The following is a 56,144-nucleotide window of genomic DNA, read 5'->3' on the forward strand; positions in this document are numbered from 1 at the left end:
TGATCGGTGTCGCGCTGGAGTTGTTCAGTCACCGCTCGCCCGACGATGTGTCCATCGACGAGATCGCGGCGGCGGCCGGCATCTCGCGCCCGCTCGTCTACCACTACTTCCCGGGGAAGCGCAGCCTGTACGAGGCGGCGCTGAAGAGGGCCGCCGACGAGCTTTCGGGCCGCTTCCTGGAGGCGCACGAAGGGCCCCTGGGGGCTCGCCTGATGCGGGTGATGCGCCGGTTCTTCGACTTCGTCGAGGAGCACGGTCCGGGCTTCGCCGCGCTGATGCGGGGCGGCCCGGTGGGCGGTTCCTCCACGGCCGACGCCCTGGTGGACGGGGTGCGGCAGGCGGCGTACGAGCAGATCATCGCGCATCTCGGCGTCCCGCACCCGCCTGCCAGGCTGGAGCTCGTCGTGCGGTCCTGGGTGTCGCTGGCGGAGTCGACGGCGCTGCTCTGGCTCGACGGGAAGCGCATTCCGCGTGGAGAGCTGGAGTTGCAGCTGGTGCACGACTTCGCGGCGCTGGCGTCGGTGAGCGCCGCGTACGACCAGGAGATGGCCGGCCTCATGCTGCGGGTCTTCGCGCAGGAGCCGGCGGACGGCCCGTTCGGCGAACTGCTCTCCAGGCTCTCGGTCCTGGCCCCCGCCGCCCCGGCCGTCCCGCCGCAGCGGCTTCCTCAGTTCTTGCGGTAGGACGCGTCCAGGTCCCGCACCTCGGCCGAGGCGTGGACGGTGAGGCCGTCGACCGGCTTCAGGTGCCCGGACAGCAGCTCCAGGACGGCCTCCGTCAGCTGCGCCTTGATCTCGGGGGTCCGGCCGGGCAGCATCGCGATGGAGACGTTCACGAGGGAGTCTCCGGCCGGGGCGTCACCGACGACGGAGTCCTCGGCCCTGCGGAAGCGGGTCTTGCAGGCGGGGACCTTGGTGGAGACGGTCCCGGCGACGAGCGGGTGCAGGGCGAGGGCGAAGCCGCGGCGGTCGAAGCTGTCGTCGAGCTCGGCGGAGTAATCGACGGTGATCTGCGGCATCAAGCGCTCCTGGTTGCGGGTGCGGGTCCGTATACATGTACAGCGTGCACGCACGTGTACGGCATCAGCTTCGCGTGATCCCGCCGCCCGCACAAGTGAGCGCAGACTGTGGGCATGGAGTTCTTCTGTTACCACCGCGACCGGCCCGGCTCCCTCACCTTACGCAACGAGTTGGTGGAAGAGCACTGGTCCTACATGGACCGCTACGCCGAGGAGCTGATCGCTCGCGGCCCGACTTTCGCCGACGACGAGACACCCACCGGCAGCGTGCACATCGTCGACCTGCCCGATGCCGCCACCGCCCGCACGTTCGCGTTCGACGAGCCCAACTACCAGGCCGGCGCCTACCGGGACGTGCTGCTGCGCCGGTGGCGCAACCTGCTGGGGCGCACCATGTGGGACTTCCCCGGTGACCGGACCCGTGGCAACCGCTATCTGGTGCTCGGCCTCGGCTCGGGCCGGCCCGCCGACCTCGCGGTGCCGCCCGACCGGGACGAGCTGATCGCGTACGGGCCGCTGCTGTCCGACGACGGCGCCACCTGGCTGGGTACGGCGGTGCTGCTCACGGCCTCCGACCCGGAGACGGCGCGCGCCGTCCTGACGCCGGACCGGTATGCCTGCACAGAAGTTCATGACTGGGACTTCGGTGGGCGCAGGTAATGGACCGAGGACCGGCGAGTCCGCATCCCTCTGCCACCGTAGTCCTCGCGTAGGCGCGGTCACCACGCAGAAAGCGGCCGGCCCCGGCCACCGCCACGGAGGCGGGAGCCAGGACCGGCCGTCGGTGGGGCGGGCGTCAGCGCTGGGTGAACACGGCGACCGTGCGTCCCGGGACGGTGAAGCCGCCCGTCTGCTTCTCGTACGAGGACTTCTTGACTGCGGCGTCCGCGCCCGCCGCCTGGACGGGGTGCAGGGCGTACGCCTTCCCGGCGAGCCCGGGGATGTCCTGGCTCTGCGTACCGGGGGTGGCGTTCATGACGACGACCAGGCCGCCCAGGCGCATCGTGATCACGCCGGGGGTCTCCTCCTTGCCGGAGAGCGGGAAGGACAGGGTGTCCTGGACCTGCTCGGCGGTGGCGAGGCCGAAGTCCTTCTCCGTGGTGCGGATGGTGAGCAGATCCTGGTACGCGGCGGAGGCGCCGGTGATCTGCGCGCACCCGGGGGTGAGCGCGGCGGCGGTCAGTAGCGGTTTGCCGTAGGACCACTTGTCCTTGTTGTCGGCGGCGGGCGGCAGCCCCCGTCCGAAGCCGTTGCCCTTGCGGCAGTCCCAGTGCAGCGCGTTGAACCAGTCGCCGCTGTCGTAGGAGTTGCGGTCCAGCGACTTGGAGCGCAGCAGGTCGGTGCCGGCCTGGGAGAGCGCCGGTCCCTGCGAGAGCACGGCGGTCGCCATCGCCACGACCTGCATGCGGGCCCGGTCGGCGGCCGAGGTGTCCGCCGGGAGCTTGAAGGCGAGGGCGTCGTAGAGGGTTTCGTTGTCGTGGGCGTCGGCGTAGGCGAGCGCGTCGCCGGGTGCCGCCGCGTATCCGGCGGGGGCGCCGTTGTAGTCGACGGCCGAGCCCTTGACCGTACGGCCCTGGGTGTCGGTGAAGGTGTAGTCGGCGAGGTTGCCGCTGAGGCCGACCTTGATCAGGTCCTGGTAGTGGAGCAGCCGGGCCTTCTGTTCGGCCTCGGTGCCGTTGGCGGCCGAGGTGTTGGGGTCGGTGTAGAGGCCGGAGGCGAAGCCCTGGACACCGGGGTCCTCGTCGAAGGGGCCGCCGCCGCGCACGGCGTCGCGGGACCGGTCGGAGAAGGTGGCGATGCCGGTGCCGGCCATGTTCTTCTGGGTGGCCTGGACGAAGCGGGCGTCGTCGGCGATCTCACCGAAGTTCCAGCCCTCGCCGTACAGGATGATCTTCTTCCCGTCGACGCCGTCCTTGGCGACGGTCAGCTCGTCGAGGGCCTCCCGGACCGCGAGGATGTTCTCCTTGGGGTGGTGTCCCATCAGGTCGAAGCGGAAGCCGTCGACCTTGTACTCCTTGGCCCAGGTGACGATCGAGTCCACGACGAGCTTGCCCATCATGGTGTTCTCGGGCGCGGTGTTGGCGCAGCAGGTCGAGGTGGCGACGGTGCCGTCCTCCAGGAGCCGCTGGTAGTAGCCGGGCACGATCCTGTCGAGGACGGACTTGTCGTCCTGGCCGGAGGCGACGGTGTGGTTGTAGACGACGTCCATGACGGTCCGCAGTCCGGCGCCGTTGAGCCCCTGCACCATCTGGCGGAACTCGACCGTGCGCTTCGTGCCGTCGGGGTCGGAGGCGTAACTGCCCTCGGGGACCGTGTAGTGCAGCGGGTCGTATCCCCAGTTGAAGGCGTCCTTCGCGGCGGCCTTCGCGACGCAGGCCTGCTGTTCCTCCGAGTTCGGGGCGTAGACGGACAGGTCGCAGGCCGGCTTCTGCTGCCCGGACTTCTTCTCGGGGATCGTCCCGATGTCGAAGGCGGGCAGCAGGTGGACGTAGCTGGTGCCGGAGTCCGCGAGCTCCTTGAGGTGCTTCATGCCGTCGGAGCGGGTGTCGGTGAAGGCGAGGTACTCGCCGGGGTGCTTCGACGTGGTGTCCGTGACCGAGAAGTCGCGGATGTGCAGCTCCTGGATCTGGGCGTCGCGCATCGGGACGGCGGCAGGCTTCTTCAGGCCGGACCAGCCGCGCGGGGCGAGCTTCGGGTCGTCGAGGTCGACGACGAGGCTGCGGGCGGAGTCGGCGGTCAGGGCGGTGGAGTAGGGGTCGGTCACCTTGTTGGTGACCATCTTCTGGACGGTGGGTGCCCAGACCTGGACGGCGTAGCGGTAGGGCTTGCCGTTCCAGCTCTTCTTGCCGGTGACCGACCAGACGCCGGTGCGGTCGTCGCGCCGCATCGGGACGGTCTTCCCGTCGAGTTCGAGCGAGACGGTGCGGGCGGTGGGTGCCCAGACGGAGAGCGTCGGGCTGCTCTTGTGGAAGGCGGGTCCGAGGGCGGCGCCGCTCGCGGCCTTCCCGTACAGCGCGTCCAGCACACCAGCGGTCTGTACTCCGGTGGCGGCGAGCAGGGCGCCGTTGGCGGCACGCTGGGTGGCGATCAGCTGGCCGCGCAGGGATGCGCGGACCCTGTCCCGGTCACGGGTGTCGACGGTGAACGCCGGATAGTCCTTGAGGTGCGGGTACTTCGCCTTCTGGGCGTCGGTGAGTTCGGTGGCGCCGAGCCGGAGCCACCGGCCCTCGTCGGAGAGCGCACCGTCGACGACGGAGATGCCGCCGTTCTTCGCGTACACGAGCTGCTGGCTGGTGGCGTCTGTGGCCTTCACCTTCCAGACGACGGTGTCCGCGTCGATCCACTGGGCCTCGGCCTTGGTCAGGTCGGGAGTGGGGACCCCGCCGGTCTGCGGCAGCAGGTAGCCCGGCTTGCCGCCGAGCATCCAGACCTCGTGCCCGTACGAGGCGATGTCGAGGGACTGGTCGCTCGGGAGGTCCTTCTCGTCGCCCTTGTGGAGGATGTAGCTGAGCGAGGTGGCGCCGTCGGTGAGCGGCACCTCGAAAGTGACGCCGTAGGCGTCGGTCTTCACGGGCTGCAGGGGCTTCGCCCAGTCCGTGGGGGCGGCGGCTCCCGTCCAGGTGTGCAGGCCCCAGCCGTCGTAGTCGCCGTCGGCGCGGTGGTAGTGCAGGACGGCCTTGGAGGTGTCCTGCGCCGGGGCCTCGGGAGCCTCGGTGGCCTGCTCGTCCTTGCCCTGCTCGATCCAGACCTGGCCGGTCCTGGCGAGATCGACGGTGCGCTCGGGGCCGTCGGCGGTGCCGTTCTTCTCGACCGTGTACGGGACCGAGGAGGCGCCCTCGTCGAGGTCGATCCAGGCGAACGCTCCGTAGGCGTCCCGGCCGATGAAGTCGGCGCTCTTGTCGCCGGACTTCAGCTGCCAGCCCTCGTAGTCGCCGTCGGCGCGCTTGTAGTGGACGACGGCGTGGTCACGTTCGACGGCGACGGGCTTCGGGGTGGGCGGTGCCTGGCCGGCGGTGGTGGAGGCCAGGGCGCCCGCGGTGCGTCCGGCGCGGTCGACGACCACGGCCTTGTAGCGCAGCGCGGTCCCGGCCTTCACCGACTCGTCCAGGTGCTGGGTGACCTTGTAGGGGGCGTGGTCGGCGGAGCCGAGGGTGACCCACTTGCCGTTACCGGTCTGCGCGGCGAACACGACGCGGTTGAGCCCGCCGCCGTCGACGTCGGCGGAGAGCTCGACGGTGCCGGTGGCTCCGGCGGCCGGAGCCTTCAGGGTGACCGACGGCTTGGTGGCGGGGGTGCCGAGCGCCTTGTCGGCGCGGAGCACGACGCTGGACAGCGCGGGCACGGTGACCTTGACGGCCTTGTCGGAGCCGCTGCGGACGGTGCCGGTACCGCCGTACAGGGTGCGGAAGTTCATGCCGGCCGACTCGGTGGGCAGCTCGACGGTCCTCGCCTCGGCGGAGTTGTTGGCGGCGACGACGTATTCGTACGGGCGCTTGGTGTCCGTACGCGAGAAGGCGTAGACGGAGTCCTTGGAGTAGCGCTCGGTCTGCACACCGTCGCGCAGCGCCGGGTGTTCCGCCGTGAGCTTCGACAGGGCCGCTATGGAGCGGTAGAGCGGGTGCTTCGTGTCGTACGCGTCGGAGGCGTGCGTACGGTCGGTGCCCAGCTGGTCGTCGTCGAGGTAGTCGGCGGTCTTCGACGCGAACATCGTCTGGCGCGCGTCCTTGTCGCCGCCCGCTCCGGTGTAGCCCTGCTCGTCACCGTAGTAGATGACCGGGTTGCCGCGGCCGAGGAACATCAGCTCGTCGGCGAGGCGGGCGCGGTCCAGCAGCTCGGCGTCGCCGGCCTTCGGGTTGTCCTGCTTCAGGAAGGTGCCGATGCGGCCCATGTCGTGGTTGCCGAGGAAGGTGACCTGCTCGTAGGCGTTGGCCTTGTCGGTGGTGTAGCGGTAGTCGTCACCGTAGACGGAGGCGAGCTTCGAGGCCGGGGCACCCTGGGAGGCGTACTGCCGGGCGGCTTCCTGGAAGGGGAAGTCGAGTGTGGCGTCGAGCCTGCCCCGCGTCACGTAGGGCGAGGTGATCGCGGTGTCGGCGGAGTAGACCTCGCCGAACATGAAGAAGTCGTCGCGGCCGCGCTTCGCCGCGTAGTCGTCGAGGGCGGTGGCCCACCGGGTCCAGAAGTCGAGGTCGACGTGTTTGACGGTGTCGATGCGGAAGCCGTCGATGTCGAAGTCGCGGACCCACTTCTCGTAGATCTTCTCCATGCCGGAGACGACCTCGGAGCGCTCGGTCCACAGGTCGTCGAGGCCGGAGAAGTCGCCGTACTCGGTGGACTCGCCGGCGTAGGTCGAGTCGCCCCTGTTGTGGTACATCGTGGTGTCGTTGAGCCAGGCCGGGACCTTCTCACCGGTCTTCGTCGGCGTGTACGGGAAGGAGTCCGCGTCCACGTCCTCGACGCCCTGGGTGTCGTCGAACGGACGGCCGTCCTCGTCGAGGTACGGGAAGGCGCCCTTCGGCTTGTAGCCGTACGTCTTCTCGGCGTAGTCGACGGTGTCGGCCGTGTGGTTGGTGATGACGTCGAAGAAGACCTTCATGCCCTTGCCGTGGGCTTTGTCGATCAGCTTCGTGAGGTCGGCGTTGGTCCCGAAGTGCGGGTCGACCTGGGTGAAGTCGGTGATCCAGTAGCCGTGGTAGCCGGCCGACGCGTTGTCGCCCGTGCCCTGGACGGGACGGTTCTTGAAGATCGGGGCGAGCCAGATCGCGGTGGTGCCCAGGCCCTTGATGTAGTCGAGCCGCTGGGTGAGGCCCTTGAGGTCGCCGCCCTGGTAGAAGCCCTTGTCCGTGGGGTCGTAGCCGGTCTCCAGCCGCGAACCGGTCAGGCCGCCCCGGTCGTTGGAGGTGTCGCCGTTGGCGAAGCGGTCCGGCAGCACGAAGTAGAACTGCTCGCGGGTCAGGTCGTTCCTGGCCGGTTCTCCGGCGAGTTTCGCGTCCGAGGGCGGGGAAGGCGGTCTGGGCGCGGCGGACGCGGAGGCCGCCGGCACGACGGGCAGCAGCGCCGCGCACAGTGCGGCGACGGCTCCCCGCCGGAGGGTGGTTCGGGACACGGGCGGGTACTCCTCTTTCGGGATCGGGCGGTGTGGAGCAGTGCGGGCCGGGGATGCTCACCCTCGCCTCCCCGGCCCGCCGGGTGTGGTTCAGCTGCGCCAGACGTCGGCGGTCAGGGCGACCTTGCCGGAGGCGGGCACGGTGGCGGTGCGGTTGGCTCCGCTCTCCCAGGTGACGTTGCCGCTCGCGTCCTTGCGGACGTACTTGTACTCGAACGGCGTCCCGGCGGGCAGGGCGACATCGAGCTTCCAGACGGGGTACGTCGCCGGGTCGAGCTTCGGCGCACTGCCGGGCGCCCAGTTGCCGAGCGCGGCCTGATTGCCGGTGACGTAGATGTTCTGGCCGGGCTGGGTGGTGGCGTTGACGCCGAAGGAGGCACCGGACTGGCCGTTTCCCGGGCCCGGGCCGGGGTCGGTGCCGCCGCCGGAGCAGGTGCGGGCGTTGACGTGCAGGGCGAGGGCGGCGTTCGCGCCGAGGGTGGCGGTGAACTGTCCGGAGCCGTTGACGGTGACGCCCTTGCCGGACTGGACGTCGCAGTAGTCACCGGCGGGCAGCGACGTCTGGAACGTACGGCTGAGCGAGGAGCTCTCGTGGTTGATGGCCACGTACGCCTTGGAGCCCCGGCCGAAGGCGATCTGGTCGCCGCCGTTGTCCCACCAGTTCGAGACGGCCTGACCGCGGGCGGCGTTGCGGAAGCCGACCATGGAGGAGATCTCGGTCCAGGCGTGCTGGCACTTCCAGCCGTCGCTGTAGCAGGCGTTCACCTGACCGCCGTTGGGCGGGCCGGCGTCCTTGTCGGACCACGCGTAGCCGGAGTGGACGTCCGGCGAGCCGTAGGGATAGGCCAGCATGAAGACATTCGCCAGGGTGTAGTTGGCGCCGTCCTTGTAGTTCAGGGTGTCGCCGCCGCGCTCGGTGTCGTGGTTGTCGACGAAGACGGCGGACCTGCCCGACTCCATGAAGCCCCAGCCCTCGCCGAAGTTCTTCAGGTTGGCGAGGTTCTCGTTGTTGAAGACCTGCTTGAGGCTGCGGCCGTAGCGGAACTCCTGGACGTCGCCGCTGCCGAGGTACTCGGTGGGAGAGACGGCCTCGCCGGCCCCGTGGATGGCCTCGTGCTTCCAGTACACGCCGGGGTTGCTGAGCCGCGACTTGATGTCGGCGAGGTCACCGGCCGGCATGTGCTTGGCGGCGTCGATGCGGAAGCCGTCGACACCGAGGGAGAGCAGGTCGTTGAGGTATCCCGCGATCTTGCCGCGTACGTAGTCCTCGCCGGTGTCCAGGTCGGCGAGGCCGACCAGTTCGCAGTTCTGTACGTTGCCGCGGTCGCCGTAGTTGTTGATCTGCGACTGGCAGTCGTTCATGTCGTTGACGGAGTAGAGGCCGGGGTAGTCGTACTTGCTGTACGAGGACCCGCCGGTGCCGGTGCCCGATCCGGCCGACATGTGGTTGATGACCGAGTCGGCTATGACCTTGACGCCCGCGCCGTGGCACGTGCGGACCATGTTCGCGAAGGCCGTACGGTCACCGAGGCGCCCTGCGATCCTGTAACTGACGGGCTGGTAGGAGGTCCACCACTGGCCACCCTGGATGTGCTCCTGGGGAGGTGAGACCTGGACGTAGCCGTAGCCGGCGGGGCCGAGGCTGTCCGTGCACGCCTTGGCCACGGAGTCGAACTTCCACTCGAACATCACCGCGGTGACGTCCTTCTCGCCGGGCGGCGCGGCTTGGGCGGTCCCGGCGCCGAACCCGGCGGGGACAGCGAGGACTGCGGCGCCCGTGGCGAGGGCGAGCGCGGCAGACAAGGGTCTGCGTGCCATGACGTTCCTCCTGCGGTGGGGGAAGTGCGGGGATGGCGGAGCAGCCTCACGTGGCAACGCGCCGTGCCGTCAAGGCTCATGAAGGTTCTTGCAGCAAGGATGCAAAACTTCGTGTGCGGCAGACCGTACGAGTCCGACCTGCCCTGGTCAACCCCCTGGACACGACGCGATCACGTCCCGCTCACATCCGCGAAATCCTGGAGATTTCTTCCTGCAAGGTCTTACGCAAAATATTGCGGGGCTGTTAAGTTCGTCCCGACTCCGGCCCGGCCGGCCGGGGGTCCGGCACCCCGGGCCCCACGCGCCCGGCCGGCCGGGCCGGTCACTGCGCGGAGAGGTCCGGACGTCGCTTCCCCGCCGGCCCATCCCGGGCCGACTTCCGGACCTCTCCCGCGCGTTGCCCGCGGCGTCTCGTACGCTCTTCCGGTCAAAGGAGTGGGAGGGCGACGCGTGCGCGATGCTGCCGTAACCCCCGAAGGGGACCAGATCCGATGGGTGGAGCTGCCCGGGACGGAGCCCGCCCGTGTCTATGTGCACGGCCTCGGCGCCACCTCCCCCGCCTACTTCGCCCAGGCCGCCGCCCACCCGCTGCTCGCCGGCCGCCGGTCTCTGCTGGTCGACCTGCTGGGGCACGGCATCAGTGACCGGCCGACGGACTTCGACTACCGCCTCGAATCACACGCTGACGCGCTGGCCGCCGCCCTGACGCACGCGGGCGTCACCGGGGCGGAGTTGGTGGCGCACAGCATGGGCGGCTCCGTCGCCGTGGTCCTGGCCGTTCGTCACCCGCGGCTGGTGTCGCGGCTGGTCCTGGTGGACGCGAATCTCGACCCTGTGACGCCCGTACCAGGTGCCCTGGGAAGCAGCGGGATCGCCGCGCTCTCCGAGGCCGACTTCCTGGCGGGCGGGTGGCGGCAGATCCGCGACCTGGCGGGCCCCCACTGGTGGTCCACGATGCGGCTGGCCGGCCTGGCGGGCCTCCACCGCACCGCGGTGCACCTCACCCGCGGGACCACCCCCACGATGCGTGAGCTGCTGCTGGAGCTGAGCATCCCCAGGACCTTCCTGTACCCGGAGGCCGACGGCGCGCCCGCCGGGGCCGGGGCGCTCGCCGAAGCCGGTGTGCGGGTGGTCCCGGTCCAGGACTGCGGGCACAACGTCATGCTGGACAACCCGGACGCGTTCGCACGGGAGACCGCTGCCGCGCTCTCGGCTTCCGCCTGACATCGCCGGGGGCCGAGGTGACGCCGCTCAGGCCCTGCCGGTCCGGAAGCGGCGCCGGTACTCGGTGACGGGGTCGTCGTTCCGTCCCGGAAGGAGCTCGCCTGAAGCGGCTGCTCCGGCCTCCCGCCGCCGCCCCATCCGAAAATAGTAGCCATGGACATAGTAGCCAAGTACTCTATTCGCCATGAGTAAGGGTTCGCCGGGCCCCACACCCGGTTTCCTGGTGTGGCGGCTCGCCAACAAGTGGCGTGTCGCGGTCGATCGCGCGCTGGCACCGCTGGGCCTCACCCACGCGCAGTACGCACTGGCCGCGTCACTGCACGGCATGCAACGTGTCGGCGAGCGGCCCAGTCAGCGCCGACTCGCCGACCACACCGGCTTGGAGGCGCTGTACGTCTCGAAGCTGGCGCGCGCCCTGGAGTCCGCCGGCCTGATCGAGCGCACCCGCGATCCCCGCGACCCGCGCGCCGTACAGCTCGCCCTCACCGAGCAGGGCCAGGCCGTCGTACAGCGGGCCATCGTGGTGGTCCAGGGACTGCTTCAGCAGTTGCTGGAGCCGCTCGGCGGCCTCGACGCCCCGCGGACGCGCGCGTTCACCGACGAGCTGATGACCCTGCTCGATGTACCCATCGCTCCATCCGTACCGAACGACGAGAGCACTCAGGGGACAACACCATGACCACTACGTCCACCACCGGACCCGTCGCCGACGCCCGCACCCTCGGCCTGGCCCACTACGCCGCCCGCGGGGTCCTGGAGCACGTCCTGGCCCGGCACGGCAGCACGTTCCAGCAGCAGATCGTCCTGCGCGCCGCCATCACCACCGACGCCCCGCAGACGCCGGACGATCTCGTCGCCCAGGTCCAGGGCTACCTCAAGGCCGATCCGGCCGGCATCCGCGCCACCCTCGACGAACTGCTCGCCGAGCAACTGCTCGATGCGGACGGCGCGCACCTTCGCCCCACAGACGCGGGGCGCGAACTGCTCGCCGCCGTCGGCACGGAGACCGCTCCCCTCAGCACCCGCATCTGGGGCGGGATACCCGCCGAGGACCTGGCCGCCGCCGGACGCGTCCTCGCCCTGGTTACCGAGCGCGCCGACGCGGAGCTTGCGGCGCTGACCGTCTGACCTCCCGGTGGCGCTCAGCGGGGCAGGCGGCCCAGTACGGCACGGAACCTCTCTCGTCCCGCGGTGACGCTCGCGTCCCACAGCCCTGCCGCGTCACCGCTCGACGAGAGGGACTGGAGCCGCTGCTCCTCGACGAGAAGGCCGGCCCCCGTCACGTTCTGGTCCAGCATCCCCATCGCGGTGAGCACCACATGGCCGCAGGACACCGCGTCATCAGCGTTTCCCGAGCCGTGGGCCGGCAGGGCGTGCCGCAGGGTGAGGACGGCGAAGAAGGCGTAGGTGTCGACGACATCGGTGATCCCCTCCTCGTTCGCCTGAAGCTCCGGGAACCGCTCCAGCCGGCGTACGCGCTCGGCGGCGTCGGCGAGCGGCCGGTCGGCGTGCCAGAGGTCGCGTACGGACTCCGCGTAGAAGTCCAGGTGGGATTCCCGCCCCGGCGTGCTCGCTCGCAAGCCGATGAACAGTGGCGCCATGCGTTCGGTGCAGGCGGCGACGTACAGGCGGATCACCTCGTCGCCCCCGTCACGGAGCGCCTCCGCGACGGCCGTCTCCACCAGCTTCTTCATGTCCCGCCTTCCCGTTCGAGGTGTGGGTTCACGTCGGAGCCGCACAGGCGCCTGTACGTGCTGGCTATCGGAGCGGTCCCTGCTCGTCGATGAACGTGGTGGGCGTGGACAGGAACACATCGGTGAGCACCGGGCCGTAGGCGATGTTGAAGGTGTCCAGCCAGTACGACCAGCCCCGGATCCCCATGGCACTGCTGAAGCGGTAGTTGAGCTGCCAGCGCACCCACTGGCCGGGGACGAGCCGCACTGCCGGGGGCCGTCGAGGCCGGGGCGGCAGGGCGAACAAGGGCTGGACCCGCGGGAGGACCCGTAGCCGTCCGTCGGCTTCCCGTAGCTGGACATCGACTGTGGTGCGGTCCGCCTGGGCGTCGTAGGGCTCGAAGCCGTCACGCTCATGCATGCGGATCACGTGCGCGGAGGTGACCGTCTCGGGAGGCGGGAGAGCGAAGCCGACCGGAGCCGCGTTCCTGCGCGAGGCGCTCTCCCCTCCCCGGGACTCCTTCGTCCAGGACGTCCGTATCCACTGGACGGTGATCTCCATGGCGTACCCCCCCGCCGAGTCGTCGAGGGGATCACCATATGCGCCTCTCGGATCACCGCCTCTGTCCGGAGTCACATCACCCGGACCGGACCCCGTTGCTCATCGGCGGAGGTCTCCTCGCTGAAGATTTCATCGGCTGTGGCGGCGACGACTGCGCGGACCAGCCACTGGCTGAGGAGTTCCGGATCGATGCAGGTCGTGATGTTTTCGCGGGTCCGGTCGCTGATCGCGATGCCTCGTGCACCGAGCAGGAGCAGAACCGACTCGGCGCGGCCTTGTGCGCGGCCTTCGGTGCGGCCTTCGGTGCGGCCCTTCTCCCGAATCTCCTCGGAGAGGGGCGAGATGTAGAAGGAGAGATCCACGGTCACCAGGTTCCTTCACTCGTGCGGCGGAGTCGATTCGGGCGCACGTAGGGAAACCGACGGCGCAACCACACGTCACCGATCGGCGGAGGTCTCCTCGTCGAAGATCTCGTCCGAGGCTGCGACGAACGCCGCTCGCACCAGCCATCGGCGGAGAAGATCCGGGTCACCGCAGGCGGAAATCCTCTCCCGAGTGGCGTCCGTGATGCCGATACCGCGCGCCTCGAGGATGAGCAGAAGAGCCTCGGCCTGCCCCTCGGCGTGACCCTTCTCGCGGCCCTCTGCACGGCCCTCTGCGCGGCCTTCGTCGCGGATTTCCTCGGAGAGCGGCGAGGTGTAGAAGGAGAGATCCACGGCCACCAGGTTCCTCCACTGTTGCGCGGCAGGGCGGTTGCCCAGGCCTTGTGCGATGAATTCGACGAGTGGTTCAACGAGCGATTCCGGCGCGTCGCGCAGGGCGACGGACATCGTCTTCAGTATCGCATCGACGTCCGGATTGTCGGCATGCGTGATCGCCGAGAGCGTGGCGAGCACGAGGTCCTTCCGGGCTTCGGCCACGTTCGTGATGACGGGCATGTTGTGCGGCCCCGCCACCAGGGGGCGGGTGGTCACGGTCGGCCATTGGGGCAGGCCGATCGTGAGAGGGCGGGCCGCCCATGCGGCTGTCGCGTGGTCCTGGCAGATGACGAGGAGCAGGACCGGGAGCCTGTACCTGTTGTTGAGGTAGGTGACGTAGTACGGCCAGCTGGCTGTTTTGCCGGGGTCCTTCTTGCCTTGGGCTTCGACGACGAGGAGAAAAGGGCCGTCGTTCTCCGTCCTGATGCGCAGGAGGGTGTCGACGCGCCGTTCGAGCGGCTCGTTCTCGGTGAGGTCGACGGTCAGGAGCTCCGCCGACACGAGGGGCGGCAACTGCAGCCCGAGGACGTCGGAGAGCTGGGAGAAGAGGCCCGGGTATTCCTGGAAGATGCGGTGCATCGCTTCGTGCGGTGCGCTGACCATGGGTTTCCGTTCGGGATCAGGCGGCTGTGGACAGGTCGGTGCGGCAGTCGCGGCAGGGGTCGGGGTGCCGGGAGCGGAAGGCGCGGTCGCAGCGGTCGCAGTTCTGGAGCGGGATGACGATCACGCCGGGGCGTGTGGCCTCCAGCTCGCGTGCGCCGGGCAGTGGCGGCGGGAGCAGGGCGGTGATGCGGTGCCGCAGGAGCTTGGCCGGGTGCTTGAGCGGGACGGGTAGGTCGGCGGTGAGCGCGTGCCGGACGGTGTCGGGGCGGGCTGAGCAGCACCGGCGGCAGCGACCTCCGCTCCCGGCTGGTTGTACGAGACCGTACGCGTCACGATGCGGCCGTCGGCGAGGCGTACGCGGCTGCGGTGCAGGTAACCCGTCGATTCCAACTCCCGCAGGGCGGCGGCGATACGTGTCTCACTCTCCGGGAAGCGTTCGGCGAGACGCTTGATGCCGATCTTCGCTCCGGTCGGCAGCGACTGGATGTGCACGGCCAGGCGACCGCGGTAATCTGCTGGGTACCCATCGGGAAGCCTCTGCTCTTCCTCGGTGGTCAGGCCCTCGATCGGGATTCCAGTCCTGTCGGGGGCCGTCGCATGTCTGTGGCGGTCGGGGCGAGCATATACCCGGCAACACGTGCCAAATCCAGCTCAGTTGCCTTATGTCACCCGAGTGAGTGACGAAGCACGCATTGGGGCGGGTTGGGTTGGGAAGGGTCTTTTTCCCGAGTTCTTTCAAAGCTTTTAGCGTCGCGGCCACCGCGTCACGGCCCACCGGGTCGTGGGTTCCCGCGACCCGGTGGCAGCGGTCACCGTACGAGGTCGAGTTCGGCCCAGACCGACTTTCGCGGCGCGGGGCCGACCTCGACGCCCCAGCGGTCCGCGAGCGCCCCGACGATCAGCAGGCCGCGCCCCGACTCCGCCCCCTCCCCGGGCATTTCGACGGCCCCGGGCGCAGGAGGAAGCCGATCACCCAGGGTGTCGGTCACCTCGATACGGAGAAGCGCACCCCCGTGGACCGCGATGCCCAGCCGGAAGTCCCGGCCCGGTACGCGGCCGTGCACGGCTGCGTTGGCGGCCAGTTCAGCCACGATGTTCGCCGCCGGCTCCGTGGCCAGCCCCCAGTCGCCCAGCTGTGCCGTGGCCAGCAGGCGGGCGAGCCTGACGCCACGGCGGGTGGGAGAGAGCAGCACGGTGAACTGCCGCGTCGGAGCGGAATGTTCGGTTCGGGTGATTTCTTGGGTCACGTCACTCAGCGTGGCCTTTTTTGCTTACCGTGAGGAGTGGCAGCACGGTTACGTACGGTGATTGTCCAGTCCTTGTCCAGTGCTGTCCCGGCTGTCCGGGGTGACGCGCAGGGGACGACAGAGGTTGGTGCGAGAACGGCAGACGCGTCGGGAAGCGGGGCACGGATGAGCGTGGATGAGGCTGTTACGGCACGTGGGGGCGACCGGGCTGACGAGCCCGGCTGGGACGTCGATCCCGACGACGAGCCGGGAGTAGCCATGGCCGCCACGGTGGGCCGACAGATCAAGGCCTGGCGGGAGGCGGCCGGCATGCGGGCCGGTGAGTTCGGCGCCGCGATCGGGTACGGCGAGGATCTCGTCTACAAGGTGGAGGGCGGCCGGCGCATCCCCCGCCCGGAGTTCCTGGACAGGGCGGACGAGGTGCTCGGCGCGGGCGGGAAGCTCGCCATGATGAAGCGGGAGCTGGCAGAGGTCCGGTATCCGAAGAAGGTGCGGGATCTGGCAAGGCTGGAAGCCAAGACCATCGAGTTGGAGGCGTACCACCACCACAACATCAACGGCTTGTTGCAGACCGAGGAGCACATGAGGGCGCTGTTCTCCTCATGGTTGCCGGCCTATACGCAGGACGAGATGGACCGGGTGGTGGCCGCTCGCTTGGCTCGACGGTCCATCTTCGATCGGGCCCCCGCACCATCGCTGAGCTTCGTCCAGGAAGAGGTGACGCTACGCCGTCCCGTCGGAGGCACAATGATTCTACGCCGCCAGCTCGAACGCCTGTTGGAGCTGGGGCGGTTGCGGAACGTGGCAATCCAGGTGATGCCTACTCATCGGGAAGAGCATCCTGGGACGGGCGGGTTGATCGAGGTGCTGAGATTTCCCGACGGCAGCGCGGTGGGCCGTTCCGAGGGGGCGTTCAGCGGTCGTCCGGTGTCCGACCCGAAGCAACTCCGAATCCTTGGACTGCGCTATGGCATGATCCGGGCGCAGGCTCTTACGCCACGTGAGTCACTGGCCTTCATTGAGCAACTGCTGGGAGAGACATGATCCACAAGGCCTCTGCAGAGGAAGCCACGGAGTTGGAGTGGCTCAGGAGCAGCTACAGCAGCAGTGGCGACGGCAACGACTGCGTCGAGGTGGCGGCCGCACCAGGCACCGTGCACGTCCGCGACTCCAAGGATCTGCCCGGCCCCCGCCTCCGCTTCACCCCCACCACGTGGGAAGCCTTCGTGACGTACGCCTCCGGGAGCTGAATTCCCCTACGCCATGCCGGGCAGCCGCACCGTGACGGCCAGCCCGCCGGTGGGGCGGGGCGCGAGGTCGAGGGCCCCGTCGTGGGCGCGGACGATGCTGTGCACGATGGCCAGGCCGAGGCCCGCGCCGGCGTGCTCGTCGCTGCGTACGCGTTCCGTTCCGCGCTGGAAGGGTTCGGTGAGGGTCGGCACCAGGTCCGGCGGGAGCCGACGGCCCGTGTTCTCGACCCGCAGCACGCTCGTGTCGCCATGCGCTTCGGTGTGGACCGTCACGGTACCGCCGGTGGGCAGGTTGTGGACGACGGCGTTCTGGACGAGGTTCGTCACCATCCGCAGCAGGAGCTCCGAGGAGCCTCTGGTGCGGGCGGCTCCCCCGGTGACGTCGAGCGTGATCCGGCGGCGTTCGGCGAGGGGGAGCAGGGTCTCTGCGGCTTCTTCGGCGGTGAGGGAGAGGTCGACGCTCTCGCGGGTGAAGTTTCCGCGGTCACTGCGGCCGAGCAGCAGGAGGGCCTCGGTGAGGTCGATCGCGCGCGTATTGACAGCCTGCAGGCGTTCGAGGAGTTCGCCGCGGTCCCGGGTGGGGTCCCTGCGGGCGACGTCGAGCAGCGTCTGCGAAATGGCCAGCGGGGTGCGCAGTTCGTGGGAGGCGTTCGCGGCGAACCGCTGCTGCTCGGCGACGTGCGACTCGAGCTGTTCGAGCATGGTGTCGAACGTGTCGGCGAGTTCACGGAATTCGTCCTGGCGGCCTTCCATGCGGATCCGGTGGGCCAGCGATCCGTCCCCGGCCAGCCGCGCCGCGGCGGTGATCCGGGTGAGCGGTGCGAGCATCCGGCCGGCGAGGACCCATCCCCCGGCGAGGCCGATCACGAGCAGGAGGCCCATGGCCACGGCCGCGGCGGGGGCGAACATGCGCACGAGGAGGTAGCGGTTGGGCGAGGTCCCGAGAAGGCCCTGGGAGTTGTCGGGTACGTAGCGCAGCAGGAACATCCACACCACGGCGAGCAGGAGCGCGCCCGCGACGGCGAGGAACCCGGCGTAGCTGAGGGTGAGTTTCAGCCGGGCGCTGAGACCGGGGCGTCTACGCATGCGGACTGCCGGGGGCGGTGGTGGCCGTACCGGTGTCGATCCGGTAGCCGACGCCGGGCACCGTGGAGATGATCCCCGGTTCGCCGAGCCGTTTGCGCAGTGCGGAGACGGTGATGCGGACGGCGTTGGTGAAGGGGTCGGTGTTCTCGTCCCAGGCCCGTTCCAGCAGTTCCTCGGCGCTGACGACCCCGCCCTCGGCGGCGACGAGGACTTCCAGCACGGCGAACTGTTTGCGGGTGAGCGCGACGTAGCGTCCGTCGCGGAAGACCTCCCGGCGGAAGGGGTCGAGCCGCAGGCCCGCGATCTCGCGGACCGGGGGCCGGGCGTACGCACGCCTGCGGTCGAGCGCCCTCAGCCGCAGGACGAGCTCCCGCAGCTCGAACGGTTTGGTGAGGTAGTCGTCGGCGCCGAGCTCGAACCCCGAGGCCTTGTCGTCGATCCGGTCGGCAGCGGTGAGCATGAGGATCGGGATGCCGCTGCCCGAGGCCACGATGCGCCGGGCGACCTCGTCGCCGGAGGGGCCGGGGATGTCGCGGTCGAGGACCGCGAGGTCGTACGAGTGGACGCTGAGCAGTTCCAGGGCGGAGTCACCGTCGCCGGCGATGTCGGCGGCGATCGCCTCCAGCCTCAGACCGTCACGGACGGCTTCGGCCAGGTAGGGCTCGTCCTCCACGATCAGTACGCGCATGTGCGAAGCCTAAGACCGGCCGGCGAGGGCATGGACGCGTGCACACCGGAGACCCGGCATCAGCCTGCCCGCGCAGGCGCCGGCGCGGGGCGGGGCCGGTCCGACGGCGCTTCCGCCGTGGTGCGCCACCAGCGGCGCGACGCCAGGCCGGCCAGCACGGCGCCGGTGGCGTTGACGAGTACGTCGTCCACGGAGGACACCCGGTCCAGCCGCAGGACGTACTGCGCGGTTTCGACGAGGACCGAGCAGCCCGCCCCGAGCGCCAGGATCCGCGGGACGGACGCCAGCGCTGCGAAACGCATGGGGGCGAAGAACCCCAGGGACGCGAAGACGAGCAGGTTGCCGACGGTCCCGAGCGGCCCCATCGTCACCAGGTCCCGCAGCGGTACCAGGCTCACCCGGCCGGGGACGACACCGGCCCCGGCGCCCGGCATCATGGTCATCCACAGGAACGGCACCGACCCGTGGACCATGCCCACCTCGGCCAGCGACGTCCGCCACGCCGATGTGACGCCGACGGCACGCCGCCGGTGCGCCAGAGCCCACGCCACCAGCACGGACAACGGAAGCGCGACCAGCGTCATGAGCACGACGCCGTTGAACGTGTCGAAGCAGCCGTGCCACCGCCCGGCCACGCACCTCGGAGCGGCCATCATGAGCGGCCCCCGCACGACGAACAGGGCGCTCGCCAGGCCGAGGGCCGCCAGACCCAGGAGCACGATCGTGCGCGTGCGTCGGGGCGGCGCCGGCAGGGATGCGTTGTCGTTCATGACCCCATTGGAGCCGGAGGGCCGTCGCGCCGGCGTATGCGGTTCTCGATACGCCCGCGATATACGCCGGTTCCCGGCACCGGGGAACGCGAAGGGCCGGGTCCCCCCTCCGGACCCGGCCCCGCTTTCCGCGCCCGTTCAGGCGCGCGCCGCCGCGGTGGACCCCCGTACCACCAGCTCCGGCTGGAACACGTACTCCGTGCGCTGCACGGGGCTTCCCGCGATCTCCTCCAGCAGCGCGCCGACCGCCGCCGCCGCCATCGCCTGCACCGGCTGGCGCACCGTGGTCAGGGGCGGGTCGGTGAAGGCGATGAGCTGGGAGTCGTCGAAGCCGACGACGGAGACGTCGCGGGGTACGTCGAGGCCCCTCCCCCGGGCCGCCCTGACCACGCCGAGCGCCATCAGGTCGCTGCCGCAGACGATGCCGGTGCAGCCCGCGTCGAGCAGGGCGCCAGCGGCGACCTGACCGCCCTCGACGCTGAACAGGGTGGAACAGACGAGGAGTTCGGCCTCCTCGCGGTCCAGGCCCAGCAGGGAGACGGCCGCGTCGACGAAGCCGTCACGCTTGCGGCGCGAGGGCACATAGCGCTGCGGCCCGATCGCCAGGCCGACCCGCCGGTGGCCGAGCTCGGCGAGATGGCCGACGGCCATGCGTACGGCGGCCTGGTCGTCGGGCGAGACGAACGGGGCGCTGATGCGCTCGTTGTAGCCGTTGATCAGGACGAACGGCACACCCCGGTCGGTGAGCGCCGCGTAGCGCGCCGGGTCGGCCGAGGTGTCGGCGTGCAGCCCGGACAGGAAGACGATGCCGCCCACTCCACGCTCGACGAGCTGTTCGACGAGCTCGTCCTCGGTCGCGCCGCCGGGCAGCTGGGTGCAGAGCACGGGCGTGTAGCCGTGCCCCGCGAGCACCTGCTCCACGGACTGCGCGAACGCCGGGAAGATCGGGTTGGTGAGTTCGGGTGTCACCAGCCCGATCAGTCCTGCGCTGCGCTGCCGCAGCCGTACGGGCCGTTCGTAGCCGAGGATGTCGAGCGCCGCGAGCACCCGCTGACGCGTGGTGTCCGCGACGCCCGGCTTCCCGTTCAGCACCCGGCTGACGGTGGCCTCGCTGACCGCGGCCTGACCGGCGATGTCGGAGAGCCGCAGCGCCGGTCCGGTCCTGGGTGCGGGGACTGTCACACCGTCCACCACACCGTGGTGTCGGCGGGCAGCTCGACCGTGTCGCCGTCGGCGGTCACCGGGCCGCTGGCGAGCAGCAGGGTGCCGGGGGCGGGGATCCGTACCGGCGCGCCCGTCGTGTTGACGGTGCAGACGAAGCCGGGGCGGCCGAGGGCGAGCACGCCCTCGGGGGCGTCCAGCCACTCGACGTCCGTGCCGGCACCGAGGCCCGGGTGCTCGCGCCGGGCGGCGATCGCGGCGCGGTACAGCTCCAGCGTGGAGCCCTCCGTGCCGGTCTGCGCCTCGACGGAGAGCTCGCCCCAGCTGTCGGGCTGCGGCAGCCAGCTGCCTCCGTCGCCGAATCCGTACGAGCTGCCCTCGCGGGTCCACGGGATCGGCACCCGGCAGCCGTCGCGGAAGCCGTCCTGGCCCTCGGCGCGGAAGAAGGACGGGTCCTGGCGGGCCTCGTCGGGCAGGTCGGTGACGTCGGGGAGGCCGAGCTCCTCGCCCTGGTAGACGTAGGCGGAGCCGGGCAGGGCCAGCATCAGCAGGGTCGCCGCGCGGGCCCTGCGCAGGCCGAGCTCACGGTCGCCGGGGGTGCGGATCTGGGTGCCCAGGCCCGGCGGGTTGCCGAAGCGGGTGGTGTGCCGGGTGACGTCGTGGTTGGAGAGCACCCAGGTGGTGGGGGCGCCCACCGGACGCATCGCGTCGAGCGAGGAGTCGATGACGGTGCGCAGCTCGGCGGCGTCCCAGGCGGTCGACAGGTACTGGAAGTTGAAGGCCTGGTGCATCTCGTCGGGACGCACGTAGTTGGCGGTGCGCTCGACGGTGGGGGTCCACGCCTCGGCGACGAGGATGCGGTCGCCGGGGTACTCGTCGAGGATCGTGCGCCAGCTGCGGTAGATCTCGTGCACACCGTCCTGGTCGAAGAACGGCATGACATCGTTGCCCAGCAGCTTCAGCTGGTCGTGCGATCCGAGGTCCGGCAGGCCCTCCGCCTTGACGAGGCCGTGGGCGACGTCGACGCGGAAGCCGTCGGCGCCCATGTCGAGCCAGAAGCGCAGGATGGAGCGGAACTCGTCGGCGACGGCCGGGTGTTCCCAGTTGAAGTCGGGCTGCTCCGGCGCGAAGAGGTGCAGATACCAGTCGCCGGGGGTGCCGTCCGGGTCGGTGGTCCGGGTCCAGGCCGGGCCGCCGAAGATGGACTCCCAGTCGTTGGGCGGGAGTTCGCCGTCGGTGCCCTTGCCGGGGCGGAAGTGGTAGCGCTCGCGCAGGGCGGAGCCGGGGCCCTCGGCGAGGGCGCGCTTGAACCACTCGTGCTGGTCGGAGGAGTGGTTGGGGACCAGGTCGACGATGATGCGCAGGTCCAGGCCGTGGGCCTCGCGGATCAGTGCGTCGGCGTCGAGGAGCGTGCCGAACATCGGGTCGATCGCCCGGTAGTCGGCGACGTCGTAGCCCGCGTCGGCCTGCGGCGAGGCGTAGAAGGGGCTGAGCCAGACGGCGTCCACACCGAGGTCCCGGAGGTACGGGAGCCGCGCGGTGGCACCCGCGAGGTCCCCCATGCCGTCGCCGTTGCCGTCGGCGAAGCTGCGCGGGTACACCTGGTAGATCACCGCGTCCTGCCACCAGCCGGTGCGGTGGCCCGGGGCGTCGTCGGACGTGCCGGTGGAGGGGGCAGCGAGGTGCTGGGTCATGTCGTCCCTGGGGTGTCTGGGGGTGGTGGGCGGCGCCGGGACCGGGTCGGGGAGCCGGCGCCGCCGTGACGGGTGCGCTCGTACGGTCGTGCGGGACTGCGCGTCAGCCCTTCACGGCTCCGGCGGACATGCCGGTGACCAGGTGCTTCTGCGCGAAGAGGAAGACCAGCGCGGCCGGGATCGCGATGAGCACGGACGCCGCGGTCATCGGGCCCCACTGGGCTCCGTACTGGTTGACGAACTTCTGCAGTCCGCCGGCGAGCGTGAGGTTCTCGTCACCGACCATGAACGCGGAGGCGTACGCCACTTCGCCCCAGGCGGTGATGAAGGAGTAGAAGGCGGTGACGGCGAGGCCGGGCTTGGCCAGCGGCAGGATGAGCCGCCAGAACGTGCCGAACGGGGTGAGTCCGTCGACCTGGCCCGACTCGTCGATCTCGCGCGGGATCGTGTCGAAGAAGCCCTTCATCATCCAGGCGCAGAAGGGCACCGAGATGGTGAGGTAGGTGATGACGAGTCCGGCCGGCTGGTTGAGCAGGCCCATCGTCGACATGATGTTGTAGATCGGCACGATGAGGACGGCCACCGGGAACATCTGGGTGACCAGCAGGGTCCACATCAGCCCGCGCTTGCCGGGGAAGCGGAAGCGGCTGACGGCGTAGCCGGTGGTGGCGGAGACGAAGACACCGATGACGGTGGAGAGCCCCGCGACGATCACGGAGTTGGCGAACCAGCTCAGGAACTCGGTGTCCTTGATCAGGTTCGTGTAGTTCTCGAAGGTCGTCTCTTTGAAGAAGTCCGTGGTCGAGGCGAACTTCGCGGGCTTCAGCGAGGTCAGCAGGACCCACAGCACCGGGAAGACCGCGATCACCGACGTGATGATCAGGGTGAGGTGCAGGGCCAGGGAGGCGGCCGGCGAGCGGTCGCCGCGCTTGCGGACCTTGCGGGCGCTGCGCCGGGCGGAGGTTGCCGTAGCGGTGGTCACCAGTTGTCTCCCTGCGTGCGGAGCACTCGCCGGTACACCATGGCGAAGAGCATCAGGAGTACGAGGATCAGCACGCCCCAGGTGGAGGACTGCGCGAAGTCGCGCGGGCTGATCTCGAAGGAGAATTTGTACGCCTGGGTCACCAGGATCTGGGTGGCCTCACCGGGTCCGCCGCGGGTCAGCAGGAAGATCACCGGGAACATGTTGAAGGTCCAGATGGTGGAGAGCAGGACCACCGTGGTGGAGACCGGGCGCAGTCCGGGGAGCGTGACGTGGCGGAAGCGCTGCCAGGCGGTGGCACCGTCCATCTCCGCGGCCTCGTACTGCTCCGAGGGGATCGACTGCAGTCCGCCGAGCAGGGCGACCATCATGAACGGCACACCGAGCCAGACGTTGACGGCGATGACGGAGAACTTGGCCCAGGTGGGGTCGTTCAGCCAGGGTATGCCGTCGATCCCGGCGCCGCCGAGGATCTTGTTGAGCAGCCCGTTGTTCTCGTTGTAGAGGAAGCGCCAGGCGAAGACGGAGACGAAGCCGGGGATGGCCCAGGGCAGGATCAGCGCCATGCGGTAGGCGGAGCGGCCGACGATCCTGCGGTTGAGGATGTTGGCCAGGGCCATGCCCAGGCAGAAGGTGATGGCCACGCAGGAGACTGTCCACACCAGCGTCCAGCCCAGCGTCCCGAGGAACTGGCTGCCGGTCAGCGCGTCGGCGTAGTTGTCCAGGCCCACGAACTCGTAGGTGGCGGGCATCTCGTTGACGCCGATGGACCGGGCGACGTTGCGCTCGTTGGCGTCGGTCAGCGACAGCCAGATTCCGCGGACCAGCGGGTAGCCGATGATCACGCCGATCACGAGCACGACCGGGGCGACCATGGTCCAGGCGTACCAGTGGACCGAGAGGGCGCGCCGGAGCCTGCTCGGCGGCGGGGGGTTACCAGTACCGCGGCTCCGGCCGCGGACGACGTCGTCGCCCGCGGCCTTCGCCACCGACTGGCTGGTGTGGACAGCCATCAGTCGGCCTGCCTTCCTGAGTTACTTCCAGCCCTTGAGGAGCTTGCGGTAGGAGTCGCCGGTCGCCTTGGCCGCCTTCTCCGGCGTGGTCTGGCCGGTGAGGACCTTGGTGTACTCGACGTTCAGCGGGGCGAAGAGGCTGCCGGTCTCCGGGATCCAGGGACGCTCGACCGCGGTCTCGACGACCGGCTTGAAGAACTGGACGATCTCGCTGTCCACGGCCTCCTTCTTGGCGTACGCGGAGGTGCGGGTCGGCAGCAGGTTCAGCTCACCGGCGGTCTGCGCCTGGGTCTCGACCGAGGTCATGTACTCGACGAAGGCGTAGGAGGCGTCCAGGTTCTTGGAGCCCGCGTAGACGCCGAGGTTGTGGCCGCCCTGCGGGGCACCCTGCGCGGCGGAGCCGGCCGGCACCGTGGAGATGCCGAGGTTCGCCTTGTCGGTGAACTCCTTGCCGGTCAGCGTGTCGGCCACGGCCCAGGGGCCGTTGATCATCATCGCGACGTCGCCGTTCTTGAACGACGACATCATGTTCTCCCAGCCGTCCGTGGCGTCGGTCTTGGCCGCCCCGGAGTCGACGAGGTCCTTCACGACGCCGAACGCCTTGGTGCCTTCGGCGTTGTCCACGGTGACGGTCTTCGAGCCGGCGTCGACCAGGTCGCCGCCCTCGCCGTAGAGGAAGGAGAGGAAGTAGTACGAGTCGTCGCCGCGCAGGTAGAGACCGGTCTTACCGGTCTTCTCCTTGATCTTCTTGGCGATGCTCTTCAGGTCGGCGATCTTCGCGGGCGGCTCGACGCCGGCGTCCTTGAACATCTTCTTGTTGTAGAAGATGCCCATGGAGTCGATCACCTGCGGGACCGCGTACGTCTTGCCCTTGTACTCGGTCGACGCGGCGGCCTGCTCGAGGAAGTCGCCCTCGTCCTTCAGCGCCGCGGTGCCGTCCAGCGGGGCCAGGTAGCCGAGGTCGGCGAACTCGGGGGTCCAGGCGACCTCGGAGCGGATGACGTCGGGGGCGCCGGAGTTGGCCTGGGCCGCGTTCTTGAACTTGTTCTGCGCCTCGCCGAAGGGGACGTTGACGTACTTGACGTCGACCTTCGGGTGCTTCTTCTCGAAGCCCTCGGCGATCTTCTTGAAGACCTTGTCCTCGCTGCCGACGTTCGAGGTGTCCCACCACGTCACCGTGCCCGAGAGCTCGCCCGAGCTCTTGCTGCCGCCGGACTCGTCGTCGCTTCCGCAAGCGGTCGCCGCGAGCGCCAGGGTCGCGACCAGGGCGGTGGCCGTTATGCCACGTCGCATCTGAACTCCTTCAACTGCCGTACCGCTCCGTCGCGGCGCCGGGTCGACGTGAACGTAACAAGGATGAAAGACGACCGAAAGACTTTGCGGAAGATTTCTGCAAGCGCTGCTGATCGTTACATTGGCGTGTCCGCAAGGTTGCCGTCAAGCCTCTTGACGGGAGCTCCTTCGCCCTGCCCATGCCTGGCCAGGCCTGTTGCAGCGGCTGTACGGCGATCCGACCGGGGTGGCCGGGACAGCCCTCGCAAGGCCTTGCAAGATGTTGCTGCGGGGAGACCTCCGACCGGTGATCGCCGGGGCGGATGGCCCGAATCCCGTGCATGGTGGGCAATCCGACACGCGCCCGGTACAGTCCAGTGCCATGACCGCACGGCTTGCCGATATCGCAACTCAGGCGGGGGTCAGCGAAGCGACGGTCAGCCGCGTTCTGAACGGCAAGCCCGGTGTTGCAGCGGCCACCCGTGAATCCGTCCTCGCGGCGCTCGACGTCCTCGGGTACGAACGCCCCGTCCGGCTGCGCCGGCGCAGCGCCGGTCTCGTCGGGCTGATCACGCCCGAGCTGGAGAACCCGATCTTCCCCGCGCTGGCCCAGGTCATCGGCCAGGCGCTCACCAGGCAGGGCTACACGCCGGTGCTGGCGACGCAGACGCCGGGCGGCTCCACCGAGGACGAGCTCACCGAGATGCTGGTCGACCGCGGCGTCTCGGGGATCATCTTCGTCTCCGGACTGCACGCCGACACCTCCGCCGACATGCAGCGTTACGAGCAACTGCGCGCGCAGGGCGTCCCCTTCGTGCTGGTCAACGGCTTCTCCTCCAAGGTGCAGGCCCCGTTCATCTCCCCCGACGACCGGGCGGCGATGCGGCTGGCGGTGACGCACCTGGTGGCGCTGGGGCATCAGCGCATCGGGCTGGCGGTCGGGCCCAAGCGCTTCGTGCCGGTGCTCCGCAAGATAGAGGGATTTCACGCCACGATGCAGGAGCAGCTGGACCTCACGGCCGATTCCGTGGAGGAGCTGATCCAGCACTCCCTGTACACGCTGGAGGGCGGCCAGGCGGCCGCCTCGGCGCTGATGGAACGCGGCTGCACCGCGGTGGTGTGCGCGAGCGACATGATGGCGCTCGGCGCGATCCGGGCGGCCCGCCGGCTGTCGATGGAGGTTCCGCGTGACCTCTCGGTGGTCGGGTACGACGACTCGCCCCTCATAGCGTTCACCGATCCGCCGCTGACCACGATCCGGCAGCCGGTGACGGCGATGGGCCAGGCCGCGGTCCGCACCCTGCTGGAGGAGATCGGCGGCACGCCCGCACCGCACAGCGAGTTCGTGTTCATGCCCGAACTGGTCGTACGCGGTTCGACCGCCTCGGGCCCGGGCCCCTCCTCGGCACGCCGGGCGGTCTAAAGTACTGGATGTGCGACCGGAACCCGATCGGAGGATCATCGGGCGGAGGGGGACGTATCTGGCAGACTCTGCGCCTATGGGTGAATCGCACGTGACCACACAGGAAGACCGCACGGCGGCCACCCCGTCACCCGTCGCGGACGGAACGACGGCGTCCGGTTCGACGAGAGCGATCATCCCCTCACGTATGCGCCGCCCACACCTCTCCCTCCGTGCGCTGCGCGCGCCGCGCCGCCCGCGTCTCTGGTTCGAGATCCTGCTGATCGCGGTGAGTTACTGGCTCTACTCGCTGGTGCGCAACGCCGTTCCGGAGCAGAAGGCCGCGGCCCTGCGGAACGCCGACTGGATCTGGTCGCTGGAGCACACCGTCGGCCTCGCCTTCGAGGAAACGGTCAACCAGGCCGTCAATTCGGTGACATGGCTGATCGTGTCGATGAACTACTACTACGCGACCCTGCACTTCGTCGTGACCATCGGTGTGCTCGTCTGGCTCTTCCGCCGCCATCCGGGCCGCTACGCCGCCACCCGTCTGGCCCTCTTCGCCACCACGGCGGTGGCCCTGCTCGGTTATTACGTCTTCCCGCTGGCACCGCCCCGGCTGATGACCGGCGGCGGCTTCATAGACACAGTGGTGCTGCACCAGACGTGGGGCTCGATGGCCTCGGGCAACTTCAAGCACATGTCCAACCAGTACGCGGCGATGCCGTCCATGCACATCGGCTGGTCCCTGTGGTGCGGTCTGACCATATGCGTCCTGGCGAAGGCCCCCTGGGCGCGCATCCTGGGCGCCCTCTACCCCGTGGCGACGCTGGTCGTGATCGTGGCGACGGCGAACCACTTCTGGCTGGACGCGGTGGGCGGGATGGCCTGCCTGGCGTTCGGCATCTCCCTCTCCTACGCCTGGTACGGCTCGCTGCCGCACCGGCTGCCGAAGCGGGTGGGGCGGCGCCCCTCCGCGAGCCGTCTGCGCGCCTTGCGGAGGCCGCCCTCCCAGGCGCCCGAGCTGAAGCCCCGGGCCGGCACGGAACCCGCCGGGGCGGGGGCGAAGGCGTCCAGCCCGGCCGGCGACTGAGGCATATGCCGGCCGTAGTGGGGTGAGCGCCGCGGACTCAGCTTTCCGGGGTCACCCCCCGGCGCCGTAGAACCGCTCCTCCACGACGGCCCGGGCCCGCCGGGTGATCCGCCGGTAGTCCTCCAGCATGTCCCCCGCGTGCCCCGGCTCGTAGCCGAGGTACCGGCCCACCGCCGCCAGCTCACGCGGGTTGGAGGGGAACGTGTCGCCCGGCCGCCCCCGCACCAGCATCACCGCGTTGCGCACCCGCGAGGCCAGCACCCACGCCTCGTCCAGCGTCTGGGCCTCCTCCGCCGGGATCAGCTCCGCCGCGCACGCCGCCGCCAGCGCCTCCCGTGTACGCGGGGTCCGCAGGCCGGGCTCCGACCAGCCGTGCTGCATCTGCATCAGCTGGACCGTCCACTCGACGTCGCTCAGGCCGCCGCGCCCCAGCTTGGTGTGCAGCGTCGGATCGGCGCCGCGCGGCATGCGCTCGGACTCCATCCGCGCCTTGAGCCGCCGGATCTCCCGGACCGCGTCGTCCCCCAGCCCTTCCATCGGGTACCGCAGGGGGTCTATGAGGTCGACGAAGGCGCGGCCCAGCTCCTCGTCGCCGGCCACCGGGTCGGCGCGCAGCAACGCCTGGCTCTCCCAGATCAGCGACCAGCGCCGGTAGTAGGCCTCGTACGACTTCAGGGTGCGGGCCAGGGGCCCGGTCTTCCCTTCAGGCCGCAGGTCGACGTCGATGAGGAGCGGCGGATCGGCGGTCGGCAGCTCCAGCAGCCTGCGCATCTCCGTGACGACGGCGCTCGCGGCCCGGGCCGCCTCCTCGTCGCTGACGCCCTCCCGGGGTTCGTGCACGAAGAGGACGTCCGCGTCCGATCCGTAGCCCAGTTCGTGCCCGCCGAAGCGGCCCATGCCGATGACGGCGAACCGGGTCGGCAGGGTGTCGCCCCACTTGTCACTGACGGCGGCGCGCAGCGCACCGGAGAGCGTGGCGGCGTTGAGGTCCGTGACCGCCGAGCCGACCCGGTCGACGAGGGCGCCCGGATCGGCTTCGGCCGGGTTGTCCTCGGTGCCGTACGAGCCGATGATGTCGGCCGCCGTCGTACGGAACAGCTCCCGGCGCCGCACCCCGCGCGCCACCGCGACCGCCGCTTCGGCCCCGGGCGCCCGGCCTACCGCGGCCAGCACCTCCTGTTCCAGGTGGTCCCGGCTGCGCCGCTTCAGCCCTTCGGGGTCGCCGAGGATGGCGACGGCCTCGGGGGCGCGCATCAGCAGGTCGGGGGCGAGGCGGCCGGCGGAGAGGACCCGGGCGAGGTTCTCGGCCGCGGCGCCCTCGTCGCGCAGCAGCCGCAGATACCAGGGGGTCTTGCCGAGGGCGTCGGACACCTGGCGGAAGCCGAGGAGCCCGGCGTCCGGGTCGGCGGAGTCCGCGAACCAGCCGAGCAGCACCGGCAGCAGCGTGCGCTGGATCGCCGCCTTGCGGGAGACGCCCGACGAGAGGGCTTCCAGGTGCCGCAGCGCGGCGCCGGGATCGGCGTAGCCGAGGGCCTCCAGGCGGACCACGGCGGCCTTGGCGCTGAGCCTGCTCTCGCCGGGGGCGAGCTGGGCGACGGCGTCCAGGAGCGGCCGGTAGAAGAGCTTCTCGTGCAGCCGGCGTACGACGGAGGCGTGCCGCCGCCACGCCCGGTTGAGCTCGGCGACCGGGTCCGTACGCAGTCCGAGGGAGCGCCCGAGCCTGCGCAGGTCGGCGTCGTCCTCGGGGACCAGGTGGGTGCGGCGCAGCCGGTAGAGCTGGATGCGGTGCTCCATGGCGCGCAGGAAGCGGTAGGCCTCGTCCAGCTGCGCGGCGTCGGCGCGCCCGACGTATCCGCCGTCGGCGAGGGCCCGCAGGGCCTCCAGCGTGGAGCCGGCGTGCAGGGTGCTGTCGCTGCGGCCGTGGACGAGCTGGAGCAGCTGGACGGCGAATTCGACGTCCCGGAGCCCGCCGGGGCCGAGCTTGAGCTCCCGGTCGACGCGGTCGACGGGGATGTTGTCGACGACGCGGCGGCGCATCTTCTGTACGTCGCCGACGAAGTTCTCCCGGTCGGCGGCCTGCCACACCAGCGGGGACACGGCCTCGACGTAGGCCGCGCCGAGCTCGGGGTCCCCCGCGACCGGCCGGGCCTTGAGCAGGGCCTGGAACTCCCAGGTCTTGGCCCAGCGCTGGTAGTACGCGAGGTGCGAGGTCAGGGTGCGCACCAGTGGCCCGTTGCGGCCCTCGGGGCGGAGGTTGGCGTCGACGGGCCAGATCGTGCCTTCGACGGTGGTGTCGGAGCAGATCCGCATCAGGTGGGCGGCGAGCCGGGTGGCGGCCTGCATGGCGCCGCTCTCCTCCGCGCCGTCGACGGGCTCGGCGACGAAGATGACGTCGACGTCGGACACGTAGTTCAGCTCGTGTCCGCCGCATTTGCCCATCGCGATGACGGCGAGCCGGCACTGTGCGGCGTCGGAGGGCGTGGCGGCGCGGGCGATGTCGAGCGCCGCCCGCAGAGTGGCCGTCGCCAGGTCGGCGAGCTCGGCGGCGACCTCGGCGACGTCCGTCGTCCCGCACACGTCGCGGGCCGCGATGGACAGGAGGGACCTGCGGTAGGCGACCCGCAGCGAGTCCGGGTCGACGGCGTCGCCCAGCATCTGCTCGAACTCGGGGACCCCCGGGTGCAGGTCGGTGGCCTCGTAGGTGACCAGCACCTGCCAGTCGCGCGGGTGCCGTGCCAGGTGGTCCCCGAGCGCCTCGGAGGCACCGAGGGCGCCGAGGAGCCGGTCCCGCAGCGGCTTGGCCGTGACGAGCGTGTCCAGCAGGATCTGCCGTTCGGCGGCCTCCTCGGCCTCGACGAGCCGCACGAGGCCGTGGAGGGCCAGATCGGGGTCGGCGGTCGCGCCGAGCGCCTCGAAGAGGACGGGATCGGCCCGTACGGACGAGAGCTCGGGCAGGTCGAGCAGCCGTTCGGCGGCGGACGGATCGGTGAAACCGTGCCGCAGCAGTCGGGTGAACGTACTGCTCCTGCGTCCCGGCACCGTCGTCATCCCGTGTCTCCTGCCGCCGATCCCTTTTATCCGCCCTTCGAGCCTAGCCCCGGACCGATGAATCCGGAGCGCGGGCGGAGTCCGCAGTACAGAGGCACGATCGACGAAAAGACCACGCACACCGCCATATCGCCCCTGGAGACCCGAAATGCCGGAGAAGGACACCACCGCCCCCGACACCGCCCTGGACCCGCACTACAGCAGCGAGGACGCGACCGCCCGCCCCTGGGCGGAGGCGGTCGCGCTGCTGGACCGCGCGGAGCTGTACTGGCTCTCCACGGTCCGGCCCGACGGCCGCCCGCACGTCACCCCGCTGATCGGCCTCTGGTCGGACGGCGCGCTGCATTTCTGCACGGGGCCCTCGGAACGCAAGGCGCGCAATCTGGACGCCAACCCGGAGGTCGTCCTGACCACGGGCGCCAACACGCTGAACGAGGGGTTCGACGTGGTGGTCGAGGGCCGGGCCGCCCGGGTGACGGACGAGCAGCGGCTCATCGCGCTGGCCGAGTCCTGGGAGGCGAAGTACGGCGCCGAGTGGCACTTCGGCGTCACGGACGGCATGTTCTCCAACGGCGCGGGCGGCCGTGCGGAGGTCTTCGCGGTGGCCCCCCGCACGGCCTTCGGCTTCGCCAAGGGCGACCCGTTCGGCCAGACGCGCTGGCGCTTCGCCTGAACCGGGCCCGCCGCCCTGCTACCGGGGCCTGGTCCCGATGACGACGGTCGCGTACAGCTCCTCGGAGACGACGACACGCGCGACGAGTCCGCTGCTCCCCACCGTCTCCTCGGCCCGCGCCGCCTGCCGCTCGCTCGTCTCGACCAGCAGGCTGCCGCCCGGGGCCAGCCAGTCGGTCGCCTCGGCGACGACGCGCCGCATCACGTCGAGCCCGTCGCCGCCTCCGTCGAGCGCGACGCGCGGTTCGTGGATCCGCGCCTCGGCGGGCAGCAACTCGACGTCGTCGGTCGGTACGTACGGCACGTTGGCGAGCAGGACGTCGACCCGCCCGCGCAGCGACCGGGGCAGGGGCTCGAAGAGGTCGCCCTCGTGGACGGTCCCGTGTCCGCCCACGTTGCGGCGGGCACAGCTCACGGCGGCGGGTTCGACGTCGGCGGCGTGCAGTTCGACCTCGCGCAGCGACGACGCGAGCGCCCTGCCGAGCGCACCGGTACCGCAGCAGAGGTCGACGACGACCGCCCGGTCGGGCGCGAGCGCCGCGGCCTGCCGTACGAGGAACTCCGTACGCCTGCGAGGCACGAAGACCCCGGGGTCCACGGCGATCCGAAGCCCGCAGAACTCGGCCCAGCCGAGCACGTGTTCAAGCGGCAGACCGGCTACGCGGCGTTCCAGCATGGTGGCGAGCTCGGCGGGCCCGGTCGCCGTGGAAAGGAGGAGTTCCGCCTCGTCCTCGGCGAAGACACAGCCGGCGGCGCGGAGCGTGGTGACGAGCGTGGAGAGGGTGAGCGGCGGAGCGAATTCCTGCATGGGGCGGAGCCTTTCGGGATGACCGATGGGCGCTCCGCGATCGCTCAGGCCCGGTCGGCCACGCGACGGCGGGGGGTGAGCGCCCAGCCTGCTGAAGCGGTAATGGGTCTCACCTCCTGGGTCGGTCCCGTTCTCGGGAGGGGTCACACTACCGGAACGGCGCCGCGTGGCTCACCGTCCGCCCGTCCCTCCCGGGGACCGGTGGGCGCCGATCCCGTCCGCTCGGCAACCCGGACGACGGCGGCGACCTCGAGGACGGGGGCCGGCCTCACCTGCACCAGCCCTTGACCTCCGCGGCCCCGCCCCTGCCTGCGCCCGCGCGGCAGGGCGGGTGCCGGCTCAGATCACGACGCGGTAGTGGGTGGTCAGCCTGCCGTCGTCACCGAGGACGTGGAAGGCGAGCCCGGGAGGCTGATCGCGGTCGGCGGCACTGTCGCCCTCCCACGGCATCCGCAGCGTCCAGGTGATCGCCGGTCCCACGATCAGGGGTCGCCCCGCGAAGACGGAGGCCGCCGCGGTGTGGGCGTGCCCCGTGAGGACGGCGGAGACCCGCGGATGCGCGTCGAGCAGGGCCGCCAGGTCCCCGGGACGTTCGAGCATGCCGGAGTCGGGCAGCGGGTGGTGGAGCTCGACGGGAGGCTGGTGAAAGGCGATCAGGGCCCGTGTGTCCTCCGGCAGTTCGGTGAGGGTGGCGTCGATCCAGGCCAGGGTCTGCTCGTCGAGGCGCCCCTCGTCGCGTCCGGGGATGGTGGAGTCGCACATCAGGATCGCGACGCCCCCGATGCGGTGCACCCGGTTGACGGGTCCGGCGTCGGGCGACTCCCCCAGCAGGGCCTTCCGGTACGCGGGACGCACGTCATGGTTCCCGGGGCACGGCAGGACCGGGAAGGGCGCGGCCAGGATCCGCGCGGCCTCCTCGTACTCCGCCTCCGCACCGTGGTCCGCGATGTCCCCTGTGACCAGCACGGCGTCGACGGGGCGGGGCAGGGCCCGCAGGTGGTCCATGACGCGTACGGCGCGTCGGGTCGCCCTCTCGCTGCCGTCCAGATGCAGGTCGCTGATCTGCGCGAGCAACACGGTCACGTCTCCCCCTAATGGTTATTTCCAGTTATCCGTTAGGAACCATAGAGTGTGCGCGCCATCTCGATCAACAGATACGGGCAGGAGCGGGACCCCATGGAGCGCTGGGCGGCACTGGAGCTGGCGAGCACGATCCGCCACGACGGCAAGGACGGTGTGGCGGACGATCTGGCCGCCCTCCAGGGTCTGAAGGACTGGCTCCGCCGGCACCAGGCGCTGCTGGACGGCCACATCCCCGCCGAGGAGGGGACGGTGGACGAGGACCTCAGGATCCGTGTCGTCGAGGTGCGGCGCGCGGTGCGCGCGCTGTTCGCCCGCGCGGTCAGCCCCGCGCGCCCCAGCCCCCCGGACGCCCACCGGCTCATGCCGGCCGACCGGGCGGTGGACCACCTGAACGCCATCGCCGCACTGGTGCCTGTGGTCCCCCAGCTGGACTGGCCTCTCGAAGGCCCCCCTGGAGCACGTCTGTCGGCCACGCGGGACGACCCGCACGCCGTGCTCCTCGCGGCCCTCGCACGGTCGGCGGTCGAGTTCCTCAGCGGCCCGCGGCGCGAACAGCTGCGTGCCTGCACGGCGCCTCGGTGCGTCCGCTACTTCGTGAAGGGCCACGGCCGCCAGGAGTGGTGCAAGCCCTCATGCGGCAACCGCGCCCGCGCGGCCCGCCACTACGACCGCCACCACCGGGCACAGGACGGGACGGCCACCTCGTCCTGAACCGCAACCGGCGCGTCACTCCCGGTCCGGGACATCTCCGGATGCGGCACCGACACGGCCCGTGAGCATGGCAACCAGCCTCTCCACCTGCTGGCGGGGGTCCGGGGCGCCGGACCAGCTGGTCATCAGGAGGTGGTGGACGGTCCCGGCCACGGCGAGCGCGACCGCCCCCGTGTCCGTACCCCCCGAGAGGCGCCCGAGGCGCTGTTCGGCGGCGAGGTACTGCGCGATCGCTTCCTGGACCGCGGAGAAGCCCGGCGCCCCGGCCTCCATCGCCTGACGCACCCGGAGGGAGGCGGCGGGGCGCGTCATGGCCAGCCCGGCGATCGTCGGGCCGGCCGAGTCCAGCAGCGCGAGCGCGATGCCGCCGAGGTTCTCCGCCACCGTGTTCTCGCCCGCCCGCCCGGGGAGTTCCTCGGCCTGCCGTGCGGTGCGCGCGAATCTGTCCAGACACAGATCGGCGACGAATTCGTCCAGCCCGGCGAAATGGGCGTGCAGCATCCCCTTGGCGCAGCCCGCCTCGCCCGTGATCGCCCTGCTGGTCAGGGCGCCCGGTCCCTCGCGGGCCAGTACCCGCTCCGCAGCGGCGAACAGCCGCTCCCGTACGTCGGGCATCGTCACACCACGCGGTGACATAGGGCCTCTCCCGATGCGATATCGCCACCCACCCCTGACTGACGGTGGATTGCCAGTATGGGCACACGCCCATACTGTATGGGCGTGTGCCCATCATAGGGCCGCCGACGCGATCCGCCTGGGCCGGTCCGGCCCCCAACAGGAGGTACCTGATGCGCGACGTCGTCAACACCGAGCAGGCCCAGGCATGGAACGGCTACGAGGGCACGTACTGGGCCGACCATCAGCACCGCTGGGACGCCGTGAACTCGGGCTTCGATCACCCACTGCTCACCGCCGCCGCGATCGGCGAACACGATCACGTACTCGATGTCGGGTGCGGCGCCGGGCAGACGGCACGGCTCGCCGCACGCCGAGCGACCCGAGGAGGCGTTCTCGGCGTCGACCTGTCGGACCCCATGCTCGAGCGCGCTCGCGCGACCGCGGCGCGGGAGGCCATCGGCAATGTGACGTTCTCCCAGGCGGACGCCCAGGTCCACCCCTTCGGGCCCGGCGCCTTCGACGCGGCGATCAGCCGCTACGGGGTGATGTTCTTCGCCGACCCCGTCGCCGCCTTCGCCAATATCGGCAAGGCCCTGCGCCCCGGCGGCCGGCTGGCGTTCATCTGCGCCGCGGACGCCGGGCTCAACGGGTGGGTGCGGGCCATCGCGGCGCTGCGGGACCACCTGCCCGTCGGAGACTTCGGGACGCCGGGGCTACCGGGGATGTTCTCCCTGGCGGATCCGGACCGCATCCGCCAGGTGCTGTCCGCCTCCGGATTCACACATGTCACTCCGCGGCAGGTGGAGGCGTACGGGGACTGGGGACGAACCGCCGAGGACGCCGCGGCCTTCCTCCTGGACACCGGCCCCGGACGCCACTTGACCGGTCAGGTGACCCAAGAGGCCCAGGACCTTGCACGGGAGGCACTCACGGACCACCTTCGCGGCCACGAGGAGCACGGCGCGGTCCGGCTGCGCAGCACCGCCTGGCTGGTCACCGCGGAACGCCCGGCATGATCGCACCAGCCACACGCCGGACCCGGCTGGGACGATTCGTGTGCGTGGAGGAAATGGGCGCCCACGCCTGCTTCCTCCACGACGGCGACTGGTTCTCAAGTGGAGGATCAGCTGATTCTCAGGAGGCCGGCTGCGGTGTCCCCGCCGCAGGACCGTCCTGGGCGAGCTGAGTCCGCACACCGCGAGGCACACGCATGCCGTGACTGCGCAGGTCGCCGATGAACCGTGCGATGAGCGGATCCGGTTCCGCGGACGTCACCGCCACCAGCTGCCTGACCCATCGCGGCGAGAACGATCGCACCACGCCCGGAAACCCGTCGCTGACCGCACTCACGGGGCACACGGCGATGCCCAGACCGGCAGCAGCGAGCTGTGGTGCCGCCGCAGTCACCGATGTCCTCATCACCGTCTCCGGGAGGACTCCGGCGCGGGCGAAGGACTGGTCGAGCCAGGCGCTGAGGCCGTTGTCCGGTGCGAAGTGAACCAGCGCCACGCCTTCAAGATCCTCAAGGCGTACGGCCGACCGCTCGGCCAGCGGGTGGCCGGCCGGTGCCGCCAGCACGATCTCCTCCTCTGCGACGGCGCTGATCGTGAAGCGGCCGGCCGAGGGAGCTGTCAGCACCGCCACATCGACCTCGTCGGAGTCGACGAGGCCGAGCGCCTCCTCCATCGCCGTGGACTCGCGCAGCGTGATCGCGACCTCCGGGTGGCGACGATGCCACTTGCGGATGACCTCAGCGAGCAGCGGCACCGTGAGGCTCTGCGCACAGACCAGCCGCAGGACCCCTCCGGCCGCTTGCCCCACTGCTCGTGCCGATCTCACCGCGGAAGCGGCCGCTTCCACCGCCCGCCTGGCGTCCGCGACGGCGGCACGCCCTGCGGGAGTGAGCTTGACCCCCCGGGCTTCGCGGTGAAGCAGGACCGTTCGCGTCTCGCGTTCCAGCGAAGCGAGCTGATGAGAGACCGCGGGTTGCGACGAATGCAGCAGCAGCGCGGCCTGCGTGATCGACCCGGAGTCCGCGACCGCGACGAGGCACTCCAGCGCCCGAAGAGAAGCCATCCAAAAATCTTATCGCAGGCCTTCGAACCATGAGGGGAGTCGAGGGAAGACCTCCGGACCCCTGATTGCTCTCCTCCACGAGACCTTCTCGCCCAAAGCACGGGAGAAGGCTCACGCAGAGCGAAGGAGAGGTTCATGGCACAGGCGTTCGTTACCGGAGGCTCGGGGTTCATCGGCCAGGTGCTGGTACGCCGGCTCCTCGACGAGGGGCACTCGGTGCGTGTTCTGGTTCGAAGTGAGACATCGGCTGCGAAGGTCTCGGCGCTGGGCGCGAAGCCCGTGCGGGGCGAGTTGACCGACCCGAGCACGTGGCAGAACGATGTGACGGGCAGTGACGTCATGTTCCACCTCGCTGCCGAGACGGATATCACCGCTGATCGTGAGCGGCATGAGCTCGTGTCGGTTCGCGGCACCCGGGCGGCCGTCGACGCCGCCCGCCACGCGCAGGTTCCCCGGTTCGTCCACTGCGGGAGCGAAGCCGCGCTCCTCGCCGGCGCCCCGCTCGTGGACGTCGACGAGACCGCGCCGCTACGGCCCGACTCGGAAGCCGCCTACTCCGCGGCGAAGGCCGTGGCCGAGAAGATCGTGCTCGACGCGAACGACTCGGACCTCGCCACGGTCTCGATTCGCCCGAGGTTCGTCTGGGGCCCCGACAGCATCCTCGTCGAAGGCTTGGCAGCGGCGGCGAGAGCGGGGCGGTTCGCCTGGATCGGCGGAGGCCGGCACACCACTGACGTCACGTTCGTCGAGAACGCCGTCGAGGGGCTCGTTCTCGGATGGCGGCACGGCCGGCCGGGCCAGGCGTACTTCGTCACCGACGGGCACCGCGTCACCCTGCGCGAGTTCCTGGAGACCCAGTTCGAGATCTATGGCGTCGATCTCCCGATCCCCGAACTGGATGCCGAGACGGCCGCCCGTGAGGTCCCCGTTCCCGCTCGATGGTTCCTCGGGCAGCAGTGCACCCTGCGGACGGACAAGGCCGTGGCCGAGCTCGGATACGAGCCCGTCGTATCGCACGCCGCCGGCCTCGACGCCGTCAGGAACGCGGTGGCCGCCGGCCGCGCGTGAAGCGTCACTCACGTTCAACCCGCATACGTCAGCGTCCAACTGAGGGAAGACACGAAATGAAGATCGTCACGATCGGAAGAGGAATGGTCGGCGCAGGACTGGCCGGCCTGTGGCGGGCCGCGGGGCACGAGGTCGAAGAGCTCGGCCGTGACGGCGGGGATGCCTCGGAGGCGGACGCCGTCCTGGTCGCGGTGCCCGGCGCGAAGATCTCGGAGGCCCTGAGCCAGGTGACAGGGCTCGAGGGGAAGATCGCGATCGACGCGACCAACATCATGCCGGCACGCCATGGCAGCTTTCCGTCGTACGCCGAGGAGGTGAAGTCCTTCACCCACGCCCCGGTGGCCAAGAGCTTCAACATGAACTTCGGAGCCCTGTACGGCGAGGTCCGCAAGCAGCGGGTGCGGCCGGGCAACTGGTATGTCGCTGACGAGGGAGCCCTCGACGTCACCGAGCGTCTCATCCGCGACGCCGGCTACGACCCGGTGCGCGTCGGAGACCTCTCACGAGCCCGCGACTTCGAAAACGCGGTCTGGCTGCTCATGGGCATCCAGCCGGTCGGCGGCGTGTTCTACCGGTCTGCCGTTCCCGGCGAACTCTGAACGAACCCTCGGTCTGGAGATCTCCGTGTTTGAAGAAATAAACTGGCCGGAGGCGATGGCCCCCAGTCGCTCCCCGATCCACTTCACCAACGAGCGCGAGGTCGAGGCCTCGCCTGAGACGGTCTGGTCCCTGCTCGTGGACACCCGGACCTGGCGCACCTTCTACCCAGGCGTCGAACACGTCCAGCTCCTCGGCGGCCATGACTCGCTGCGCCTCGGAACTCGATTCGAGACCAACCTGGCCGGCCAGGACGTCTTCGCATCCGTGCAGGAATTCCGACCCGTGACGCGTATCGCCTGGGGTGGTCACCCCAAGGCGTCGGAAGCATCCACGGCTTACCACGCCTGGATCATCACACCCACGCCGAAGGGGTGCCATCTCTGGACCGAAGAGACGATGCAGGGCCCGCTCTGGATCGAACTCGCGAAGCGGGATCCTGAAGTTTTCTGGCGCACCCACGAGAACCTTCTCGCGGCGCTCGCCGAGGCGGCGACCGAGCGTGAAGACCGAGTCGGTTCCCAGAACGTTCCAGAAGGAAAGGCAGCCGATGTATGACAAGGTGAACTGGCCCGAACGGCATGACCCGAAATCGTCTGCCCTCTACGCGCTCAACGATATCGATGTGAAGGCGCCGCCAGAAGTGGTCTGGAAGCTGCTCGTCGACGCCGAGAACTGGTGGAGCTACTTTCCTCCTGAAGATCACGTCAAGATCCTCGGCGGCGATTCGGTACTGCGGCTCGGAACCACGTACAGCCGGGTGACGGTCGGATTCGCCATGACTCTCGAAGTGACGGAGCACGAGCCCTTCACCAGGCTCTCGTGGGAGACAACGGTCGATGGCGACGAAACCGGTTCGAGTGCGTACCACGGCTGGGTGATCACACCCACGGACCACGGCTGTCACGTGCTGACCGAGGAAACGCAGCAGGGCCCCTTCTTCATCGAGGAGCTCGGGTGTAAGCATCCCGGTGCGCTCTACCGCTATCACCAGGACTGGGTCGAACGCCTCGCCCGTGCCGCAGAGGCGCAAGCGGCGCAGCCTTCGGCCTGACCCCCGCAACGGCTTCGGGCCGGCGGTGTGAACCGCCGGCCCGAAGCCGTTCACGTACGGCGGGTCCGCTACAGCACCGGCAGCAGGTTCTTCAGCTCGAAGGCCGTGACCTCGCTGCGGTACTCCTCCCACTCCTGCTTCTTGTTCCGCAGGAAGAAGTCGAAGACGTGCTCGCCCAGCGTCTCGGCGACCAGCTCGCTCTTCTCCATCAGCGAGATCGCCTCGCCCAGGTTCTGCGGCAGCGGTTCGATGCCCATCGCGCGGCGCTCCGAGTCGGAGAGGGCCCAGACGTCGTCGTCGGCGCCTGCCGGGAGTTCGTAGCCCTCCTCGATGCCCTTGAGGCCCGCGGCGAGCAGCACCGCGTACGTCAGGTAGGGGTTGGCACCGGAGTCGATGGAGCGGACCTCGACGCGGGCCGAGCCGGTCTTGCCGGGCTTGTACATCGGGACGCGGATCAGCGCGGAGCGGTTGTTGTGGCCCCAGCAGATGTACGAGGGGGCCTCGCCGCCGGCGCCCGCGGAGCGGCTGGAGCCGCCCCAGATGCGCTTGTACGAGTTGACCCACTGGTTGGTCACGGCGGAGATCTCCGCGGCGTGCTTGAGCAGGCCCGCGATGAAGGAGCGGCCCACCTTCGACAGCTGGTACTCGGCGCCCGACTCGTAGAAGGCGTTGCGGTCGCCCTCGAAGAGGGAGAGGTGCGTGTGCATGCCGGAGCCCGGGTACTCCGAGAACGGCTTCGGCATGAAGGTGGCCTGCACGCCCTGCTCCAGCGCGACCTGCTTCATGACCAGGCGGAAGGTCATGATGTTGTCGGCGGTGGAGAGCGCGTCGGCGTACCGCAGGTCGATCTCCTGCTGGCCGGGGGCACCCTCGTGGTGGCTGAACTCGACGGAGATGCCCATCGATTCGAGCATGGTGATCGCCTGGCGGCGGAAGTCCATGCCGACGTTCTGCGGGGTGTGGTCGAAGTAGCCGGAGCTGTCGGCCGGGGTGGGACGGCTGCCGTCGACCGGCTTGTTCTTCAGCAGGAAGAACTCGATCTCCGGGTGGGTGTAGAAGGTGAAGCCCAGGTCGGAGGTCTTCGCGAGGATCCGCTTGAGCACGAAGCGCGGGTCCGCGAAGGAGGGCGACCCGTCCGGCATCAGGATGTCGCAGAACATCCGGGCGGTCCCGGGGGCCTCGGCGCGCCACGGAAGGATCTGGAACGTGCCGGGGTCCGGCTTGGCGATCATGTCCGATTCGTATACACGGGCGAAGCCCTCGATCGCGGAGCCGTCGAAGCCGATTCCCTCGTCAAAGGCCTGTTCGAGCTCGGCCGGGGCCACGGCGACGGACTTGAGGTAACCGAGAACATCGGTGAACCACAGCCGTACGAAGCGGATGTCGCGCTCCTCAAGCGTCCTGAGGACGAATTCCTGCTGCTTGTCCATAGCCACATCCTTGCAGTTCAGACGGTCCGTGCACCACCGCCCGGGGTAGGGGAGACACCTCAGTATCACGACCCGGGATTTCACCCAGATTACGCACACGGTGTGAGAGAGAGCACGCGGCCACCCACTACGATCGGCGGCCATGGTGTGCAAGGGCTGTAGCCGCTCGGCCACGGCTCGCCACGGCCAGGTTTTTCCGTTCCGCCCCCGTCCCTCCCGACCCCCTGGCAGAAGGACCCGACGTCATGAGCTTCGACCGCAGGAACCGCATAGAGCAGATGCGCAGTGCCGACCGTGCGCGCGACCGCCGCAACCGGGTCGTCGCCATAGGCCTGAGCGCCGTCGTGGTCGCCGGGCTGCTGGGTTTCGGCTCGTACATGCTCCTGGAGAAGTCCGAGGCGAAGGAGAAGACCGAGGAGACCCAGGCACAGGACTCGAAGCAGACCGAGCAGGAGAAGAAGGAGCTCGCCGCCGGGCCGATCGCGGGCGAGAAGACGTGGGACGCGGCGAAGCTGAGCCGTGACCACGTCACCACCGACGTGAAGTACCCCATGGAGCCGCCCGTCGGCGGGAACCACAATCCGGCCTGGCTGAACTGCGACGGCGTCGTATACGAAAAGGCCGTCCCGAACGTCAACGCCGTGCACGCCCTGGAGCACGGCGCGGTCTGGGTGACGCACTCCGGGCAGGCGTCCGGGGACGACGTCGCCGAGCTCGCGTCCCGCGTCAAGAGCACTCCCTACTCCCTGATGTCCCCGTACGAGGGCCAGGCCGGGGCGATCATGCTGAGCGCCTGGGGCAAGCAGGTCGCGGTGGACAGCGCCGACGACCCCCGGGTGGCCGCCTTCTTCGCGAAGTACGTCCAGGGCGCGCAGACGCCCGAGCCGGGCGCGCCCTGCACCGGCGGGGTCGACGGGTGAGCCCGTCGCGCAACCGGTGTACGCAGTGGGTCGCGGGGTCCGCCGTGGCCCTCGCCCTGCTGTTCGCCGGCGCGGCGACGGTCGCCTCCGCACGGGGCGAAGCGGAGACTCCCGGGCCCCGCACGCCCTCGGCGCGGTCCGCGGACGCGGGCTTCGCGCGGGACATGGCCGTCCACCATCAGCAGGCCGTGGAGATGTCGTTCATCGTGCGGGACGCGACGGGGGACGAGGACGTACGGCGTCTCGCGTACGACATCGCCCACACGCAGGCCAACCAGCGGGGCATGCTGCTCGGCTGGCTGGACCTGTGGGACCTGCCGAAGACGGCGCCCGACGGGCAGGGGCCGATGGCCTGGATGCCGGACGGCGGCCACAGCGGCCACAGCGGCCACGACATGGAGGGCATGGATCACGACGGCGCCCTCATGCCCGGCATGGCGACCAGGACCGAGCTCGACCGGCTCCGCGCGGCCCGTGGCGAGCCGGCCGAGGTCCTCTTCCTGCAGCTGATGACCGACCACCACAAGGGCGGCGTCGCGATGGCCCGTGGCTGTGCCGAGCAGTGCACCGTGCCCGTGGAGAAGCGCCTGGCCCAGGGCATGGCCGAGGCCCAGCAGTCCGAGCTGGACCTGATGGCGGACATGCTCGCGGCACGCGGGGCAGTGCCCCGTCCCTGAGCGCGGGACCGGCTCGGCGTACGCCCGAACGGGTGACAGCGTTCGCGTACGCCGGGCGGGCCCGCCATGGTGGAAGGACTCGGGGCCGTACAGCAGTGCCCATCGGCACGCAGGAAGGCAACCCCATGACCACGGCCAAGGACATCATGCACACCGGGGCCCACTGGATCCCCGCCCACGAGACGCTCGACCGCGCCGCCCAGATGATGCGTGACCACAAGGTGGGGGCGCTCCCCGTCTCCGCCAACGGAGCGCAGGACCGGATGGTCGGGATCATCACCGACCGCGACATCGTGATCGAGTGCGTGGCGTCGGGGCGCGATCCGTCGAAGGTGACGGCGGGCGAACTCTGCGAGGGCACCCCGCGCTGGATCGAGTCGTCCGCGGACGTCGACGCGGTGCTGGAGGAGATGCAGAGCCACCGCATCCGCCGGCTCCCGGTGATCGAGGACAAGAAACTGATCGGCATGATCAGCGAGGCCGATCTGGCGCTCCACCTCTCGGACGAGCAGGTCGCCGGCTGGGCGGAGATGGTCTACGCCCGCGCCTGACCCCCCTGCCCTCGGTGCGGTGCCCCCGCCCCCGCGCACCCCGCCGGCCCGGCCCCCTGCGTACGTGAGGAGCACCGGGCCCTCGGGTGTCGGGGCGTCGGGTGTCGGGACGGCACCCTTATACGCGCCAGGGGTACGGTGCGCAATATGTCTGAAATGCCCACTCGTCGCGCCGTGCTCGGCGCAGGTATCGCCCTCGCGGGAACAGCAGGCCTCGCCTCCCCGGCCGTCGCGTCCCCGTCCCGCACCTCACCCGTTCGCGCCCCCTCCCCCACGCGCGCCGCGGACCGGTACGTCAGGCCCGACGGTCCGGAGGTCGTGGACGCCGAGACCCGGCGGGGCGCGGGCCCCCTGCGGAAGGTCTCGCTCACCGCCGCCGCGTCCCGCTTCGAACTGGGCGACGGCCTCACCGTCCCCACCTGGGCGTACGGGGACCGGCTGCCCGGTGAGGCGATCCGGATCACGGCGGGCGACACCCTGGAGCTCGCCCTGGCCAATCATCTGACGCAGTCCACCACGATGCACTGGCACGGCCTCCCGATCCGCAACGACATGGACGGGGTGCCGGGGCTGACGCAGCAGCCGATCAAGCCGGGCGCCGAGTTCACCTACCGCTTCGCGGTCACCCGCCCGGGGACCTACTGGATCCACCCGCACTCCGGGGTCCAGCTCGACCGTGGGCTGTACGCGCCGCTGATCGTCGACGACCCGAAGGAGCCGCTCGCCTACGACAAGGAGTGGATCGTCGTCCTCGACGACTGGCTCGACGGGGTGGACGGCTCCACCCCCGACGCGGTCCTCGACGAGCTCACCGAGGGGCGGGGCGGCAGCCACGACGCGGCCGGCCACGACAAGGCGGCGGCCACCGGGGGCGAGGGCCCTTCCCGCCTGCTGAAGGGAACGGACAGCGAACTGCTCGGCGGCCACGCGGGCGATGTCGACTACCCCCACTATCTGGTCAACGGCCGCAGGGCACAGGCGCCTTCGGTCTTCGAGGCCCGGCCCGGCGACCGCATCCGGCTGCGCGTCATCAACGCCGGCGGGGACACCGCGTTCCGGCTGGCGCTCGGCGGCCACCGGATGACCGTGACGCACACGGACGGTTTCCCCGTGCGGCACACCGAGACGGACGCCCTGCTGCTCGGCATGGGCGAGCGGTACGACGTGCTGGTGACGGCCGGGGACGGGGTGTTCCCGCTGACCGCCCTCGCCGAGGGCAAGAGGGCGGCGGCCCTGGCCGTGCTGCGGACGGGGGCGGGAGCCATTCCCCCGGCCACCGTGCGGCCCGAGGAGCTGACGGGCGAGCTGATCACGGCCGACCGGCTGGCCCCGGACGAGTCCGTGGCACTGGCGGAGCGCGAACCCGACCGGACCGTGCGGATCGCGGTCACGGGCTCGATGGAGGCGTACGACTGGGCCTTCGACAGCAAACGCTACGACCCTGCGGCACGGCGGCCCGTCCGGGCCGGGGAGCGGGTGCGCCTGGTCTTCACCAACCGCACCTCGATGTGGCACCCCCTCCACCTGCACGGCCACACGTTCGCGCTGGCCGGCGGGGCCGCGCTCGGAGCCCGTAAGGACACCGCGGCGATCCTGCCCGGGCGCTCGCTGACGGTCGACTTCGACGCGGACAACCCGGGGCTGTGGATGCTGCACTGCCACAACGTCTACCACTCCGAAGCGGGGATGATGACGGTCCTCGGCTACCTGCGCTGAGCCGCCCGGCCAGGCGCCGTCCGGAGGCGGTCCGCCGCCTCCGGACGGGAACGCCAGGACATCGCGTCAGTCAGACGATTACACTGGCGGGGTGCCTCAACTACGTCTCGCACTCAATCAGATCGACGCGACCGTCGGAGACCTCGCCGGCAACTCCGACTCGATCGTCCACTGGACCCGGCACGCCGCCGAGCAGGGCGCCCACCTGGTGGCGTTCCCCGAGATGGTGCTGACCGGCTACCCCGTCGAGGACCTGGCCCTGCGGTCGTCCTTCGTCGAGGCCTCGCGGAAGGCGCTGCGCGCGCTCGCCGCCCGCCTCGCCGACGAGGGCTTCGGGGAGGTGCCGGTCGTCGTCGGCTACCTCGACCGCTCGGAGCACACCGCGGCCCGCTACGGCCAGCCCGCCGGGTCCCCGCGCAACGCCGCCGCGGTGCTGCACCGCGGGCAGGTCGCGCTGAACTTCGCCAAGCACCATCTGCCCAACTACGGCGTCTTCGACGAGTTCCGGTACTTCGTGCCGGGCGACTCGATGCCCGTCGTGCGGGTGCACGGCATCGACGTGGCGCTCGCGATCTGTGAGGACCTCTGGCAGGACGGTGGCCGCGTCCCCGCCGCGCGCGCCGCGGGGGCCGGGCTGCTGCTGTCCATCAACGCCTCCCCGTACGAGCGCGACAAGGACGACACCCGGCTGGAGCTGGTCCGCACGCGGGCGCGGCAGGCCGGATGCACGACGGCGTACCTGGCGATGATCGGCGGCCAGGACGAGCTGGTCTTCGACGGGGACTCGATCGTCGTCGACAAGGACGGCGAAGTCATCGCCCGCGCACCCCAGTTCGCCGAGGGCAGTGTGATCCTCGATCTGGACCTTCCGGCCGCCGCGGCGGAGGCCCCGTCCGGGATCGTGAACGACGGACTGCGGATCGACCACGTGGTGCTGAGCGAGAAGCCGCTGCCCGCCTACGAGCCGGAGCTGGCCGGCGGGTACTCGGAGCGGCTCGACGACGACGAGGAGCTGTACTCGGCGCTGGTCGTGGGCCTGCGCGCGTACGCCGCGAAGAACGGATTCAGCAGCGTCCTGGTCGGGCTCTCGGGCGGCATCGACTCGGCGCTCGTCGCGGCGATCGCCTGTGACGCGCTGGGGGGTCAGCACGTGTACGGCATCTCGATGCCGTCGAAGTACTCCTCGGACCACTCCAAGGGCGACGCGGCCGAACTGGCCCGGCGTACGGGGCTGAACTTCCGCACCGTACCGATCGAGCCGATGTTCGACGCGTACATGGGGTCGCTGGCGCTCACCGGTCTCGCCGAGGAGAACCTCCAGTCGCGCCTGCGCGGCACGATGCTGATGGCCGTCTCCAACCAGGAGGGCCAGATCGTGCTGGCGCCGGGCAACAAGTCGGAGCTGGCGGTGGGGTATTCCACGCTGTACGGGGACTCCGTCGGCGCGTACGGGCCGATCAAGGACGTGTACAAGACGTCGGTCTTCCGCCTCGCGAAGTGGCGCAACCGCGCCGCCGAGGAGCGCGGGCAGACCCCGCCCATCCCGGAGGCGTCCATCACCAAGCCGCCGAGCGCCGAACTGCGCCCGGACCAGGTGGACACGGACTCGCTGCCGGACTACGACGTGCTGGACCGGATCCTGGAGTTGTACGTCGACCGGGACCAGGGCCGGGACGCGATCGTGGCGGCCGGGTTCGACGAGGCCCTGGTGACGAAGACGCTGCGGATGGTGGACACGGCGGAGTACAAGCGGCGGCAGTACCCGCCGGGCACGAAGATCTCGCCGAAGGGCTTCGGCAAGGACCGCCGGCTGCCGATCACCAACCGCTGGCGCGAGTCGGGCTGAGGCGGGGGCCGGGGGTGCGCCGGGGCGGGCGACCTCCGTGGCGGCTCAGCGGAGCAGGGCTCCCCGCAGGGTGATGCCGTGCCGCGTGCGCAGCCGCCGCAGCTCCCACATCGCCACGAGGGTGACGGACAGCGGCCCTCCCAGGGTGAAGGCCGCCCGCACCGCCAGCGGCACGCCGTCATAGGCGCCCCGGAAGACGTCCAGGAGCGCGACCTCCCAGACGAGCAGCGTCGCGAGCAGCGGCGGGACGGTCTCGTGGAGGTCCGCCGTCCGGAAGACGTGCACGAGCGACTGCGCGATGCCGTAGAGCACGAAGGGGGCGAGCCACAACAGCCAGGCGCCCAGGGCGAACAGGAGCGCGACCCGCTCCGGCGAGGCCGTCCAGTCCGTCTCCTCGGTGACGAGGCCCAGCCCGGTGATCAGTCTCGGCGCGGCGAGAGCGACGAACAGCGCGAGCAGCGCCCCGGCGGGCTTGGCCACGCGGCGCAGGAACAGGCCCCGGTTGGGCGGGCGGGCCGCCGCGACGAACGCGGCGACGGCGACCGGGAAGGTCACTGCCAGCACGATGAGGGTGGTGCGGATCTGGGCGAAGCGGTCGTCCACCACGGCGTCGGCGTCCGACGCCAGCCCGTAGGACAGCATCATCCACGTGATGGCGGCGATGCCGACGACCGTCCGCACGACCTGCGTCCTCTTCACCGCCGGGTCGTGCACACGGTCCGGCCGGGACGGCGTGAACACCACACGGCCCACAGCGATCGGATTGAAGAGACGTCCGAAGGTCAGCCGGCGCGCCGGCTGACCTCCCCCGTACGGATTCCACGGTGCGCCGCCCCCGTCTGCACTCATCCCCCGGCCTTCCTGTCACCAGCTTGTGGACCTCACCAGGAGAATACGCAGGCCTCGGGGCGTGAAACCGCCTCTGTTCCGCCGCGGTCGTGAACCGACGGCGACCGGACGGCCACCAGGCCCGCCGGTGGTGACACCTGAGGCATCTGCCCGATGCGGCCGCACCACCTCAGTCACCAGCATGGCCAGGAGCGCGCCCCTGCCGGGAGCGCGGGTCACGCGGGTGCGGGAGGAGTGGACGTGACATCGGTCGCGGTGGTACGGGATCGCACGGCCCGGCTCTGCCTCACGGGTCTGCTCGTGTCCGGGTTCGGCACGTCGGCGATGTGGCTGACCGCAGGCATCTGGGTCAAGTCGCTCACCGGGTCGGACAGTCTGGCCGCCCTGACGGTGTGCGCGATGTGGGCACCGGTCCTCGTGGGCCCCGCCCTCGGGGCGGTGGCGGACCTGGTGCCCCGCAGGCTCCTGCTGATCACGGTGAACCTGGTGATGGCGGGGCTGATGGCCTCGCTCCTCCTCGTCGGCCCGGGCCACCGGATCGGTGCGCTCTTCGCGGTCCTGCTCGTCTACGGCGTGAGCGGCGTGCTCCTGGACGCGGCGGAGGCCGCGCTGGTGGCCCGGGCGGTCGACGTCCGGCTGCTGGGGGACTTCAACGGGCTGCGCACGACGGCGAACGAGGGCATGAAGCTGCTGGCACCCCTCGCGGGCGCCGGGCTGTTCGCGCGGTACGGCGCGGTCCCCGTGGTCGTCCTGGACGCGGTGACGTTCGCCCTGGCCGCTCTGGTCTTCGCGCGGGTGCGGGGGCGGGAGCCGGCCGGGGCGGCCCGGAAGAGGGCACGGCGGGGCGGTACGGCGGCGGGGATACGGCTGCTGCGCGGCTCGGCGGCCCTCCGGCCGCTGGTGTACGCCGGAGCGCTGACGATGCTGCTGGCGGGGCTCAACGGCGCGGCGGTGTACGCCGTCGTCGAGACGCTCGGCCGTCCTCCGGCGTACGCCGGAGTGCTGTACGCCTTCCAGGGCGCGGGCTCCGTGGCCGTCGGGCTGCTGGCCGGGCCCCTGCTGCGCCGGATGCCGGAGCGGGGCTTCGCGGGGGCGGGGATCGCGGTCTTCGCGGTGGCCGTGGGCGCGCGGGCGCTGGGCGGTGACGCGGTGGCCCTCGCGGCGAGCGCGGCGATCGGAGCCGGGCTGCCCTGTGTGCTGATCGCCGCGATGACGGCGGTGCAGCGGGAGACCCCGGACGCGGTGCTGGGCCGCACGACGGCGGCTGCCAACTCACTGATGATGGTGCCGAACGCGCTGGCGCTGGCAGGTGGCGCGGGGCTGGTCGCCGTGGTGGACGTCCAGCTGCTGCTCGCGCTGACGGGGCTCGCCGGACTGGTCACGGCAGCCCGGCTGGGCTCCGGCCGGCGCGTGTCCCGCGCCGGCCCGGAGCCGTCGTAGCCCTCAGGAGGAGTGCGTCTCCACCGACTCGCGCGCCTCGGCGCGGGCGCCGGACGCCACCACGCGCGAGGTGCCCGGGGCCCGGTCGAGGAAGCCCGCCGTGACCGCCACGGCCAGACCCGCCACGGCCAGCACCGCGCCGACCAGGGCCGGAGAGGTCCAGCCCCAGCCCGCCGCGATGGCGATCCCACCGAGCCAGGCGCCTCCCGCGTTGGCGAGGTTGAAGGCGGAGTGGTTGGAGGCGGAGGCCAGCGTGGGGGCGTCCTTCGCCTTGTTCATCACCAGCATCTGCAGCGGTGTGGTCGTCATGAATCCGATGCCGCCGAGCAGCACCACCATGACCAGCGCCGCCCACTGCACGTGCACGGTGAAGGGGAAGACGACAAGGACGACGGCCAGGGCCCCCAGGGAGCCGTAGAGGGTGGGACGCAGTGCCCGGTCCGTCAGCGGTCCCGCCGCCAGGGCGCCGAGCGTCATCCCGATACCGAAGAGGGCGAGGACGAGCGTCACGGAGGACTCGCCGAAGCCCATCGCCTCGGTCGTCATGGACGAGAGGTAGGAGTAGACGGCGAAGACGCCCGCGAAGCCGAGGACGGCGGTGAGCAGGCCGAGGATGACCTGCCGGTTACCGAGCGCGCTCAGTTCACGGCGTACGTTCTGATGCGCCTCGACGGGGATCTGCGGGACGAGGCGGGCGAGGGCGGCCATCGCGGCCAGCCCGATCACGGCGACCACCATGAACGTGGCGCGCCAGCCGAGGTGCTGTCCCAGCAGGGTGGCGGCGGGGACGCCGACGATGTTGGCCACGGTCAGGCCGAGGAACATCGTGGCGACGGCCCGCGCCTGGCGGCCGTCCGGCACGAGGCGCGCGGCGACGACCGCGCCGACCCCGAAGAAGGCGCCGTGCGGCAGCCCGGCCAGGAACCGGCCGGCCAGCAGCCAGCCGAAGTCGGGGGCGAAGGCGGAAGCGAGGTTGCCTACGGTGAAGACGGCCATCAGCAGCAGGAGCATCCGCTTGCGCGGGATCCTGGAGCCGAGACCGGTGAGCAGCGGGGCACCGAGGACGACGCCGATCGCGTACGCCGAGACGAGGTAACCGGCGGTGGGTACGGACGTTCCCAGATCGTCCGCGACGTTGGGCAGGAGCCCCATCATCACGAACTCGGTGGTGCCGATGCCGAAGGCGCTCACAGCGAGGGCGAGCAGGGCCAGGGGCATGGAGAAGACCTTTCGGGCAGGGTGACCACGCGGGCCGTGCGGCGGCCGGGTGGCGGGCGGTGTGTGCGGGAGCGTCGGCTTCGTTGCCGGGACGGGTTATGTACCCCGTCGGAACAAAGTCTCTCAGACGTTTTATGCCCGGACGTGAACATGCCGTTGCGTCGGGGTGTGATGTCTGCGTCACTCAGCGGCTCCGGCCCGCCCCCGAACGCGGGAGACCCCCGCGGAAGAGGACACCGACAGCACCCCCGCACCCGCGAGCGCCAGGCACATCAGCAGGGCGCTCACCCAGACCGGGGCGCGGAAGCCGAAGCCCGCACCGAGGGCCAGGCCGCCCAGCCAGGGGCCGGCCGCGGCGCCCACGTTGAAGGCGGCCGTGGCGAAGGAGCCGGCCAGCGTCGGGGCGTCGGGGGCCAGGTGGAAGACCCGGGTGATCAGCGTCGTTCCCGTACCGAACGCGAGCGCCCCCTGGAGCAGGACGAGGATGAGGGCCGCCACCGGGTGGGCTGCGGTCAGGGCCAGTGCGGCCCAGCCGGTGGCCAGAGCCGTCATGCCGAGCCCGATGACCGCGTGCGGGCGGGCGTCGGCCAGGCGCCCGGCCAGGGTGACACCGGCGAACGAGCCGACGCCGAACAGCGCGAGCACCACGGGCACCCAGCCCGCGCCGAAGCCGGTGACCCGGGTGACCAGCGGCTCCAGATAGGAGAAGGTGCAGAAGGTCGCCCCCTGCACGAGTGCCATCACCAGCAGGGTCAGCAGCAGCCGGGGCCGGGCCAGGGCGCGCAGTTCGCTCCGCGCGCTCACCTGCTGCGGTGCGTCGTCGGGCCGGCCGCCCGGGACGGCCACCAGCAACGCGACGGCGGCCGGTACGGAGACGAGGGCCACGGCCCAGAACGCCGAGCGCCAGCCCCACAGTTCACCGAGCGCCGCCCCCGCCGGCACACCCACCACGCATGCGACGGTGACCCCGCCCACGACCACGGCGGTGGCCCGCGCCCGCTGGTGCGGGCCGGCCATGGCCAGTGCGGTGACCAGCGCCACCGCCCAGAACCCGGCATTGGCCAGCGCACCCGCGACCCGGGTGGCGAGCAGCACTCCGTAACTGGAGGTCAGCGCGCCGACGACATGGGCGGCGACGAAGACGCCGAGGAAGAACAGCAGGGCCCGGCGCCGGGGCCAGCCGCGGCCGGCCAGCGCGGTGAGCGGCGCGCCGACCACCATCCCGACCGCGAAGGCCGAGGTCAGCAGCCCGGCGGCGCCGAGCGAGACGTGCAGGTCACCGGCGATGCCCGAGAGCAGACCGGAGAGCATGAACTCCGAGGTGCCCTGGGCGAAGACAGCCAGCCCGAGGACGTGGACAGCGATGGGCATGAGAAGGGAACCCCTTGTACGGAACCGTCGGAGGGACGAGTGGTGTGCAGGGGGATGCGGGCCGCGCCCGTCGTCACGCGCGGAGGCATGAGGACGGCGACACGGTGGAATGTCCGGTGTTCCTACGGGACATGAGAGCCGGCCCACACCGCCGCGGACGATCCGGCGGTGGTCGACGACGCGACGGGGCGAAGCCCGGTGACCGCTGGGGTCGGAGGCTTACGGCGTCACGGACGGGGCCACCGGCGGACCGGCGGCCGGAGTCTGTCGGACTCGGGGCTGGACATGGGGGAGAGCGTACCGCGTCCGTCGGAAACGGCGGCGCTCAGAGCTGCACGCGGGCGGCGATCGGGAGGTGGTCGCTGTCCGTGGCGGGGAGGGACCAGGAGGCGAGGGGTTCGACGCCCCGCACCATGATCTGGTCGATCCGCGCCATCGGGAACGCCGCGGGCCAGCTGAAGCCGAAGCCGTCGCCCGCCGCGCCCTGGGTGGAGCGCATCTGGGAGGTGACCGCGTGCAGCGAGCGGTCGTTCATCGTGCCGTTCAGGTCGCCGAGCAGGACCACACGCTCCAGCGGCTCGTCGGCGATGGCCTCGCCCAGCGCGTCCGCGCTGTCGTCCCGCTGGTTGGCGGTGAAGCCCGCGTTCAGTTTGACCCGTACGGACGGGAGGTGGGCGACGTACACCTTGACCGGGCCCTCGGGGGTCGTGACCGTGGCGCGCATCGCGCGGGTCCAGCCCAGCTTGATGTTGACCGGGCTGGAGTCCGTGACCGGGTACTTGCTCCACAGGCCGACGGTCCCCTGGACGGAGTGGTGCGGATAGCGGTCGGCGAGCGCGTCCTCGTACGCCGCCACCTTGCCGCCCGGCAGCTCCTGCAGGGCCACGACGTCCGCGCCGGAGCCGGCGACCTGCTGGGCGGTGCCCGCCGGGTCGGGGTTGCCCGCGTTGACGTTGTGCGTGGCGACGGTGAGGTTCCCGCCGGTGCCCGACTTGTCGTCGAAGAGCAGGCCGCCGAAGAGGTTGAGCCAGACCGCGACGGGCAGGACGAGGGCGATCACCGCCGTGGCCGAGCGCCGGACGAGACCGAGGATCAGCAGCAGCGGCACGAACACGCCGAGCCAGGGCAGGAACGTCTCGATGAGGCTGCCCAGGTTGCCGACGGTGTTCGGGATCTCGGCGTGGAAGACCATCACGACGGTCAGCAGCACCGAGCAGAGCGCCAGGATGATGCCGCGCCGCCAGATGCCCCGGTCGGAGGCCAGTCTGTGACACAGGGCCCGGAGCCGGGAGCCCGGCTGCGAACCCGCGCCGGGGTCTTCGGTGTCCGCCCTGTACGCCTGCACCATTGCGCTCGTCCTCACTGCCTTGCCGTACACATCACCGCGCCTCCCGACCCTAGGCGATGAGCGACGCGGTTCTCGCCGTCGACGACGGCCGTGCTGCCATCAGGACGACCGGACCGGACCGGCGAGTTCCGGTCATGACGGCGGATGGGCGGCTTGTGACAGAACCCTCACACAGGAGCGGACGTCGGCTCCACGGCTGTGACCTGCGTCTTCGGCGAGCGCGGCGCCAGGCCCTGGAGAAGGGCAGCGATGATGCGGTCGGCGAGGTCCTCCGGCAGGGCCGCTTCGGGGCGGTGCACGGTGCGGACGAGCATGGGCCCCAGGAACAGGTCGTCCATCAGCTCCGCATCGAGGTCGCCGCGGAGCTCACCCGCGTCCACCGCCCGCTGCACGGCGGCCAGCATGGCGGCGCGTCGCGGGCCGAGGACGGTGGTCTGGTACTCGGTCCAGAGCCTGGGGTGCTTCTTCATCTGCACGAACACGTTGTGCAGGAGGGCGGAGGAGCGCTGGGCGAGACTCCGCGTACGCATGGACTCCAGCATGACGCGCAGGTCGTCCAGGCCGCCGGTGCCGGAGACGGTGGGGTCGGCGGGCTCCATGTCGCGCAGGACGTCGACGAAGAGCTCCTCCTTGCCGCTCCAGCGGCGGTAGATCGTGGCCTTGCCGACGCCGGCGGTACGGGCGATGCGCTCGATGGACAGCCCGTCCAGGGTCTCCCCCGTCTCCAGCAGCTCCACGACGGCGTCGAGGATCGCCCGCTCCACGGCCGCGCTGCGGGGGCGGCCCCGGCGCGGCTCCGCGTCCTGGCAGGGCGGGCCCACCGGTCCCTCGGCCGGGTCCTGCGCCGGGTTGTGTGCCGCCTGCCGCACGTGGGCCGCCTCTCGCTGCGCCGTCCGCCGTTCACTGTTCGCCGTACGTCCCGATTCTCTCCGACCGGCCGGGGGGTGTGCGACTCCCCCGGCCGGAACGGCGGGGTCAGGACCGGCGCGCCGGAACCTCGGTGGCCTCGGGTGTCCGGCCGGGGCCGGTCGCGCGCGGCTTCAGCTGCGCGTCCTGCCGGCCGGGCAGGAAGGCGGCCACCACCGCCGCGCCGATCAGGGCGACCGCCGCCGAGCCGAGCGCGGTGACGTGCATCGCCCCGATGAACGCGTCGTTCGCCGCGGCGATCAGCGGCTCACCGGCCGGGCCCAGCTTCTGCGCGACGCCGAGGGTCGCCTCGATGGACTCACCCGCGACGTCCCGCGCGGCGGCGGGCACGCCGTCGAGGTGGCCCTCGATGTCACCCCGGTAGACGGTGGAGAGCACCGAGCCGAGTACGGCGATGCCGAGCGCCCCGCCGACCTGGCGGAACGTGTTGTTGATGGCGGAGCCCGAGCCCGCCCGCTCGCGGGGCAGTGTCTGCATCACGGCGACGGTGACCGGCGGCATGATGTGGGCCATGCCGGTGCCCTGGACGAAGAAGACCAGGCAGAGGACCCACAGCGGGGTGTCCGCGTCGAAGAGGGCGAAGGCCGCGAGACCGGCCGCGACGAGGAGCATGCCGACGGTGCAGACCTCCCGCACCCCGAACCGGTCGACGACCAGCCGGGCGCGCGGCGCGAAGATCATCTGCGCGGCGGCGAGCGGCAGGATCAGCAGTCCGGACTCCAGCGCGGTGTAGCCGCGCACGCTCTGCAGGTAGAAGGCGGAGAAGAAGGTGACGCCCATCAGCGCGAAGAAGACCAGCGCGATGGCGGCGACCGCGGCGGAGAAGGCGGGCTTGCGGAAGTAGGAGATGTCGATCGACGGGTGGGTGCTGCGCTTCTCGTGCCAAACGAAGCCCGCCAGCACCAGCAGACCGCCGATCAGCGGTGCGAGGACGGTGACGTCGGCGAAGGAGGCGAGTTCGCCGCCGCGGATGATGCCGTAGACCAGCAGGACCAGGCCGACGATGGACAGGACGACCCCGAGCGGGTCGACGCGGCCGGGCGCGGGGTCCCGGGAGTCGGGCACGAGGACGGCCATGGCGATGAGCGCGATGACCACCACGGGCACGTTGACCAGGAAGATCGAGCCCCACCAGAAGTGCTCCAGGAGCACCCCGCCGGTGATCGGGCCGATCGCGATGCCGAGGCCGACGCTGCCGGCCCAGATGCCGATGGCCTTGGGCTGCTCGTCACGCTCGAAGACGTTCATCAGGACGGCGAGGGTGGCGGGCATCACGAACGCCGCGCCGAAGCCCATCAGGGCACGCCAGGTGATGAGTTCACCGGGCGAGGAGGAGAGCGCGGCCAGGGCCGAGCCGATACCGAAGACCAGGATTCCGGCCAGCAGGACCTTTTTGCGGCCGATGCGGTCGCCCAGCAGGCCGGCGGTGAAGAGCAGGCCGGCGAAGACGAGCGTGTAGGAGTTGATCGCCCACTCGAGCTCGCTCTGGGTGGCGCCGATCCCGGTCGGCGCGGGGCTGGCGATCGTCTTGACCGCGACGTTCAGGATCGAATTGTCCAGAACGACGATGAGCAGGCTGAACATGAGAACGGCGAGGACGAGCCAGCGGCGGCGGTGGACCGCCTCCGGGACGCGGGGCGCGGCGGCAGGGGCGCCGGACGGTATGGACATGGATCGGACCCTAAACGACTTCCAATACGATACCGTCTCGTATTGGAAAGACTTTACCCGGTTGCCGGGCACCGTTCACCGGGCGCGGTGGGCCCACTTCCCGGGAACGCTTCCGGGATGCCACCATGGAAGGGATCCGGGGACGCCGTCAGGGCGCCTCGAGATGACGAAGGAGCCGTTGGCCATGTCGCTTCAGGCTGCGCAGAACCAGCCCGCCACACCTCCCACGGGCCCCACTCCCGGCGCCGGTAAGGCCCTGTACGGGGGGAAGAGCACCCGCCGCATCACCGTCCACGACATCACCGCCGCCAGTGAGCGCGGCGAGAAGTGGCCGATGCTCACCGCCTACGACGCGATGACCGCGTCCGTCTTCGACGAGGCCGGCATCCCGGTCATGCTCGTCGGCGACTCCATGGGCAACTGCCACCTCGGCTACGAGACCACCGTGCCGGTCACCATGGACGAGATGGCCATCCTCTCGGCCGCCGTCGTGCGGGGCACCAAGCGCGCCCTCATCGTGGCCGACCTGCCCTTCGGGGCGTACCAGGAGGGGCCGGTCCAGGCCCTTCGCAACGCCACCAGGCTGATCAAGGACGCCGGTGTCGGCGCGGTCAAGCTGGAGGGCGGCGAGCGCTCCCACGAGCAGATCCGGCTCCTGGTCGAGGCCGGGATCCCGGTCATGGGCCACATCGGCCTGACCCCGCAGTCCGTCAACGCGATGGGCTACCGAGTCCAGGGCCGCGGCGAGGAAGCGGCGCAGCAGCTGCTGCGCGACGCGAAGGCGGTGCAGGACGCGGGCGCGTTCGCCGTCGTGCTGGAGCTCGTCCCGGCCGAGCTGGCCGCCGAGGTGACCCGCACGCTGCACATCCCGACCGTCGGCATCGGCGCCGGGCCCGACACGGACGCGCAGGTGCTGGTCTACACCGACATGGTCGGCCTGACCGGCGGCAAGGTCCCGCGCTTCACCAAGCAGTACGCGAACCTGCGTCAGGTGATGGCCGACGCCGCGAGGGAGTACGCCGAAGAGG

51 protein-coding genes and 1 pseudogene (2 of these 52 running past the window's edge) are annotated in these 56,144 nt (G+C 70.7%); 23 read left to right on the forward strand and 29 right to left on the reverse strand.

Going from position 1 to position 56,144, the window contains the following annotated elements:
* Positions 1–683, forward strand: partial view of a TetR/AcrR family transcriptional regulator gene (locus ACIBCU_RS02225; RefSeq protein ID WP_399228615.1) — the 3' portion only. It extends 52 nt beyond the left edge of the window; the window shows 683 of its 735 coding nt (coding positions 53–735); its start codon lies off the left edge, out of view; its stop codon occupies positions 681–683.
* On the opposite strand, the gene ACIBCU_RS02230 is transcribed toward ACIBCU_RS02225, so the two are convergent.
* On the reverse strand, positions 668–1,018 hold the full coding sequence (locus ACIBCU_RS02230) for a 5-carboxymethyl-2-hydroxymuconate Delta-isomerase (protein ID WP_399228617.1): 351 nt from the start codon (positions 1,016–1,018) through the stop codon (positions 668–670). The two genes, ACIBCU_RS02225 and ACIBCU_RS02230, sit on opposite strands and share 16 nt — an antisense overlap.
* Positions 1,019–1,132: 114 nt before the next feature.
* On the opposite strand from ACIBCU_RS02230, the gene ACIBCU_RS02235 reads away from it, so the two are divergent.
* The gene (locus tag ACIBCU_RS02235) at positions 1,133–1,678 is read left to right on the forward strand and encodes a YciI family protein (RefSeq protein ID WP_399228619.1); all 546 of its coding nucleotides are present in this window, start codon (positions 1,133–1,135) and stop codon (positions 1,676–1,678) included.
* A 136-nt stretch (positions 1,679–1,814) separates the two neighbouring features.
* Here ACIBCU_RS02235 and pulA read toward each other — a convergent pair whose 3' ends face one another.
* Positions 1,815–7,121, reverse strand: coding sequence for a pullulanase-type alpha-1,6-glucosidase (gene pulA / locus ACIBCU_RS02240; protein ID WP_399228621.1), 5,307 nt, complete (start codon positions 7,119–7,121; stop codon positions 1,815–1,817).
* 90 nt (positions 7,122–7,211) lie between these two features.
* Positions 7,212–8,939 carry a carbohydrate-binding module family 20 domain-containing protein gene (locus tag ACIBCU_RS02245; protein ID WP_399228623.1) on the reverse strand — a complete coding sequence of 576 codons (1,728 nt, stop codon included), beginning with the start codon at positions 8,937–8,939 and terminating at the stop codon, positions 7,212–7,214.
* A 450-nt stretch (positions 8,940–9,389) separates the two neighbouring features.
* Here ACIBCU_RS02245 and ACIBCU_RS02250 point away from each other — a divergent pair, with 450 nt between their 5' ends.
* From ACIBCU_RS02250 to ACIBCU_RS02260, 3 genes are all read left to right on the forward strand, one after another.
* Positions 9,390–10,163, forward strand: coding sequence for an alpha/beta fold hydrolase (locus ACIBCU_RS02250; RefSeq protein ID WP_399228626.1), 774 nt, complete (start codon positions 9,390–9,392; stop codon positions 10,161–10,163).
* A 184-nt stretch (positions 10,164–10,347) separates the two neighbouring features.
* Entirely contained in the window at positions 10,348–10,842 is a 495-nt protein-coding gene (locus tag ACIBCU_RS02255) for a MarR family winged helix-turn-helix transcriptional regulator (RefSeq protein ID WP_399228628.1), read from the forward strand.
* Complete coding sequence (locus tag ACIBCU_RS02260) at positions 10,839–11,291, forward strand: MarR family transcriptional regulator (RefSeq protein ID WP_399228630.1); 453 nt, start codon at positions 10,839–10,841, stop codon at positions 11,289–11,291. Before ACIBCU_RS02255 ends, ACIBCU_RS02260 begins: the two co-directional genes overlap by 4 nt.
* Before the next feature lie 14 nt (positions 11,292–11,305).
* On the opposite strand, the gene ACIBCU_RS02265 is transcribed toward ACIBCU_RS02260, so the two are convergent.
* The 6 genes and pseudogenes from ACIBCU_RS02265 to ACIBCU_RS02290 form a co-directional block, all read right to left on the reverse strand.
* Positions 11,306–11,857 carry a hypothetical protein gene (locus ACIBCU_RS02265; RefSeq protein WP_399228632.1) on the reverse strand — a complete coding sequence of 184 codons (552 nt, stop codon included), beginning with the start codon at positions 11,855–11,857 and terminating at the stop codon, positions 11,306–11,308.
* Positions 11,858–11,921: 64 nt separating this feature from the next.
* The gene (locus ACIBCU_RS02270) at positions 11,922–12,398 is read right to left on the reverse strand and encodes a hypothetical protein (RefSeq protein WP_362933967.1); all 477 of its coding nucleotides are present in this window, start codon (positions 12,396–12,398) and stop codon (positions 11,922–11,924) included.
* 71 nt (positions 12,399–12,469) lie between these two features.
* On the reverse strand, positions 12,470–12,760 hold the full coding sequence (locus tag ACIBCU_RS02275; RefSeq protein ID WP_399228635.1) for a hypothetical protein: 291 nt from the start codon (positions 12,758–12,760) through the stop codon (positions 12,470–12,472).
* A gap of 75 nt (positions 12,761–12,835) precedes the next feature.
* Positions 12,836–13,759: a hypothetical protein gene (locus tag ACIBCU_RS02280; RefSeq protein ID WP_399228637.1), complete on the reverse strand. Its 924-nt coding sequence runs from the start codon at positions 13,757–13,759 to the stop codon at positions 12,836–12,838.
* Between the two features lie 16 nt (positions 13,760–13,775).
* Positions 13,776–14,317 (reverse strand): annotated as a pseudogene (locus ACIBCU_RS02285) (hypothetical protein).
* 251 nt (positions 14,318–14,568) lie between these two features.
* On the reverse strand, positions 14,569–15,006 hold the full coding sequence (locus ACIBCU_RS02290; RefSeq protein WP_399228640.1) for an ATP-binding protein: 438 nt from the start codon (positions 15,004–15,006) through the stop codon (positions 14,569–14,571).
* 165 nt (positions 15,007–15,171) lie between these two features.
* On the opposite strand from ACIBCU_RS02290, the gene ACIBCU_RS02295 reads away from it, so the two are divergent.
* Positions 15,172–16,050, forward strand: a complete 879-nt coding sequence (locus tag ACIBCU_RS02295; RefSeq protein ID WP_399228642.1) for a helix-turn-helix domain-containing protein — start codon at positions 15,172–15,174, stop codon at positions 16,048–16,050.
* Positions 16,047–16,256: a DUF397 domain-containing protein gene (locus ACIBCU_RS02300; protein WP_399228645.1), complete on the forward strand. Its 210-nt coding sequence runs from the start codon at positions 16,047–16,049 to the stop codon at positions 16,254–16,256. The genes ACIBCU_RS02295 and ACIBCU_RS02300 overlap by 4 nt, the downstream gene beginning before the upstream one ends.
* Positions 16,257–16,262: 6 nt before the next feature.
* Here the strand turns inward: ACIBCU_RS02300 and ACIBCU_RS02305 are convergent, their stop codons facing one another.
* From ACIBCU_RS02305 to ACIBCU_RS02340, 8 genes are all read right to left on the reverse strand, one after another.
* Entirely contained in the window at positions 16,263–17,342 is a 1,080-nt protein-coding gene (locus ACIBCU_RS02305; RefSeq protein ID WP_399228648.1) for a sensor histidine kinase, read from the reverse strand.
* Complete coding sequence (locus ACIBCU_RS02310) at positions 17,335–18,030, reverse strand: response regulator transcription factor (protein ID WP_362933988.1); 696 nt, start codon at positions 18,028–18,030, stop codon at positions 17,335–17,337. Before ACIBCU_RS02310 ends, ACIBCU_RS02305 begins: the two co-directional genes overlap by 8 nt.
* A gap of 59 nt (positions 18,031–18,089) precedes the next feature.
* On the reverse strand, positions 18,090–18,800 hold the full coding sequence (locus tag ACIBCU_RS02315) for a VanZ family protein (protein ID WP_362933991.1): 711 nt from the start codon (positions 18,798–18,800) through the stop codon (positions 18,090–18,092).
* 138 nt (positions 18,801–18,938) lie between these two features.
* Positions 18,939–19,994 carry a LacI family DNA-binding transcriptional regulator gene (locus ACIBCU_RS02320; RefSeq protein ID WP_362933994.1) on the reverse strand — a complete coding sequence of 352 codons (1,056 nt, stop codon included), beginning with the start codon at positions 19,992–19,994 and terminating at the stop codon, positions 18,939–18,941.
* Positions 19,979–21,655 (reverse strand): glycoside hydrolase family 13 protein, encoded by a 1,677-nt coding sequence (locus tag ACIBCU_RS02325; protein ID WP_399228653.1) that lies wholly within the window; start codon positions 21,653–21,655, stop codon positions 19,979–19,981. The genes ACIBCU_RS02320 and ACIBCU_RS02325 overlap by 16 nt, the downstream gene beginning before the upstream one ends.
* A gap of 103 nt (positions 21,656–21,758) precedes the next feature.
* Positions 21,759–22,637, reverse strand: coding sequence for a carbohydrate ABC transporter permease (locus tag ACIBCU_RS02330; protein ID WP_362933999.1), 879 nt, complete (start codon positions 22,635–22,637; stop codon positions 21,759–21,761).
* A complete protein-coding gene (locus tag ACIBCU_RS02335; protein WP_362934002.1) occupies positions 22,634–23,650 on the reverse strand; it encodes a sugar ABC transporter permease in 1,017 nt (338 codons plus the stop codon). Before ACIBCU_RS02335 ends, ACIBCU_RS02330 begins: the two co-directional genes overlap by 4 nt.
* A 21-nt stretch (positions 23,651–23,671) precedes the next feature.
* Positions 23,672–24,943: an extracellular solute-binding protein gene (locus tag ACIBCU_RS02340; protein ID WP_362934005.1), complete on the reverse strand. Its 1,272-nt coding sequence runs from the start codon at positions 24,941–24,943 to the stop codon at positions 23,672–23,674.
* A 361-nt stretch (positions 24,944–25,304) separates the two neighbouring features.
* Here ACIBCU_RS02340 and ACIBCU_RS02345 point away from each other — a divergent pair, with 361 nt between their 5' ends.
* Together ACIBCU_RS02345 and ACIBCU_RS02350 are read left to right on the forward strand one after the other, a co-directional pair.
* The gene (locus ACIBCU_RS02345; RefSeq protein WP_362934008.1) at positions 25,305–26,345 is read left to right on the forward strand and encodes a LacI family DNA-binding transcriptional regulator; all 1,041 of its coding nucleotides are present in this window, start codon (positions 25,305–25,307) and stop codon (positions 26,343–26,345) included.
* Positions 26,346–26,421: 76 nt separating this feature from the next.
* Positions 26,422–27,417 (forward strand): phosphatase PAP2 family protein, encoded by a 996-nt coding sequence (locus ACIBCU_RS02350; protein WP_362934011.1) that lies wholly within the window; start codon positions 26,422–26,424, stop codon positions 27,415–27,417.
* 51 nt (positions 27,418–27,468) lie between these two features.
* Here ACIBCU_RS02350 and ACIBCU_RS02355 read toward each other — a convergent pair whose 3' ends face one another.
* Positions 27,469–30,465, reverse strand: a complete 2,997-nt coding sequence (locus ACIBCU_RS02355; RefSeq protein WP_399228658.1) for a bifunctional [glutamine synthetase] adenylyltransferase/[glutamine synthetase]-adenylyl-L-tyrosine phosphorylase — start codon at positions 30,463–30,465, stop codon at positions 27,469–27,471.
* Between the two features lie 148 nt (positions 30,466–30,613).
* On the opposite strand from ACIBCU_RS02355, the gene ACIBCU_RS02360 reads away from it, so the two are divergent.
* Entirely contained in the window at positions 30,614–31,138 is a 525-nt protein-coding gene (locus ACIBCU_RS02360) for a pyridoxamine 5'-phosphate oxidase family protein (protein ID WP_399228660.1), read from the forward strand.
* 18 nt (positions 31,139–31,156) lie between these two features.
* Here ACIBCU_RS02360 and ACIBCU_RS02365 read toward each other — a convergent pair whose 3' ends face one another.
* Both ACIBCU_RS02365 and ACIBCU_RS02370 read right to left on the reverse strand, forming a co-directional pair.
* Positions 31,157–31,945 carry a putative protein N(5)-glutamine methyltransferase gene (locus ACIBCU_RS02365; RefSeq protein WP_399228662.1) on the reverse strand — a complete coding sequence of 263 codons (789 nt, stop codon included), beginning with the start codon at positions 31,943–31,945 and terminating at the stop codon, positions 31,157–31,159.
* A 339-nt stretch (positions 31,946–32,284) separates the two neighbouring features.
* Positions 32,285–33,022, reverse strand: coding sequence for a metallophosphoesterase (locus ACIBCU_RS02370; protein ID WP_362934038.1), 738 nt, complete (start codon positions 33,020–33,022; stop codon positions 32,285–32,287).
* Between the two features lie 99 nt (positions 33,023–33,121).
* Here ACIBCU_RS02370 and ACIBCU_RS02375 point away from each other — a divergent pair, with 99 nt between their 5' ends.
* Positions 33,122–33,739, forward strand: coding sequence for a CGNR zinc finger domain-containing protein (locus ACIBCU_RS02375; protein ID WP_399229720.1), 618 nt, complete (start codon positions 33,122–33,124; stop codon positions 33,737–33,739).
* 15 nt (positions 33,740–33,754) lie between these two features.
* On the opposite strand, the gene ACIBCU_RS02380 is transcribed toward ACIBCU_RS02375, so the two are convergent.
* Positions 33,755–34,375, reverse strand: coding sequence for a TetR/AcrR family transcriptional regulator (locus ACIBCU_RS02380; RefSeq protein ID WP_399228664.1), 621 nt, complete (start codon positions 34,373–34,375; stop codon positions 33,755–33,757).
* Positions 34,376–34,527: 152 nt separating this feature from the next.
* On the opposite strand from ACIBCU_RS02380, the gene ACIBCU_RS02385 reads away from it, so the two are divergent.
* Entirely contained in the window at positions 34,528–35,373 is an 846-nt protein-coding gene (locus ACIBCU_RS02385; RefSeq protein WP_399228666.1) for a class I SAM-dependent methyltransferase, read from the forward strand.
* 118 nt (positions 35,374–35,491) lie between these two features.
* On the opposite strand, the gene ACIBCU_RS02390 is transcribed toward ACIBCU_RS02385, so the two are convergent.
* The gene (locus ACIBCU_RS02390) at positions 35,492–36,433 is read right to left on the reverse strand and encodes a LysR substrate-binding domain-containing protein (RefSeq protein WP_399228668.1); all 942 of its coding nucleotides are present in this window, start codon (positions 36,431–36,433) and stop codon (positions 35,492–35,494) included.
* 135 nt (positions 36,434–36,568) lie between these two features.
* On the opposite strand from ACIBCU_RS02390, the gene ACIBCU_RS02395 reads away from it, so the two are divergent.
* The 4 genes from ACIBCU_RS02395 to ACIBCU_RS02410 are packed head-to-tail and all read left to right on the forward strand — an operon-like array spanning position 36,569 to position 39,152.
* Positions 36,569–37,501, forward strand: a complete 933-nt coding sequence (locus ACIBCU_RS02395; protein WP_399228670.1) for an NAD-dependent epimerase/dehydratase family protein — start codon at positions 36,569–36,571, stop codon at positions 37,499–37,501.
* Positions 37,502–37,557: 56 nt separating this feature from the next.
* On the forward strand, positions 37,558–38,100 hold the full coding sequence (locus ACIBCU_RS02400) for a dinucleotide-binding protein (protein WP_362931197.1): 543 nt from the start codon (positions 37,558–37,560) through the stop codon (positions 38,098–38,100).
* A 25-nt stretch (positions 38,101–38,125) separates the two neighbouring features.
* Positions 38,126–38,656 carry an SRPBCC domain-containing protein gene (locus ACIBCU_RS02405; protein WP_399228673.1) on the forward strand — a complete coding sequence of 177 codons (531 nt, stop codon included), beginning with the start codon at positions 38,126–38,128 and terminating at the stop codon, positions 38,654–38,656.
* Positions 38,649–39,152 carry an SRPBCC family protein gene (locus ACIBCU_RS02410; protein WP_399228676.1) on the forward strand — a complete coding sequence of 168 codons (504 nt, stop codon included), beginning with the start codon at positions 38,649–38,651 and terminating at the stop codon, positions 39,150–39,152. The genes ACIBCU_RS02405 and ACIBCU_RS02410 overlap by 8 nt, the downstream gene beginning before the upstream one ends.
* A 68-nt stretch (positions 39,153–39,220) precedes the next feature.
* Here ACIBCU_RS02410 and glnA read toward each other — a convergent pair whose 3' ends face one another.
* Positions 39,221–40,582, reverse strand: a complete 1,362-nt coding sequence (gene glnA, locus ACIBCU_RS02415) for a type I glutamate--ammonia ligase (RefSeq protein ID WP_014156604.1) — start codon at positions 40,580–40,582, stop codon at positions 39,221–39,223.
* Between the two features lie 245 nt (positions 40,583–40,827).
* Here glnA and ACIBCU_RS02420 point away from each other — a divergent pair, with 245 nt between their 5' ends.
* The 5 genes from ACIBCU_RS02420 to ACIBCU_RS02440 all read left to right on the forward strand — a co-directional run bounded on the left by ACIBCU_RS02420 (position 40,828) and on the right by ACIBCU_RS02440 (position 46,292).
* Positions 40,828–41,502: a DUF3105 domain-containing protein gene (locus tag ACIBCU_RS02420; RefSeq protein ID WP_362931203.1), complete on the forward strand. Its 675-nt coding sequence runs from the start codon at positions 40,828–40,830 to the stop codon at positions 41,500–41,502.
* A complete protein-coding gene (locus tag ACIBCU_RS02425) occupies positions 41,499–42,179 on the forward strand; it encodes a DUF305 domain-containing protein (protein ID WP_399228680.1) in 681 nt (226 codons plus the stop codon). Before ACIBCU_RS02420 ends, ACIBCU_RS02425 begins: the two co-directional genes overlap by 4 nt.
* 125 nt (positions 42,180–42,304) lie before the next feature.
* On the forward strand, positions 42,305–42,730 hold the full coding sequence (locus tag ACIBCU_RS02430) for a CBS domain-containing protein (protein ID WP_362931207.1): 426 nt from the start codon (positions 42,305–42,307) through the stop codon (positions 42,728–42,730).
* Positions 42,731–42,877: 147 nt separating this feature from the next.
* Positions 42,878–44,446, forward strand: coding sequence for a multicopper oxidase family protein (locus ACIBCU_RS02435; protein ID WP_399228683.1), 1,569 nt, complete (start codon positions 42,878–42,880; stop codon positions 44,444–44,446).
* Between the two features lie 91 nt (positions 44,447–44,537).
* Positions 44,538–46,292 carry an NAD+ synthase gene (locus ACIBCU_RS02440; protein WP_399228685.1) on the forward strand — a complete coding sequence of 585 codons (1,755 nt, stop codon included), beginning with the start codon at positions 44,538–44,540 and terminating at the stop codon, positions 46,290–46,292.
* Positions 46,293–46,337: 45 nt separating this feature from the next.
* Here ACIBCU_RS02440 and ACIBCU_RS02445 read toward each other — a convergent pair whose 3' ends face one another.
* Positions 46,338–47,141, reverse strand: a complete 804-nt coding sequence (locus ACIBCU_RS02445) for a hypothetical protein (RefSeq protein WP_399228687.1) — start codon at positions 47,139–47,141, stop codon at positions 46,338–46,340.
* Positions 47,142–47,381: 240 nt separating this feature from the next.
* Here ACIBCU_RS02445 and ACIBCU_RS02450 point away from each other — a divergent pair, with 240 nt between their 5' ends.
* Complete coding sequence (locus tag ACIBCU_RS02450) at positions 47,382–48,581, forward strand: MFS transporter (RefSeq protein WP_399228689.1); 1,200 nt, start codon at positions 47,382–47,384, stop codon at positions 48,579–48,581.
* Between the two features lie 3 nt (positions 48,582–48,584).
* Here the strand turns inward: ACIBCU_RS02450 and ACIBCU_RS02455 are convergent, their stop codons facing one another.
* The 5 genes from ACIBCU_RS02455 to ACIBCU_RS02475 all read right to left on the reverse strand — a co-directional run bounded on the left by ACIBCU_RS02455 (position 48,585) and on the right by ACIBCU_RS02475 (position 55,116).
* Positions 48,585–49,799 carry an MFS transporter gene (locus ACIBCU_RS02455; protein WP_399228691.1) on the reverse strand — a complete coding sequence of 405 codons (1,215 nt, stop codon included), beginning with the start codon at positions 49,797–49,799 and terminating at the stop codon, positions 48,585–48,587.
* A gap of 180 nt (positions 49,800–49,979) precedes the next feature.
* Positions 49,980–51,170, reverse strand: coding sequence for a Cmx/CmrA family chloramphenicol efflux MFS transporter (locus ACIBCU_RS02460; protein ID WP_362931219.1), 1,191 nt, complete (start codon positions 51,168–51,170; stop codon positions 49,980–49,982).
* 325 nt (positions 51,171–51,495) lie between these two features.
* Positions 51,496–52,446, reverse strand: a complete 951-nt coding sequence (locus ACIBCU_RS02465; RefSeq protein ID WP_399229722.1) for an endonuclease/exonuclease/phosphatase family protein — start codon at positions 52,444–52,446, stop codon at positions 51,496–51,498.
* 239 nt (positions 52,447–52,685) lie between these two features.
* Entirely contained in the window at positions 52,686–53,387 is a 702-nt protein-coding gene (locus ACIBCU_RS02470; protein ID WP_399228694.1) for a TetR/AcrR family transcriptional regulator, read from the reverse strand.
* A gap of 106 nt (positions 53,388–53,493) precedes the next feature.
* On the reverse strand, positions 53,494–55,116 hold the full coding sequence (locus ACIBCU_RS02475; RefSeq protein WP_362931223.1) for a DHA2 family efflux MFS transporter permease subunit: 1,623 nt from the start codon (positions 55,114–55,116) through the stop codon (positions 53,494–53,496).
* Between the two features lie 184 nt (positions 55,117–55,300).
* On the opposite strand from ACIBCU_RS02475, the gene panB reads away from it, so the two are divergent.
* On the forward strand, positions 55,301–56,144 hold the 5' portion of the coding sequence (panB, locus tag ACIBCU_RS02480; protein ID WP_362931225.1) for a 3-methyl-2-oxobutanoate hydroxymethyltransferase. The gene runs 44 nt beyond the window's last position; the window shows 844 of its 888 coding nt (coding positions 1–844); its start codon is at positions 55,301–55,303; its stop codon lies off the right edge, out of view.

The organism is Streptomyces sp. NPDC051064, assembly GCF_044455985.1.
Taxonomy (GTDB): Bacteria; Actinomycetota; Actinomycetes; order Streptomycetales; family Streptomycetaceae; genus Streptomyces.

Bases quoted from the DNA above. Each gene is read 5' to 3' on its own strand.
- ACIBCU_RS02230 (WP_399228617.1), bottom strand. From the start codon at position 1,018: ATGCCGCAGATCACCGTCGATTACTCCGCCGAGCTCGACGACAGCTTC.
- ACIBCU_RS02235 (WP_399228619.1), top strand. From the start codon at position 1,133: ATGGAGTTCTTCTGTTACCACCGCGACCGGCCCGGCTCCCTCACCTTA.
- ACIBCU_RS02245 (WP_399228623.1), bottom strand. From the start codon at position 8,939: ATGGCACGCAGACCCTTGTCTGCCGCGCTCGCCCTCGCCACGGGCGCC.
- ACIBCU_RS02255 (WP_399228628.1), top strand. From the start codon at position 10,348: ATGAGTAAGGGTTCGCCGGGCCCCACACCCGGTTTCCTGGTGTGGCGG.
- ACIBCU_RS02260 (WP_399228630.1), top strand. From the start codon at position 10,839: ATGACCACTACGTCCACCACCGGACCCGTCGCCGACGCCCGCACCCTC.
- ACIBCU_RS02265 (WP_399228632.1), bottom strand. From the start codon at position 11,857: ATGAAGAAGCTGGTGGAGACGGCCGTCGCGGAGGCGCTCCGTGACGGG.
- ACIBCU_RS02270 (WP_362933967.1), bottom strand. From the start codon at position 12,398: ATGGAGATCACCGTCCAGTGGATACGGACGTCCTGGACGAAGGAGTCC.
- ACIBCU_RS02280 (WP_399228637.1), bottom strand. From the start codon at position 13,759: ATGGTCAGCGCACCGCACGAAGCGATGCACCGCATCTTCCAGGAATAC.
- ACIBCU_RS02295 (WP_399228642.1), top strand. From the start codon at position 15,172: ATGAGCGTGGATGAGGCTGTTACGGCACGTGGGGGCGACCGGGCTGAC.
- ACIBCU_RS02300 (WP_399228645.1), top strand. From the start codon at position 16,047: ATGATCCACAAGGCCTCTGCAGAGGAAGCCACGGAGTTGGAGTGGCTC.
- ACIBCU_RS02305 (WP_399228648.1), bottom strand. From the start codon at position 17,342: ATGCGTAGACGCCCCGGTCTCAGCGCCCGGCTGAAACTCACCCTCAGC.
- ACIBCU_RS02310 (WP_362933988.1), bottom strand. From the start codon at position 18,030: ATGCGCGTACTGATCGTGGAGGACGAGCCCTACCTGGCCGAAGCCGTC.
- ACIBCU_RS02315 (WP_362933991.1), bottom strand. From the start codon at position 18,800: ATGAACGACAACGCATCCCTGCCGGCGCCGCCCCGACGCACGCGCACG.
- ACIBCU_RS02325 (WP_399228653.1), bottom strand. From the start codon at position 21,655: ATGACCCAGCACCTCGCTGCCCCCTCCACCGGCACGTCCGACGACGCC.
- ACIBCU_RS02335 (WP_362934002.1), bottom strand. From the start codon at position 23,650: ATGGCTGTCCACACCAGCCAGTCGGTGGCGAAGGCCGCGGGCGACGAC.
- ACIBCU_RS02340 (WP_362934005.1), bottom strand. From the start codon at position 24,943: ATGCGACGTGGCATAACGGCCACCGCCCTGGTCGCGACCCTGGCGCTC.
- ACIBCU_RS02345 (WP_362934008.1), top strand. From the start codon at position 25,305: ATGACCGCACGGCTTGCCGATATCGCAACTCAGGCGGGGGTCAGCGAA.
- ACIBCU_RS02350 (WP_362934011.1), top strand. From the start codon at position 26,422: ATGGGTGAATCGCACGTGACCACACAGGAAGACCGCACGGCGGCCACC.
- ACIBCU_RS02355 (WP_399228658.1), bottom strand. From the start codon at position 30,465: ATGACGACGGTGCCGGGACGCAGGAGCAGTACGTTCACCCGACTGCTG.
- ACIBCU_RS02360 (WP_399228660.1), top strand. From the start codon at position 30,614: ATGCCGGAGAAGGACACCACCGCCCCCGACACCGCCCTGGACCCGCAC.
- ACIBCU_RS02365 (WP_399228662.1), bottom strand. From the start codon at position 31,945: ATGCAGGAATTCGCTCCGCCGCTCACCCTCTCCACGCTCGTCACCACG.
- ACIBCU_RS02375 (WP_399229720.1), top strand. From the start codon at position 33,122: ATGGAGCGCTGGGCGGCACTGGAGCTGGCGAGCACGATCCGCCACGAC.
- ACIBCU_RS02380 (WP_399228664.1), bottom strand. From the start codon at position 34,375: ATGTCACCGCGTGGTGTGACGATGCCCGACGTACGGGAGCGGCTGTTC.
- ACIBCU_RS02385 (WP_399228666.1), top strand. From the start codon at position 34,528: ATGCGCGACGTCGTCAACACCGAGCAGGCCCAGGCATGGAACGGCTAC.
- ACIBCU_RS02390 (WP_399228668.1), bottom strand. From the start codon at position 36,433: ATGGCTTCTCTTCGGGCGCTGGAGTGCCTCGTCGCGGTCGCGGACTCC.
- ACIBCU_RS02395 (WP_399228670.1), top strand. From the start codon at position 36,569: ATGGCACAGGCGTTCGTTACCGGAGGCTCGGGGTTCATCGGCCAGGTG.
- ACIBCU_RS02400 (WP_362931197.1), top strand. From the start codon at position 37,558: ATGAAGATCGTCACGATCGGAAGAGGAATGGTCGGCGCAGGACTGGCC.
- ACIBCU_RS02410 (WP_399228676.1), top strand. From the start codon at position 38,649: ATGTATGACAAGGTGAACTGGCCCGAACGGCATGACCCGAAATCGTCT.
- glnA (WP_014156604.1), bottom strand. From the start codon at position 40,582: ATGGACAAGCAGCAGGAATTCGTCCTCAGGACGCTTGAGGAGCGCGAC.
- ACIBCU_RS02420 (WP_362931203.1), top strand. From the start codon at position 40,828: ATGAGCTTCGACCGCAGGAACCGCATAGAGCAGATGCGCAGTGCCGAC.
- ACIBCU_RS02430 (WP_362931207.1), top strand. From the start codon at position 42,305: ATGACCACGGCCAAGGACATCATGCACACCGGGGCCCACTGGATCCCC.
- ACIBCU_RS02435 (WP_399228683.1), top strand. From the start codon at position 42,878: ATGTCTGAAATGCCCACTCGTCGCGCCGTGCTCGGCGCAGGTATCGCC.
- ACIBCU_RS02445 (WP_399228687.1), bottom strand. From the start codon at position 47,141: ATGAGTGCAGACGGGGGCGGCGCACCGTGGAATCCGTACGGGGGAGGT.
- ACIBCU_RS02455 (WP_399228691.1), bottom strand. From the start codon at position 49,799: ATGCCCCTGGCCCTGCTCGCCCTCGCTGTGAGCGCCTTCGGCATCGGC.
- ACIBCU_RS02460 (WP_362931219.1), bottom strand. From the start codon at position 51,170: ATGCCCATCGCTGTCCACGTCCTCGGGCTGGCTGTCTTCGCCCAGGGC.
- ACIBCU_RS02475 (WP_362931223.1), bottom strand. From the start codon at position 55,116: ATGTCCATACCGTCCGGCGCCCCTGCCGCCGCGCCCCGCGTCCCGGAG.